This window comes from Desulfobacterales bacterium (assembly GCA_030066985.1).
Lineage (GTDB): Bacteria > Desulfobacterota > Desulfobacteria > Desulfobacterales > JAHEIW01 > JAHEIW01.
In genome coordinates, this window is record JASJAN010000026.1 from 1 (window position 1) to 46,598 (window position 46,598).

30 protein-coding genes are annotated in these 46,598 nt (G+C 48.0%); 19 read left to right on the plus strand and 11 right to left on the minus strand.

The window, feature by feature from the left end; translation table 11 throughout:
* The 6 genes from QNJ26_14525 to QNJ26_14550 all read left to right on the plus strand — a co-directional run.
* Positions 1-1,841, plus strand: a 1,841-nt coding sequence (locus tag QNJ26_14525) for a PilC/PilY family type IV pilus protein (protein ID MDJ0986754.1), incomplete at its 5' end; no start/stop codon positions are given.
* Positions 1,842-2,651: 810 nt separating this feature from the next.
* Positions 2,652-11,612: a DUF2341 domain-containing protein gene (locus QNJ26_14530; protein ID MDJ0986755.1), complete on the plus strand. Its 8,961-nt coding sequence runs from the start codon at positions 2,652-2,654 to the stop codon at positions 11,610-11,612.
* 179 nt (positions 11,613-11,791) lie between these two features.
* On the plus strand, positions 11,792-12,103 hold the full coding sequence (locus QNJ26_14535) for a PqqD family protein (GenBank protein MDJ0986756.1): 312 nt from the start codon (positions 11,792-11,794) through the stop codon (positions 12,101-12,103).
* Entirely contained in the window at positions 12,103-12,264 is a 162-nt protein-coding gene (locus QNJ26_14540) for a hypothetical protein (protein ID MDJ0986757.1), read from the plus strand. The genes QNJ26_14535 and QNJ26_14540 overlap by 1 nt, the downstream gene beginning before the upstream one ends.
* 32 nt (positions 12,265-12,296) lie before the next feature.
* A complete protein-coding gene (locus tag QNJ26_14545; GenBank protein ID MDJ0986758.1) occupies positions 12,297-13,151 on the plus strand; it encodes a hypothetical protein in 855 nt (284 codons plus the stop codon).
* Between the two features lie 282 nt (positions 13,152-13,433).
* Positions 13,434-14,549: a nucleotidyltransferase family protein gene (locus tag QNJ26_14550; protein ID MDJ0986759.1), complete on the plus strand. Its 1,116-nt coding sequence runs from the start codon at positions 13,434-13,436 to the stop codon at positions 14,547-14,549.
* Between the two features lie 206 nt (positions 14,550-14,755).
* Here the strand turns inward: QNJ26_14550 and QNJ26_14555 are convergent, their stop codons facing one another.
* The 3 genes from QNJ26_14555 to QNJ26_14565 form a co-directional block, all read right to left on the minus strand.
* Positions 14,756-15,994, minus strand: a complete 1,239-nt coding sequence (locus QNJ26_14555; protein ID MDJ0986760.1) for an OmpA family protein — start codon at positions 15,992-15,994, stop codon at positions 14,756-14,758.
* 576 nt (positions 15,995-16,570) lie between these two features.
* Positions 16,571-17,221: a CPBP family intramembrane metalloprotease gene (locus QNJ26_14560; GenBank protein MDJ0986761.1), complete on the minus strand. Its 651-nt coding sequence runs from the start codon at positions 17,219-17,221 to the stop codon at positions 16,571-16,573.
* Entirely contained in the window at positions 17,197-18,690 is a 1,494-nt protein-coding gene (locus tag QNJ26_14565) for a HEAT repeat domain-containing protein (protein ID MDJ0986762.1), read from the minus strand. The genes QNJ26_14560 and QNJ26_14565 overlap by 25 nt, the downstream gene beginning before the upstream one ends.
* Positions 18,691-19,318: 628 nt before the next feature.
* Here QNJ26_14565 and QNJ26_14570 point away from each other — a divergent pair.
* From QNJ26_14570 to QNJ26_14615, 10 genes are all read left to right on the plus strand, one after another.
* Positions 19,319-20,014, plus strand: coding sequence for a WbqC family protein (locus tag QNJ26_14570; GenBank protein ID MDJ0986763.1), 696 nt, complete (start codon positions 19,319-19,321; stop codon positions 20,012-20,014).
* 186 nt (positions 20,015-20,200) lie between these two features.
* Positions 20,201-20,824: a PIG-L deacetylase family protein gene (locus QNJ26_14575; protein MDJ0986764.1), complete on the plus strand. Its 624-nt coding sequence runs from the start codon at positions 20,201-20,203 to the stop codon at positions 20,822-20,824.
* A gap of 241 nt (positions 20,825-21,065) precedes the next feature.
* On the plus strand, positions 21,066-22,139 hold the full coding sequence (locus QNJ26_14580) for a DegT/DnrJ/EryC1/StrS family aminotransferase (GenBank protein ID MDJ0986765.1): 1,074 nt from the start codon (positions 21,066-21,068) through the stop codon (positions 22,137-22,139).
* 321 nt (positions 22,140-22,460) lie between these two features.
* Complete coding sequence (locus QNJ26_14585; GenBank protein ID MDJ0986766.1) at positions 22,461-23,777, plus strand: MraY family glycosyltransferase; 1,317 nt, start codon at positions 22,461-22,463, stop codon at positions 23,775-23,777.
* Between the two features lie 136 nt (positions 23,778-23,913).
* Positions 23,914-24,822 (plus strand): HD domain-containing phosphohydrolase, encoded by a 909-nt coding sequence (locus QNJ26_14590; protein ID MDJ0986767.1) that lies wholly within the window; start codon positions 23,914-23,916, stop codon positions 24,820-24,822.
* Positions 24,823-25,068: 246 nt separating this feature from the next.
* Positions 25,069-25,872, plus strand: a complete 804-nt coding sequence (locus QNJ26_14595) for an AAA family ATPase (GenBank protein MDJ0986768.1) — start codon at positions 25,069-25,071, stop codon at positions 25,870-25,872.
* A gap of 84 nt (positions 25,873-25,956) precedes the next feature.
* Positions 25,957-28,092, plus strand: coding sequence for an FG-GAP-like repeat-containing protein (locus QNJ26_14600; GenBank protein MDJ0986769.1), 2,136 nt, complete (start codon positions 25,957-25,959; stop codon positions 28,090-28,092).
* Between the two features lie 146 nt (positions 28,093-28,238).
* Positions 28,239-30,461 carry a polysaccharide biosynthesis tyrosine autokinase gene (locus QNJ26_14605; protein MDJ0986770.1) on the plus strand — a complete coding sequence of 741 codons (2,223 nt, stop codon included), beginning with the start codon at positions 28,239-28,241 and terminating at the stop codon, positions 30,459-30,461.
* Positions 30,462-30,515: 54 nt separating this feature from the next.
* A complete protein-coding gene (locus tag QNJ26_14610; GenBank protein MDJ0986771.1) occupies positions 30,516-31,907 on the plus strand; it encodes an O-antigen ligase family protein in 1,392 nt (463 codons plus the stop codon).
* A 247-nt stretch (positions 31,908-32,154) separates the two neighbouring features.
* On the plus strand, positions 32,155-32,610 hold the full coding sequence (locus tag QNJ26_14615) for a pyridoxamine 5'-phosphate oxidase family protein (protein ID MDJ0986772.1): 456 nt from the start codon (positions 32,155-32,157) through the stop codon (positions 32,608-32,610).
* 351 nt (positions 32,611-32,961) lie between these two features.
* Here QNJ26_14615 and QNJ26_14620 read toward each other — a convergent pair whose 3' ends face one another.
* Together QNJ26_14620 and QNJ26_14625 are read right to left on the minus strand one after the other, a co-directional pair.
* Positions 32,962-33,495, minus strand: a complete 534-nt coding sequence (locus QNJ26_14620; protein MDJ0986773.1) for an NUDIX hydrolase — start codon at positions 33,493-33,495, stop codon at positions 32,962-32,964.
* Between the two features lie 112 nt (positions 33,496-33,607).
* Positions 33,608-34,267 carry a putative metalloprotease CJM1_0395 family protein gene (locus QNJ26_14625; GenBank protein ID MDJ0986774.1) on the minus strand — a complete coding sequence of 220 codons (660 nt, stop codon included), beginning with the start codon at positions 34,265-34,267 and terminating at the stop codon, positions 33,608-33,610.
* Between the two features lie 237 nt (positions 34,268-34,504).
* Here QNJ26_14625 and QNJ26_14630 point away from each other — a divergent pair, with 237 nt between their 5' ends.
* On the plus strand, positions 34,505-35,833 hold the full coding sequence (locus QNJ26_14630) for an acetyl ornithine aminotransferase family protein (protein ID MDJ0986775.1): 1,329 nt from the start codon (positions 34,505-34,507) through the stop codon (positions 35,831-35,833).
* A 305-nt stretch (positions 35,834-36,138) separates the two neighbouring features.
* Here the strand turns inward: QNJ26_14630 and QNJ26_14635 are convergent, their stop codons facing one another.
* On the minus strand, positions 36,139-37,014 hold the full coding sequence (locus QNJ26_14635; GenBank protein ID MDJ0986776.1) for an HAD-IIB family hydrolase: 876 nt from the start codon (positions 37,012-37,014) through the stop codon (positions 36,139-36,141).
* 555 nt (positions 37,015-37,569) lie between these two features.
* On the opposite strand from QNJ26_14635, the gene QNJ26_14640 reads away from it, so the two are divergent.
* Positions 37,570-37,743: a hypothetical protein gene (locus QNJ26_14640; GenBank protein MDJ0986777.1), complete on the plus strand. Its 174-nt coding sequence runs from the start codon at positions 37,570-37,572 to the stop codon at positions 37,741-37,743.
* A 357-nt stretch (positions 37,744-38,100) separates the two neighbouring features.
* On the plus strand, positions 38,101-40,080 hold the full coding sequence (locus QNJ26_14645; protein ID MDJ0986778.1) for an LOG family protein: 1,980 nt from the start codon (positions 38,101-38,103) through the stop codon (positions 40,078-40,080).
* A 424-nt stretch (positions 40,081-40,504) separates the two neighbouring features.
* Here the strand turns inward: QNJ26_14645 and QNJ26_14650 are convergent, their stop codons facing one another.
* The 5 genes from QNJ26_14650 to QNJ26_14670 form a co-directional block, all read right to left on the minus strand.
* Positions 40,505-40,939 (minus strand): hypothetical protein, encoded by a 435-nt coding sequence (locus tag QNJ26_14650; GenBank protein ID MDJ0986779.1) that lies wholly within the window; start codon positions 40,937-40,939, stop codon positions 40,505-40,507.
* Between the two features lie 88 nt (positions 40,940-41,027).
* On the minus strand, positions 41,028-42,674 hold the full coding sequence (locus QNJ26_14655; GenBank protein MDJ0986780.1) for a radical SAM protein: 1,647 nt from the start codon (positions 42,672-42,674) through the stop codon (positions 41,028-41,030).
* The gene (gene mutY, locus QNJ26_14660; GenBank protein MDJ0986781.1) at positions 42,671-43,765 is read right to left on the minus strand and encodes an A/G-specific adenine glycosylase; all 1,095 of its coding nucleotides are present in this window, start codon (positions 43,763-43,765) and stop codon (positions 42,671-42,673) included. Before mutY ends, QNJ26_14655 begins: the two co-directional genes overlap by 4 nt.
* A 7-nt stretch (positions 43,766-43,772) precedes the next feature.
* On the minus strand, positions 43,773-45,143 hold the full coding sequence (locus tag QNJ26_14665; protein MDJ0986782.1) for an aldehyde dehydrogenase: 1,371 nt from the start codon (positions 45,141-45,143) through the stop codon (positions 43,773-43,775).
* A gap of 36 nt (positions 45,144-45,179) precedes the next feature.
* On the minus strand, positions 45,180-46,598 hold a 1,419-nt coding region (locus QNJ26_14670), incomplete at its 5' end, for a thioredoxin domain-containing protein (GenBank protein ID MDJ0986783.1).

Here is a 46,598-nt window from a genome sequence, read left to right on the forward strand (position 1 = left end):
ACACCGACATACTGGAAGGCAACCTGGGCGGAGAGGGCAACATCGACCGCTTTTCCGGTAAATTTAGTGTGGAATTTAACACGGCCCCCGTGCTCGATGTGCCCATTGTGGCCAACTATAAGTATTATACGACATACAGCAACATGCTGGATTTTAACAGCAGCAATGTCACTGCCGATATGCTGGGCATAGATGACACTCATGTCGTTGGTGAAGGTTACACCTATGACTTTGACGGTGACGGCAACTATGAAGCCGATGATGACCGTGACTGGCTGATCAACTGGGTGCGCGGTTACAAAGACGGGGCCAGCACCAAAAAAGACTGGCTGCTGGGCGCCATCGACCACTCCATGTCGGCGCTGCAGACCCCGCCGTCTTTGCCCGATTGGTATTACGGTACGGCGGTCACCAAAGCAGAGCGCAAAAGCTTTAAGCAATTTGTGGAAGACAATGCCACTCGTAAAACCGTGCTTTACAATGGCGCGCGCGACGGCATGCTGCATGCTTTTGACGCCGGAAAATTTCGCCATCCGGAAAGCGGCGAATGCCCCGACGGCAACAATCGCGGCTGTTTTCTGGGCGAAGATTACGGCACCGGCGAAGAGCTGTGGGCCTTTATTCCGGCCAACCTGCTTCCGCGCCTGAAAAACAACGTGCTGCAGGGCGATGATCAGGCCTATGTGGACGGCTCGCCTTCGCTGGCCGATGTGCGCATCTACAATGAATCTTTAAGCAAATGGGAATGGAAAACCGTGCTGCTCTCAGCGCAGGGCAACGGCGGGGACACCATTTTTTGTCTGGATGTCACCGATCCTGAAGATCCCAAATTTATGTGGGAATTTGCCGACCCGGATCTGTTCCGCAGCCGTTCCTCACCGTCGGTAGGCAAGATTGGCCGTATTATGGTCGGCGGTGAACCGGTGTGGGTGGCCTTTTTTGTCTCGGGCAAAACCTACGATGCTGCCATGTATCCGTCCATTTACCTGATCAACGTGGCCACCGGAGATTTGGTCAAGCGTGTGATGCTGGATGACGACGCCAGTGGTGTGGGCGGTGTGCCCAGCGGGCAGCCCTCGATCATTGATTCCGATGGCAACGGCTATATTGACCGCATGTACATCGGCACCAACAAGGGCTTTTTGTACAAGGTCAATATTCCCGATGATCCGGATACCAATGATCTTGAAAAAATGCAGTTTAGCAACTGTGTGATCAACCGCGATTTTACCGATACCAATGAGCCGGCCAATTCGGTGGCTGTTGATCAGCGCTATCATCCGATTTACGGCACACCGGTGGTCATTGTGGACAACGGGGTTGATGCGGACGGCGCCATTACCTACGACATTAAGATTTTGTTTGGCACCGGCGACAGCCCCTATTATGACGAGGACATCGACATGGGCAACACGCGCTACCACTTTTTTGCCTATCGCGATCAGACCAAAAAAGGCGAATGCGACGACAGCAAGGTCTTTTTAGACTGGTTCATAGAGCTGGCTGAAGGTCATCGCATCTTTTCTTCGGCCTTTGCTTCAGCGGGTAAGGTGTATTTTGGCACCGCCACATCAGAGACCGAAGATCCCTGTGATGGTCCCAGCACCGAGGGGCTGACGTCTCTGGGTGATATTTATGTCATTGACCTTGCCACAGGAACTGAGACCAACAAACTCAACGTTGGCAACACGGTGATCACGCCGATCGTCTACGATGAGCACCTGTATGTCAAGTCATCTTCAGCCGAGGTGCAGTCTTTTGGCAGCGGCCAGTACGACAACGAAGTGCTCAAGGCCGGTTTTCCCAAGGTGGAAATCAAGGCCTGGCGTGAGTTCTTTTAAACGGGCCGGCGGACAAACCGCTAAATAACCACCACTAACCTGGACACAAAAGGGCGGGGACTTTCCCCGCCCTTTTTTTATTGGAGGAAAGAGGTCAGGCAAATAGCTCGTAGCTCACAGCTGATAGCTCAATGAAGACGCTGCGAATAAATTGAACTTGCGATCATTTTAACCACAGAGGACACAGAGAGCACAGAGTTAGTAAAGCTCATAGCTCAAAGCCTGAAGCTAAAAGCTGAATGTTGTTTCACCGCAAACCTATTTTCGCTTTGGCAACCTTTGAACCTTTGAACCCAGAACGCTGAACCATTATTTTATTTAACACCCTCCCTTAATGCCGCAATCACCTATTTTTATCCGTATGACCGACTTTTTGCAGTGCACCATACGCCTTGCTTGCCCTGTGGAATGCAGCTTCGCTACCCTCCGATAGGAGGATTCCACTGGGGCGCTTTGAGCCTCGAAAGAAAAAATCTTTAATCATATTTATGGCTTAAGTATTTTGTAGAAAGTGCCGATAACATAACAGGGCATTTATATGCGGGTGAAGTGCGTCCTTTCAAAACCCGTCGCGCAGGCATTGAATCCAGCTGTAAAAATTTTTACAAATTTTGCCGGATGAAGCAAATTTACAGGAGCTTAAGAATTAAAAAAATATAATAATTACAGTAGGTAAAAGCTTAAGTCGGGCACGCTAATTGTATTTTTAGAAAGCACATATTCGTGTTCCAAATAGGCAATTATGATTTTGGAAAAGCTGCTCGTACGTGATGCATCAACAAGTATAGACCGCGAAAATTAGGAAACATCTTGGATATACTGAAAAAGAAAAGCACCAGAATTTTCAAAATTCTTAACAGCGGAGTACCCGCAGCCTTTCTTTTTGCGACAATCATCCTGCTGATCATAACTGTAACGGCCAATGCAGCCGCGCCTGGTGGAGAATGGTGGGACGGTAATTATCAGAGTCGCAAGAAGATTACAATTACAACCGGCGCAACGGGTGCGCCAATAGGATACTCTGTCTCCTTTACCGAGGACACCGCGTCTCTTATCGCCAGTAGCAAACTTCGATCCGAGGGTAATGATTGGCGTATAGTTTACTGGAATGGTTCGGCATGGGTGGAGCTTGACCGTTGGGTGGATGACATCATAGGTGATGGTTGGAACACAGCCAATACAATTACCTGGTTTGAGACTCAGGCTGCGATCGGCGCTACCTCTTCAGATGACAACTATTATGTCTATTACGGATATACTGGTGAAACCCAATCTGCGCCAGCATCCATGTCAGACTCCATGGGTGCGGACGCCGCTTCAAAGGTTTTCTGGTATGCAGATGATTTTGAAGAGCATGCCGCCAGTACAGACCCCGACGGTTGGACCGACCAGGGTACAGAAGATTTTAAAGTCATGCTCCATGGTTCTGAAAAATGGCTCCAGGCCCAAACCTCCGATAACTGGGAAGATGGTTCAACAGCTTCCAGTATGGCCAACGTTGGTGATGCGATCTGGAGCGCCAAGCTCTATTACCATCAAGCCGGCACTGGTGGTGAATGGGGTGGAATCGGTGTTCATATTGGTAATGGCAATGTTGGTTACATTGTAATCGTCATGGATGGTTATTGGTACAGGGCTGATGAAAACTGGGGTGATGCAACTGGTTGGCTGGCGAACGCAGATATTCATTTTCCACTGGGGACGAAAGGACGAATTGAACTAGTTACCAGTGGCACCACGCTTGATGCCTATTGGTACAATCCTGCGGGTTACAGTCCGGAAAAGGTGACCATATTCACAGGTTTCAACATGCCTGCAGGTACAGGAAAACTGGCTGTTTATATCGAACGTCCCTGGACTAACCCCCCTAATGACAGATGGATCGATGCGGATGATGTTATCGTGCGCAGATATGTGAATCCCGAGCCTACCACCAATCTAGGCAGCGAAGAAGCCCCTGGAGTTGCGTTTACTCAAAGAGATTTTCGCTGGTATGAAAATATCGATGCCCTTCAACCGACCAATCCTTTAGCGGGTGAAAACAGCACGGCAACCATTTCTACTACAACCGACCCGGTTCGTCTCCGTATGAATGTAACGGTCTCTGATTTTGATTTGGTTGGTTCTTCGCAAGATTTTAAACTGCAATATGCCACCAACACCGTCGGTCCCTGGACAGATGTTGGAACCGGCGAAGGCACCCTTATTTTAGCCAATCCGAATATCCAAGTCATCGATCAGCTAACCGGACTGTCGGGCACAACGCCTACAGCTATAGAATTGGTAGGATTCAGGTTGAGCACGACGAGTGCAACCTCCACGGTATCCGAGATCGCTGTCAATCTATCCTACTCGGGCATTGTGGATGGAGATGTCAATAATTTCCGGCTTTACAAAGATTCAGGCACCATCGGCACCTATGAGTCTGGTACAGACATTCTGGTGGACACGGTGGCTGGCAATCCTATCAGCGGTGCGGTGACATTTTCCTCTTTAAGTGAGTCCATCGGCATCAGCCCAAGCCATTATTTGATCATCTATGATTATGCTAATGGGCTCTCGGCCAGCGACCAAATAACAGCAGGTATTGGCACTGCTGATATTACCACGACAGCCTCAGCCAAATCCGGAAATCTCACCAACGAACCGACCCATACGGCTTCTACTGCTGCTGGATCTGTAAGTTACACTGAGGTTACTTCCGGAGCTAATTTAGGAACAAGCCCAGGCGGTGGCGGTATCGTATTCTTTGATGGCAACAATGACGGCTATTTAGATGTGGCTTTGAATGACGATGTCTATACCACCACAATTGTAAGGCTCAGACAAAATAACGGCAATAATACGTTTACGGATCGTGATGCCCAAATAACCCTGACAGACCTCGGTAGAGGTCTTGGTTCAGGAGATTTTAATAATGACGGCTGGGAAGATATTGTCTGGGGTTATGGGGTCGAGCTCCAAGTCAACTCCGGACAACCGAATATTACGTTTACTTTAGCCACTCCTCCTGAAAATAATGACGAAGCGTTGATGTTTGCGGACATAGATGGTGATGGTGATTTGGACATATGGAACCCTGGGCAAAGTTTTCTCTGGCAGAGAAATGATGGAGGAACCACATTCGTGGGCCAGACAACTATGCCCGGTAACGTGGGATCGACTGCCAACGGTGAAGGCGCCACGGCTGCGGATATCAATAACGATGGCCATATCGATTTTTTGTGGGCGAATTCCACGAGCACCTGCGAGGCGTATACGAATAATGGAAATTATACTTATACGCTTGATAGTGATGTAAACATTGATTCTGGGCCGGGAGATATCTCCGGCTTACCAATGAATGTCGGAGATCATGAAAACATGGAGTGGGCCTGGGGCGATTGTGACAATGACGGAGATTTGGATGTTTTCATATCAGGGGCTGACAACGAGGGACTGTATATAAATGACGGGGACGGTGACTTTACCAACGAAGGCGCTGCAAGGGGGGTGTCGGGCTTCAACGATCCAATTGGGGCAGACTGGGGTGATGTTGACAACGACGGCGATTTGGATTTGATCATTGCACTGAATGGCGTCGCCTCCCGTCTCTATATCAACGATGGTACGGGTAGTTTCACGGACGATGCGGTTGGCGCTGGTATTGGAACCATCGGTGACCTCGGTAAAACGGTTGGTTTCTTTGACTCAGAAAATGATGGGGACCTTGATATTCTGGTTAATGATCCAACCAAACTCTGGCGCAACGCTCTTAATGACCTAAACAGTGGTAGCTATTTAAGGGTTATCGTAAAAGGAAAAGGAGGACCGAACTTCGCTCCGATTACGCCAATCGGAGCACAAATTGATGTATTTGAGACGGGCACCAGTAATCTCGTCGGTCACAGGGAAATATTCGCATCGTTTAACCAGCTGCAGCCGCCCAAGTGGCAACATTTTGGTCTGCCTGCTTCATCCGGCGGCGGAAGCGGGGCCTATGATGTTACGGTCACATTTCCAAGCAGTGGCACTGTCGTTACCCGATCCGGTGTGGTTCCTGCTAATGAGTCCATCCAAATTGGTGCGACAAATCTAAATCAGACCATTGAAATTCATGAAGGCGAACTCGGCTTGGCCAATCCAACTTCTCAGGTTGTCAATCAACTGGGTGGAGAAGCAGGCAACACCCCCACTGAAGTGGAATTAGTGGGACTGAAATTGAACACGTTTACGGGCACGGCCGCAGTTTCTCAGATAGTGGTCAATCTTTCCTACACAGGAATCGTGGACGCTGACGTGAATAACTTCCGGCTTTACCAGGACCTTGGAACCATTGGCACCTATGAGTCCGGCATTGACACCCTGGTCGCAACGGTGGCCGGCAACCCCACCAGCGGTACGGTGACATTTGACGGTCTAAGCGAATCCATCGGCACCGCGGCAAATCATTACCTGTGTATTTATGATGTTGTAAATCCGCTCGCTGCCGATGATCAGATTACGGCCTCCGTTGGCCCCTCCGATATTACCTCTGCGGCTGCACTTATATCCGGCGATTTGACCGATGAGCCGACCCATACGGCAGTAAACGTCGGTGTCTGGCAGTTCTACGATAACGGTTCTGTTGCAAACGGGGCTACGATTACCTCTACTCTTCTTTCTGCGTCCGATGTAAATGAGTCCTATGGCGAAAGTAATCCCACGGCCTCGAATCCCAATGGTATCACAGTGGGCCAGGAGGGTGAATGGGATTATGCCCTGGATCCCGCAAATATCAGCAATACTAGCTATTATTTCCGCATGGTGGAATCAGACGGGACACCTTTCAATTCATATGCAAATTATCCAACTATTGATGCCACCGGCACCGGCGTCTTTCAATACAGAAAATCGATTACCATTCCTGCGGCGAACCTGAGTGGAAATTGTTCGGCCGACCTGGATGATTTCCCCCTTCTCATCAGCATCACGGACCCTGACCTTCGAGACAAGGTTAGGGGCGATGGCTATGACATTGTCTTTAGGTGGGATGACGGTACCTGCGGAGGAAGTTCGTGTCAAGGCTTGTACCATGAGATTGAACAGTGGAACAGTTCAACAGGAGAGTTAATCGTCTGGGTGAGAATTCCTACGCTATCTGAATCGTCAGATACAACTATTTATATGTACTACGGGAACCCCTTCGTCGATGTGCCCACTGAAGACCCGGCAGAGGTCTGGGATGCCAATTACGTGGGTGTCTGGCATTTGCATGAGAGTCCCAACGACGGTGTGGCTGGACACGTGGATTCAACAGGTAACCTCAATGTTGGCACACCACAGAACTTCCAGGACGGTGGTGGAGGCTCCACCAATGCGACTGGAAAAATAGGTGGGGCAGACTATTTTGCTGGCGACGATGATCTTGTAGATTGCGGTAATAATGGCATTCTCAATGTCAACTATCTCACGATTGAGCTCTGGATCAATATTAATAGCTGGGTGAGTGATGGCGGCATTCTGGCAAAAGGTGATAACGCCTACAGGCAATACTGGATGTGGACTTATGATAGTGCCGGGGCATTTGAAGTTGATGAAGGCGGCCATCACAATCATGGTTGGGATTTTCCTGCTGGAGAGTGGGTACATCTATCCATGACCTATAACGGGTCGAATGTCATTACATACAGAAATGGCGTACAGGAGAATACTTATCCTCAAACAACCGGCATCATCGACAGCCAGACACCGAATTTGTTTTTCGGATACATCCCGAGCTTCAATTATTTTGACGGCAGCCTGGACGAAGTTCGCATCACCAATGGAGTGCGAGATCTCTGCTGGATTCAAACCTCTTTCGCCAACCAGAACAATCCGGGCGATATCGGCAGCCCCGGATTTTACACCATCGGCGGTGAGGAAGGCAACCCGGCGACGTCTGTCTCGTTGATTTCCTTTTCGGCTGCAGGCGACGGCAATGCGGTTAACGTGGCATGGCAGACCGCACGTGAGTTTGACAACGTGGGCTTTCACCTGTACCGCGCGCAAGCTGCGGGCGGACCCTACACACGCATAACCGACAAGCTCATATCGGCCAATCCGCAGCAGAGCAGAGGGGGCTACTACAGCTATCTGGATGCCAATGTCAGTGTTGGGCAGCTGTATTACTATAAGCTTGAAGACATCGATGTGTTTGGCAAGCATACGCTGCACGGGCCGGTGTGTGTGGACTGGGATGCGGACGGCATGCACGATGACTGGGAGATTAGCCATGGCCTTAGTCCCTGGATCAATGATGCGAATATCGACTCTGACGGTGACGGGCTGACCAACTTAGAAGAATATGAGCGCGGCACCGACCCGTTTAACCCCGACAGCGACGGTGACGGGATCTTGGATGGCGATGAAGATGGCCGCATCGAACGCTCAGAAGATAACGGTGCGCGCCAACTGACCCGCGGCATCGAGGTGCTTTCCGAAGATGAGAGCGGCATGACCCTGGAGCTGATCACCACAGCTTTTAACGCTGAAGTGGTCACAGCGGGCAGCGAAGAGTTTGAACAGCTGTCGATTGCCGAATACGTGCATGGGTTTACATCCGAGCTTGGTACCCCGCAGCTGCCGCTAAGAGGCATGCTGATCAATGTGCCAGAAGGTAGGGTGGCGCAGTTGACGGTGTTGAGCAACACCGTTGAGCCCCATTACGGTTACCGCGTCTATCCGGTGCCCCAGGACGTACTCGACGTTCAGGGTGCAGCTTCAGCAGTGGGCCAGGAGTTTGTGCAGGATCAAACCGCTTACAACGTGGACCAGTTTTATCCACAGGCAGTAGCCGAACTGGGCCAAAGCTATGTGCTGCGCGAGCAGATCAAACAACAGGTCATCTTTTATCCGCTAAGCTTTAATGCCGCCAGCGGTCAGCTTAATTTTTACCGGCGCATTAAAGTGCGCATTGATTTTATCGATGCCCATTATGCCCATTTAGAAAGCTTAACCAATCAGCCCTGGCAGCCGCCCAAAGCCACCGCGGCTTTGATGGCACCAATTGCCGTTGGGTTGGCCGCTTGTCCCTTGCTGGCCAACCCCATCAGCCCGCTGCTCTCATCGCTGGGCGCAGCGATTGCTGCGGTGTGGAGCCCGCCGCAAGGCGACGGCTCTGCGGTTTACAAGATTGTCACTTCTGCCGAGGGCATTTATCGTATTGAGCGCGCCTGGCTGCTGGCACAAGGCCTTGATGCAAGCGAGGTCGATGACATCGATCTTGACCAGGTGCGCCTGTTTAACCGCGGCGAGGAAGTGGCGGTCTACGTTGAAGATCAGGCAACAGCGGGCCAGCTGGATGCCGGCGATTACATCGAGTTTTACGCTGTTGACCTTACCGCAGCTGAGACCAAATACAGCACCGAAAATGTCTACTGGCTGACGCCAAGCGGCGGGGCGGGGCTGCCCAAACGCATGGGGGCCATCGATGCCGCACCTACCGGTGGCGGTCTGCTGTCAGATGATTTTGACCATACCGCACACCATGAACTTAATCAGGCCTACTGGATCAAAGCGCCCGGCGCTGATGACATCGAGCGCTGGTTTTTTAACTCCTATGTGCAGGGCGATGAGCACGGCGGCGGGGGGCTGCCGGTGCCCTTTACCATCAGCGTGCCGGCTCCGGTCGGCAGCGGCACCTTAAAGATATCGATGGCTGGACAAACCACTACCGACCATGTGGTTGAAGTGGTGATCAACGGTGAGTCACAGATCATTAACTGGAGTGATATTGCCTACACCGAGGCCATATTAACCGATGTGCCCTTAAACCCGGGTGATAATACGGTTACTTTGCAGTGTCTAAGCGCAGACGGCAACGACTCGGTTATCGTGGATTTTTTTGAGATCAGCTACCGGCGCGATTATGTTGCCGGCGCTGACGATACCTTAAAATTTGCCCCTGACGCCGGTGATCTTTATTTGATTGAAGACTTTACCAGCAACAGCCTGCTGGCCTATGACATCAGCGACCCCACCGATGTGGCCATTTTAGAAAACGGGGTGATCAGCGGTGCCGGCCCCTATGACATCGAGCTTGAGCCCGCCAGCCCCGGTGATAGCTACCTGGTGGCGGCAGCTGCGGCGATTAACAACCCGGATCGGCTGGCAGTTGAGCGCACCTCCACGCTGTCTGATACGGCCAATGGGGCCGACTATATCCTGATCACCCACCGCGATGTCGGCTGGGACGGCAGCGACCAAAGAGCGTGGCTGGAGGATCTTGTGGCCCTTCGACAGGCTCAGGGCTTTAGAGTGTTTGTGGCTGATATTGAAGACATCTACGATGAGTTTAACTACGGCATTCAACACCCGGCAGCCCTTAAGGATTTTCTATCCTATGCCTACAGTGATTGGGAAACGCCCGCACCCGGTTATGTGCTGCTGGTCGGAGACAGCACCTATGATCCCAATAACAACTGGGTGGCTGGCGATACCACACCCTATCTGCCCGCATATCTGATCTTTACCGACTTTAAGGGTGAGACAGTTTCCGACAACTGGTTTGTGACCATCAGCGGCGATGATGCAGTGGCTGATATGCACATTGGACGCCTGCCGGCAGCCGATGACAGCCAGGCTGCCACCATGGTCGATAAGATCATCACCTATGAGAGCAGCCCTAACAGCAAGTTTGTCGACCCGGATGCCTGGGAGAAAAATATTTTACTGGTCGCAGACGACCAGCGGCCCGGTGAGGACTATGCCTACGAGGCGGTCTTTGAGATTATGAACGACACCGCTGCGGACATGCTGCCAACCGGCATGGCTGCCCCGGTTAAAGGCTATCTGGCCGATTATGTGGATGAGGACTTTTTAACCGATGATATCATCGATGCCATCAACGACGGGGTGCTGATGGTCAACTACTCGGGTCACGGGGCCACCCAGATCTGGGCGGATGAGAACATCTTTAATGCCGGTGATGTGGCTTCTTTGACCAACACCGACAAGCACCCGTTTTTTGTGTCCATGAGCTGTGAGACCGGTGTGTATACTTACCCCGAACCTTTGGGTTTTGCCTCGCTGGCAGAGGCCATGCTGCGCTCAGATGCCGGGGCAGTGGCGGCCTTGATGCCCACGGGCATGACCACCACCCCGGGCCAGGAGATTTTAAACAACGCGCTTTTTGAGGCCATCTTTACCGATGATGTGCGCACTCTGGGCCCGGCCATCGCAGCAGCCAAACAAACCCTTTTGGCTAACGGTGATGCCTATTATGAGCAGATTGCGGCCACCTTTATGCTGTTTGGCGATCCGGCCACAACGCTGAAGGTGCCCCTGCCCTACAAACCCAACGATGTGCGCGCCAAACGCAAAGACAAAAAGGTGCGCATTCGCTGGCATGCGGCCACCGATTGTGACGGCAACCCGGTAGACGGCTACAACATCTACTGGGCAGCCACCGCAGCAGGGCCCTTTAGTAAGATCAACGTCGATCCGGTCACCGAGCTGGTCTATTTTGACAGCCAGATGGGGGTGGGCATCGATGCAGGCGGTGGCAGCGGCAGCGGCTATTATGTGGTCAGCTCTGTGGACAGCGCAGGAGATGAAAGTGTGCAGAGTCTTGCGGTCAGACCCGCAGCCGCGGCTGCTTCAGCCGGCAGCAGTGTGGTGGGGTGTTTTATATCATCCGCTCAAGATACAATGTCGCTCAAAGCAATGGGGTTGGTTGTACTATCGATTTTGGCCTTATGTATCTGGCGCAAGGCAAAAGGCAAAGGGCGAAAGGAATATAATCCAATAGACCGAAGCGCATCGATTCAGTAATTACTATCTGTTTTCTGACATCTGTCCTCTGACCTCTGAAAATTGAGCTATTGAAGTGGCACACAGTTTGCAAAATATCAATTCGTCATTTTTGCCTTTAATTGGCTCAATACGGGTGAAATTTTTTTATTTGATATAATTACAATATGTTAAAAGAAAATGTGAACAGGATAGAGACTATGAACGGACTGAATCGGGTGTACCAAAAGAATCAAAATTTTGTCTTTCGTCAAATTGATGATGAAACTCTGCTGGTTCCCATCAAGGATAGTGTCGGTGATATGGGGTCCATTTACAATTTAAATTCGGTGGCGGCGTTCGTGTGGCAGCATCTGGACGGCCAAAATTCACTAAAGGATATCAAAGGCTTAATTGAAACTGAATTTGAGGTATCCGGTCCAGTTGCCGAGCAGGATCTGACGGATTTTGTCGCTCAATTAGATAAAATTGACGCTATATTTCAAGAAGCTTCAAATAAGGAGACTGAGTAATGAAATCAGCTGAAAAAAAAGAATACCAAAAGCCCAAAATAACCCAAATCAAACTGGATGCGGCCTGTGCTGTTTTAGGTTTTTGCAAGACTGGAGGCAAAATAGGGCCCGGAGCGCCGGGTTGTAGCAGTGGATCGGCATGCGATTCACTTGGTTCCTAATAGCTGTATTATTCAATCGATAAATCTCCCGAATGACCAACCATATCAAGATTGAAATAGCCGGTGTGTGTATCGCCATTGAAAGCGAAGGTGGGCTTGACGACTGGGATGTCGATGCCGCTTATCAACCCTTTGTCTGCGACCAACCGGCAGACATACACCTGCGTCTGCTGCCGGGTAATCCGGCCATCTCCGGCACGGCAAAGGTATTTGACGGTTCACCGATCTGGACCCTCCATCGTCAAGGAGATAGGACCGCCTTTAAAATTTTTGATCACCTGAACGATCAAAAACGCGTGCTTGTATTGGATCCGGAAATTCGCGCAGTAAAGCTTTACTTTCCAAATCCCAACACTGATTTTGTAAATCCCTTTTATGGGCCGACCATCGAACTATTGTTGATCCAATACCTGGCGCGGGAGCGGGCGATGATCGTGCATGCCTGCGGAATCGATGACGGCGACCGCGGCATGCTGTTTGTCGGTGAATCCGGCGCCGGGAAAAGCACCTTGTCGAATTTATGGTATCAGGGCAGCGGGGCAGTTTTTAGTGATGATCGCATCATTGTGCGTAAAAATGGCAGCGCCTACTGGATGTACGGCACGCCCTGGCACGGCGAAGCCAGATTCGTATCAGCGCGCAGTGCCAGATTGACGCAAATCTTTTTCCTGCAGCACGCTCAAGCCAATGAAATACGGCCATTGAACCGGGCCGATACGGTGGTCGAATTTTTGAAAGTGTCGTTTCCTCCCTTCTGGGATAGCCAGGGGGTTGAATTCGCGATGGCGTTTTTAAGTGATCTGACCGAGACAGTACCGTGTCAGGCACTGTCGTTTAAGCCTGATATTAGTATCGTTGATTTTATTAAAAGACTTGATCAAGGATAATTCACCGCAGATTCAAACTGATTTTATTGAACCGGAGATTAATTTATCCTCAGATTACACAGATTAACGCAGATTAAAATATAAGTTAAAAGATTTTGTCAAATTAGACGTGCAGACACCCTGCGATAAAATATTGTGCTGAACGCACTCACCATAAAATTGGGATCTGTATTTAGGTAAAAAAATAAATATTGAAATTGCCCGAAAGGCATGAAGTAAATAGCCGCCCAGGTCGGGCGGCTATTTATCTGCACATGTCTGCGGTTAAAATAAATCATTTTTATGGATTCGATAGAAAATAAAATTTTGCTGGCGGCTGGCCATATTGATCCGGATGCGGATCAGCAGGCACAGCTCCGTGAGCTGCTGGCCGGGGACTATGATCAGGATCACCTGATTCGCCTGGCGCGCAAAGAAGGCATGTCCGGGCTGCTGTATAAAAGCCTCAAAAAAGCCGGTATCCTTGGATACCTCGGTCACCGGCAAATGCAGCATTTGCAATCCTTTTATTACCGCAGCGTTCAGCAGAATCTAAACACGATTCATGAGCTAAAAGAAATATTGCGGCGTTCAAATATAAGCGGGATTCAGGTAGTGCTGCTGCAGGGGATCGCTCTTTTTGAGAAGGTATATAAAGATATCGGATTGCGGCCGCTGACAGACATCGATCTGTGGGTGCTGCCTGATAGGCGGGAAGCTTTTGACACCCTTATAACGAATTTGGGCTATCAACCGGACCCACTCTATCCGGGGACCTTCAAAAAAGACCAGACCATCGTTGATATCAACTCGCACATCCTGTGGGCAGAGCGTATCAAAAGCCGGCAAGGTCTTCTGGCAAAAAGCCAGCATGCGATTCATGATGATATTGATATTCTGCGCTTCGAAGGCCAACCGGCCGGATGTTTGAATGCGGTTGACCAGGTGCTCTATTTGAGCCTGCATGCGTTTAAGCACTGTGCGAGTCGCTTAATCTGGCTGGTGGATATCAAAGAATTGATCGCAGATTGGCAATGTGCTGATTGGAAAGCGCTGTTTGACCGTGCCGCGGAACTAGGACAGACTCAGATCGTCTGCGACATGATTTACTTGATAAAGCACCTGTTTCAGCTTAAACTGCCGGAAGAAATTGAACAGATGTTTGCCGAACAGGGCTTCACATGGCTGGAACGCTCTATTTTAGCGAGACGCTTGAACGGAAACCACCTGCCGGATTGGGCCCCGCTGTTGTTGTTTACGTCCGGGAAAGATTTGAAAACCCGGGTGTGTTTTGTTTTTGAGACCCTGTTTCCGAGACCGGAGATTCTCAGGCAGGTATTTGCAAACTCTGCAAAGTCGAATGTATGGCATCTATATTTGAAAAGGTTTTTACAATTGCTCAGCCATGCTAAATTGTAAAACACTTTTTTCACCGCCCGCTTCGCTCAAGGCGCAGAGCTCGCAGAGGGGATATAACTTTTGATTTGTCGTTGAGAGGACGACAAATCAAAAACTCTCAGCTACTTTGTGGCAAATAATATCCCATCTCTATATCCCACTTAAAGAATATGAATCGATAAAATTACCTTAAAATGGCTAGTCATTATTTTTTGAACTTGAAGCGCTCAATTTTGGTTTTGATATGCCAGCCTCTTCTGATCAGGTACTAGTAATATTTCAACCCTGCGATTCAATGCGCGGCTGGCTTCATTTTCATTAGATGCTGAGCTGACGGTAAACCCAAATCCCTTCGACAGCAGGCGGTCTCCCTCAATACCTTTTTGCACCAAATACTGTTCCACTGTGCGCGCTCTTTTTTCGGAAAGCGTCTGATTGTATGCTTGCGTACCGATACTATCGGTGTGTCCATGGATCTCGGCTTGCGTCATTGGGCTGCGGTTTAGCATTTCAGCCGCCTCATCCAGAGTCGAATAATACTGGGACTTCAATTCAGCGCGATCAAAATCAAAAAGGACATTTTGGAACTGACCGTCAGTTTTAGCCAAAGCAGCTACAGCGTCTCTTTGATGGCCGTTTATTTTTTGCCGGTTGGCAGCCTGGGCCAGGTTTGAACGCCTGGCACAGCCGTCCATACCCACTTCTGCACCTGCAGGCGTGTCCATACACAGATCAGCATAGTCGGGAATTCCGTCACCATCCCCATCGGCTTCAGAAAGCGCCGTACCGCCAAATGTTTTTAGGATCATTTTGGGGGCGTTAAATTGGATGCTCTTTACACGGGTTCTGTCCACGGTTATTTCGGAAACTGATTCCGGGGCTACTCGAAATTGATCTTGCTTCAAGATGCCAGTGATCAGATCACCGTTTTCGAGTAATATTTCAGTGCCATCCTGGTAGTTATCTGCAAATTCAAGCCGGTTGATATTTTTTGGCTGAATTGTCTTGGTGATAAAATTGGCACGGATCTCCAAAGATGTATCCAAGAATTTACCGGAAAAGCGATCGTTGTTTTTCATGGTAATGATAGTGGTCGTTGCCTGTCGGCTTTGTGCTCTGAACTCTCGCCATATACGCGTTATCCTGCCTTTATCTATTGTTCGTTTCCTGCCGTCTTTCTGTATAAATTGAACGTTTGCATTCAACAGGCGTCCACTAAACTGATCATTGTTGACGGTTTCGATAATCCATTGACCGGCGGCCCCATCTTTAAAATCAATGCTTTTTAAAAATTCCGTTTTAATACGAATGTTTCCATAGGGGGTTTGCACCGTGAAAGCGGGATTCTGAATGATGCCCACTAATCTGTCCTCGTCTTTGACGTACACGATATCTGCCTGACCGACAGCCGGGCATAAAAATGCAATGGCGATCAGGATGATTAAAATGTTTTCGATTTTATTCATGAGGCTAAACCTCCTAAATTACAACAATTTAAGAAGTCATCTCAAAAATGCATCTAACGCTCAAGGGCTGTGTTCTCCAGGATAAATGGATCACACATCTATTTTAATGAAGATTAAGGTGTGCGTAAAACCGATTCAAAATGCTCGAATACTATCGTGTATGCTCCACTTTTGAATCGGTTTTCGCCTTGCCCTTGAGCGTGATCTACTATTTTTGAGACGGCTTCTAGTACTAAAGCACTTTGAGTTATAAATGATGGGAGCCATCTGGTAATATATCGGCCAGTTATCTAAAAACCTTTATTAGAAGCTGTTTTTAAAATGCATCTAATGTCCAAGGGCTTTGTTATAAACCGATTCGAAATACTCGAATACTACCGTGTATGCTCCGTTTTCAAATCGGTTTATGTCGCGCCCTTGAACATGATCTGCTATTTTTAAGACAGCGTTCAAGGCTAGGCGTCATGATGTTCAAATATTCAAGGGCGCTGTATTTACTGGGAAATCTCTAACAAAGGCAATGATGTTTGGGGCATGGTGATTGAATCGATAGGGAGGGAATTTGTACAAAGGCTTCTAAATCATCAGGGCGAGGGTGAAGATGGCCAGGTTGCCCAGGCAATGAATGGTTATCGGCACAAGAAGGTTTTTCTCGACTTCATATGCAATGGCAAACACAAGACCGCCGATGAGTTGGGTTACGGGTATGATGCTGCCGGATGCGTGGGTGTGCGGCAGTACAAAGAGTAAGGTGCTCAAAATGATGGCAGTTGGGATTCCCCATCTTCTAAAAAAAGTGTAGAAGATGCCACGAAAAAATATCTCCTCTGCTATGGGCCCGATCAAAACGCCCACCAGGAAAAAAGCTGCTAGCTGTTTGCTTTCAGACGGCAGCGGCATCTGGAAAAGCCCGCTCACTCGAATGCCGACCAGATGCATGGCCAGCAAAACAATCCCTGCGGCTGCGCCAAATAATAGCGACCAGATCAATCCCTTTTTTAAACCCTCAAAAATACGCGATGATGCCAATCCGACGGCTGCCAGGCTTTTTTCTCGCAGCATAATAATGATAAACAAAAAAATGATTTCGGCTACACGGGCCAGACCCAGGGCAGTCATATGGGCAAGAATGTTCTGGCTGATGAGTAGCCGCGCCCCAAACTCGACAGCAACGACAGCGACCAGGGCGGCTATGACGGTACTTATTTTAATTTTACTTGCCTCCATCCGAGTGAACGCAATGCTTTATAGGCATACCATTGGGTGTACCAGTTATCTGATGTGGTGATGACTTGCATAATGTCATCAATCTCGTCTTGGCCGCCCCTTTTGCCCGTGGCGTAAATTGCCATTGTACGGACATTTGGGTGCGGGTCATTTAAAAAAAGCAGCAAATCGTTGTATGTGGCTGGACTCTTGGAATTACCCAGGGTCCTTACCAACCAATAGCGCTCGGCAATCTGAGTGCTTATAAGTAATTCGGGGTAGGATATAAACTGGTTTATTTCCAAATTATTTTTATCGATGATTTTTAAGGCGCCCACACGCGTTTGCCAGTTTTTTGAGCTTAAGGCCTCGTGCAGGTTTGTGGCGGAAACATTGCGGCCTCTGCTAAATTGAAAGGTAAAAAACATGATAACGCAGACAGCAAAACATAACCCTGAAGCGATTAATGCCGCCTTTCTTGCATTCAAAAAAAAACCGGCGACAATGCTGATCAACCCGTGCGCGATGACGTAAACCGCAAGCGGGAAGGCGAACAATAAAGAAATGAAAGTCATCTGTCTCAGGATATTGTCGGTATCACTTTGCTTCTCGAATTCTCTAATTGCTTTGTTCGGATCTGCGAAGAACGCCTTAGAAGATAACTGCATAACGGGATTGCCGCGGCTTTCCAAATGGAGTGAATCAGATGTTGCTGTAATTTTAAGATCAACATCATTGGTGTCCTCAACCGGAATGTAGTCATAGTTAAGCAGAATGCTGTTCAGGGCGCTGCCGGTAACGTCTGCATTTGTCTCAACCATACCGGTTTTGAGCATTTTCTGATCGAGGGATTTAAAAACTTCTGCGGGGTAGAGGGTGTATCTATAGTAAAAGTCATTAATACGGGCGCCGATCGGGTTGGATAATAAATAAATATCACGAAAATCCGTAAACATGCGGCTATCGATTTGCCAGCTGAGCAACAACCCCAGAACGATGATGGGCAGGATGTGGATCATGTCAGTTGGGGCTTTGCCTTGCCGGCTCAAGTGTGCCAGACACTTGGAGACAAATGCAAACACGGTCGGCGGCACCAATAGTGCAATGAGGGTTAAAAAAAGGTTGAAACCATAAATGTTCAGAATAGCCAAGCCAACTGGCCAAAGCAGCAAACATGCATAGAGGAAATATTTGCTGCGGGAAAATATGCGGTTCCAGATCCAGGCCATTGCCAACGTGAAAAAGGATATGCCGGCACCGATGCTGAAAGTGAAAAAAAGACCACCACATAAAGCCGGCCTCAAATCCTGCAGGCTGCTCATGACGTCTGCATGGGGTATGGTCAGATAACCGGCTTTTTTAATTGCCAGTAAATTATCATACAGGGCTGCATTGGAGATATACACCTGCACTGATGCCAGAATCTGCGTCAGGATCAGTCCGATCAACAAAGCAAAAAACGGGTATAGGGTTGTCAGTTTCTCTCGCATAACCAATCAGTTTCCATTCGGTCCGCCTGAGGCGGATTCCGCTGAGCGGTGTTCTCCGCGGGTTTTTACCTTCGACGTACTAAAAGTACGCCTCAGACAAAAACCCTTGTGTCCGCCTCAGGCGGACTCATCGAAATCCGCCATAGGCGGACCAAAGTGGAAACAAATTTATTTTAACGTTAGTTTCCGGATGGATACTAATAAGTATCTAACCGACAAGAACCAGGGGTAAACCGGTCTGTTTAATGGTTAATCGATAGTTTTTTGGTTTTCAAAAGTTTGCTAACCACTTATCAGTATGATATTCTTTTCTAAGCTGAGCGCTTGTCGAGGTTGTCGCAGCTACAAGGAAGATGTTGTTCCACAATAGTTAACTATGTGGGACGACATCTGAAGCAGTAGATGCGGTAAGATCGGCAAGCCCGACTTGTTGGGGCGTAGCTGTCAGCGAAGCCCAAAGGGTTCAAATTGTAAAAATTAAAAAGGCAGAATTACTATTAGTTAAATTTAAATTTTATTTTTAGAATTTGAAACGCTCCATTTAGAATTTTATCATTATAGAGACTTATTGCATTAAAAAAAAGCCGAAATGTAATTTTGGCCAAATTAAAAGACAGGACTTTCCCTTTTGATCGTTGCCATTCACCAGCCCCAATATCTGCCCTGGCTCGGGTATTTTGATAAGATGAATAGGGCAGATGTGTTCTGCTATCTGAATGATGTCCAGTATAAAAAAAGCGAGTGGCAAAATCGAAACCGAATTAAAACCGCTCAAGGCTGGCAATGGCTGACAGTGCCGGTGCGCTATCATTTTCCGGATAAAATCAACGAGGTCCCGATCAACCATACGACCGGCTGGCAGAAAAAGCACCTGCAGGCGCTGATCACCAATTACAGCCGCGCGCCCTTTTTTAAATCCTACGGTGATATTTTCGAAGATACTTTTTCCAGGGAATGGGAGTTTATTTCCGAACTCAATATCCATTTGCTGGAGCGGCTGAGAAAAGCATTAAACATGGATGCAAAACAGACAGTGGTTTCATCGGAGCTGGACCTAAGGGAAGAACCCACCGATCGGCTCATCGATATTTGCAAGGCTGTTGGCGCGGACACCTATCTAGCAGGAGAGGGCGGTGCCAATTATATGGACCTGGAGCGGTTTGCCCAAAATGGGATTAATGTTATCACCCAGAACTTTAAACATCCCGTTTATCCGCAAATGTTCGCTGAATTTGAGTCGCACCTGTCGATTGTGGATTTGCTGTTTAATTGCGGACCTGAAAGTCTCGAAGTGATTAAAAGAGCTAATGAAGGCTCGTCTTAAGTTGACATGGAGTAATGGAGTACTGGAGTGCTGGAGTGCTGAATGAGTTGAACAAATGTGGTTCAAAACTTCTTCATACCATTACTCCATTACTCCAACACTCCATCACTCCGGCAACAATTTTGAGCAAGCATTCTTTGATTTGTATCATGATAAGAAAAACTTGAATGCATTTGAAGGGGAGCCATGCAAAAAGCAACCATTCTGGCAATTGGTGCGCATCCGGACGATATTGAATTCGGCTGCGGTGGAACGCTAATTAAATATACCGAGGGAGGTCATCGCCTATTTTTGCATATTATGACCAAAGGCGGCTCAGGCGCGGATTCTGCCACTCGGGCCGAAGAGCAGGAAGCATCCAAAGCCATATTGGGTGCAGAGGATATTTTCTGGGGCGGGTATGAGGATACACACCTGCAGGTGGATATTGAGTTGATTGGCAAGATCGAAGCGGTTATCAAAAAAATCAAGCCGGATTTTATTTTTTGCCATTATCCGGATGATACCCACCAGGACCACCGCCATCTGACCCAGGCCGTCATGTCAGCCACTCGGTACATTCGCAACGTCCTATTTTTTGAAGGTCCCACCACTCAAAACTTCAAGCCCCATGTATTTGTGGATATCGCCGATACCCTCGACAAAAAAATCAAAGCGCTCCAGGCACATCGATCCCAGGTAATGAAAACCAATATCGAAGATTTGTCCATTGTTGAGGTCGCCCGTTCGAGCGCCAATTTTCGCGGTATCCAGGGCAGGGTTAAATTTGCAGAAGCATTCCATAGCCTACGCCTTTTTATTAATATTTAAAAGAGCTTACCAATTTCTTGTGGCAAAATATGTTTAATTATTAATAAATCCGAAATTCGAATCTCGAAAACCGAAATTTACCCAGTGGAATCCTCCGTAGGAGGGTCGCAAATGGCGGCATTCCACCGTGCAGGTCCGAATGAACAAAGACAAAAATTTAAAAAAAGATGATTTAGGAATTCGGATTTCGAGTTTTGAAAGAAAAAAGCAACAAATAGAAATTCACTCTTTATGAATTGTTATGGCCAGCACCCCCAACATTAGCAACACTTTTATCCCTCATTCACAACCAACCCTTGGCGAAGATGAAGCTCGGGCAGTTGCCGCGGTAGTCAGCTCGGGCCATATTGCCGAGGGAAAGGTCGTTTCAGATTTCGAAAAGGCTTTTGCCCAAAAAATGGGTATTCGGGATGCCGTGGCGGTGAGCTCCGGGACGGCAGCGCTGCACCTAACCCTTCTGGCAATGGATGTGGGGCCCGGCAATGAGGTCATCATTCCCAGCTATGTGTGTACGGCCCTGCTGCATGCAATTGAATACGTCGGGGCAAAGCCCGTGTTGGCCGAAATTGATCCGCGGTCGTATAATCTGGATGCATCAGATGTCCAAAAGCGAATAACGGAGCAAACCAAAGCCATCATTGTCCCGCATCTGTTTGGTTTAGCAGTTGATCTGGATCGGTTTTTAGATTTGAATGTCCCGCTTATCGAAGACTGCGCCCAGGCGGTGGGGGGAACCTACCATAATAAAATGCTCGGCACATTCGGTCAGGCGGCCATATTTTCCTTTTATGCCACCAAAGTAATGGCCGCCGGCGAAGGCGGAATGGTTATTTCCAAATCGCCGGAATTGTTGGAACGGATTCGAGATTTAAAAACCTATGATGAGAAGGCGGCGGATCGAACCCGATACAATTATAAGATGACCGACATGCAGGCGGCCCTCGGAAAAGTGCAGCTGGGGCGGCTCGATGAGTTTATTTCGCGCAGGCGAAAGATTGCCCAAAACTATATCCAGGCATTTGATAGCCTAGCGGTTAAATTGCCTGTGGAACAGGATGAGCACATCTATTACCGGTTTACTGTTGGTCTGGATTCTGATTGCGAGGCTATGATTCGAAATCTGGGAAAGCAGGAGATCGGAAGCGCCCGGCCGATATTTTTGCCGATTCACCGGCATTTAAAAACAGATGGTTATCCAATAACCGACCACGCCTGGAAAACCACCTTGTCCATTCCCATTTATCCTTCATTGCCATCCGCGGCTATCGACAGAGTATCTGACTGTTTTATCAGGAATTATGAAAAATACCGCTAAAAATCGGCAACCCAATGACGGACAAGGAATAAATTGCCGGTATTTTGACAGTATGAATGGGTAAAAACATGACAGTGTAAATTTTACAATAAAAATCATATATTTATAACCCTGCCCGACCTCCTGCCAAATGGCACGAAATGTGCAGATTGCAATGCAAGCATTGATTTTATTTCATTCTTGATCGAACTAATTTAAATTTGTGAATTTATTCAGTGTGTTACGATCTGCCTTCATCGGTTTGAGCGTAAAAATAGAATATCCCTTATCCGGGTTTTCACAAAACGAATTTGAAATTTTTAATAATATTTAAAACACTTTATGGCTGAAATCGTAAAAGACGAAGCGGCAAACAGCTTGATTAATTCTGTTGCTTTGCCGGCTAAACCCACAGACAGGCACCCGCCTGTCAAACTGATTGTTGGTCAGGACCAAACGGTTAAAAAGGCGGGCCTCATCCAGGAACTTTCTCAGTCTTTGAACGTCAACTTTTTCCTTTACACTGTGATTGCGGCCTTAACCGTTATGCTGTTTACGCCTCAGGTGCAGCAATTTTTTAGTCAGACCGGCTTGAGATGGGCGCATATCCTGAGTCTTTCATTTTCGCTTTCTTTTTGCCTGAACCCTGTTTTTGCCGGGATAGCCAGAAAATTGAATATCCTTGACATACCCGATACCCGCAAACTTCATAAAGAAGCCACTCCGCTGCTGGGTGGCGCTGCTGTTTTTATTGGTTTCGGTGTTGCTTTGCTGATGAATGGTATTTTTTCGCAACAGGTTTTGATCATTCTGATTACTTCATTGATGTTGTTCGGGATTGGAATCATCGACGATTTTAAAGAAATATCGGCCGGGTTTAAATTGGCGACGCAGATGGTGTGCACGCTGCTGGTGATGAGCTACGGGATTGTGCTGCGGGTTTTACCGACCGACCTGGGTATTCTGGGGCTGATTGGCAATTATTTACTGACCGTTTTCTGGATTATCGGGATCACCAATGCCATGAATTTTTTTGACGGCATGGACGGATTGGCTGCCGGACTGGGCGCATTAATTTCATTCTTTTTGGGTGTGGTGGCTTTTCAAACCGCTCAACCGTTTTTAGGATGGATCGCCGTTGCCATGCTGGGTGCCTGTCTTGGTTTTTTGCCGTTTAATTTCCGGCGCAAAAAAAATGCGGCCATTTTTCTGGGAGATGCCGGCAGTGTGGTGATCGGCTTTATCCTTGCATGCTTGGCGGTATATGGCGATTGGGCTCAGAGTGATCCGGTTGTGGCGCTGGTCTCACCGATATTGATTTTCTGGATCCTCATATTTGATATGGTGCACATCACCATCGATCGAATCATCACCGGCAAAGTCAATAATTTCAAACAATGGATCGATTACGTCGGCAAAGATCACCTTCATCACCGTCTGGCCAATGTTCTGGGAGGTCGCAAGCAAAGTGTTCTTTTTATCTATTTACTGGGGCTATGTCTGGGGACCAGTGCGGTGGTCCTGCGCAATGCCCGACCAACGGATGCGGTTTTGCTCATTATCCAAGCGTGCATCATGGTTGTGTTGATTACAGTACTGGAACGACGGGGCCGATTGGCCAATGGAACGCTAAAATCTAAACGTTACTTAAGGGATTGATATTGTGGTTCAATTTAGAAAAATCGTCAACCAACCGCCAACAACAAAGCGGGGATCTGCCTTTAATACAGGCAAATTAAATTTTTCCAAGCTGCCTGAGGAATCACTCGCAAGCACTAAATTGGCGACCTCGCCCATGCCGGATAAGAGCCGCAACCTTTTGTATGAAGAAGCTGCAACCTATATGGATGAAGTCCTAAAGGCATTGCGCAACCGCAAAGGGTTTGATCTGGATAAAGGTTTTGAAATTATTAGAAAAATTGTAAACTATAGTCACCCGCAGGATCCGGTTCTGGTCATGGCACTGCATAAGGACGACTGGCGCAAGTATGTCATTTATCATGCGGTTAATGTTGCCATTTTCGCGATAAAGATGGCCGATCATCTTGGTTTTGACCGCAGCAAACAGGTGGAGATCGGCATGGCGGGTTTGCTGCATGATGTGGGGATGGCAGCCATTCCGGAAAACATTCTTTTTAAACAGGGCCGGCTCAACAATAACGAGGTCAAAATCTTCAGACAGCGTCCGAATTTAAGTTCCAAAATTTTGCGAACTCTGGACGCCAAATATGCCTACACGGCTGAATGTGCGGCTCAGGTTTATGAAAGGACGGACGGCAGTGGCTATCCGCGCGGTCTTAAGGCGGATGAAATGCATGAATATGCCCAGATTATCGGCCTTTTGGATATGTACGAGTCTTTGATTCATTCCCGACCGCAACGGGGTAAATGGACACCTTTTGCCGCCGTCAAAGAAATTATTAACACCAGTAAAAATAAATTTGGCAAACAATACTTAAAGGCGCTGTTGAGTATTTTTACCGCTTTTCCAATTCACAGCTATGTCCGTCTGAATTCGGATGCGATCGGTAAGGTCATCGAAACCTATCCGGATCAGCCTTTGAGGCCTAAAATTAAAATTATGTACGATTCTCAAAAAAGAAAAGTGTTAACAGAAAAGATTGTGGCGCTGCCCGAAGATCCGCTCTTGAATATTATTGACTCAATCAGTGAAAAGGAAGTCCGGCAAATGACAGATTCGTGATGCGATTGACTGATCAAAAGCAATAAGTGATTAAAAAAGTGAATATAAAATAAAATTGAGATTAAATCTTTAAGTCTTTAAGTCTTTTTGCCGATATATCATGTGTGGAATAGAACTGAATGTTTAAAGATATATAATTAAGTAACTTCAAATAGTTAGATTAACTTTTAAGTTAAAGTATGTTCATAATGGTTGACCGCAAACACTTTGGTCAACAAAAATCCATCAACAGGGAAATAATTTTTCATGTATTTAGAGCATTGGGGTCTTCAAAAAACGCCCTTTGGCAATGTGCCATCGCGGGACGTCTTTTACCGATCCCCTCAACATGAAGAAGCGCTTCGACGGCTGCTTTACGCCATCGAGCACCGTAAAGGGGTTGCTATGCTCACCGGTGAGGTGGGCTGCGGTAAGACGACCGTCACCAAGGCACTGAACAATCACCTCAGCCGGGACCAGTTCCAGTTCCAGATACTGTCGAATCCGGCATTGCAACCAACGGATCTGATTAAGGCCATCCTGCTCAAACTTGGCGATACCAATTCCGACAATGGGTCTAAAACCATCTTGTTGGATCGTTTGCAGAAATTACTCATTCAAAATGGCGAGCAGGGGATCTGCACGGTATTGGCGATCGATGAAGCCCATGTAATATCCAATCAGGCCACTCTGGATGAACTGCGGATGTTGCTCAACATCCAGTCGGAAGATGAATTTCTGATTACCCTGGTATTGTTAGGGCAGCCGCCGCTGCTAAAGAATATTTCTGAATTACAACCGCTAAAAGAAAGAATCAGCATAAAGTTTAACCTTGAACCGTTGGATGTTGAAAACACTTTAAGATATGTCGTTTTTCGCCTGAAAAGTGCAGGGGCCACACGCGGCATTTTCACGCGCGAGGCCATCGAAAAACTGTACGAATATTCAGGCGGAATTCCATTGCGCGTCAACAATGTATGTGATCGCTGTCTGCTGATCGGATTGATGAAAAAGGCCAAGGTAGTAGACACGAAAGTGGTTGAAGAAGCTATCGAAGATCTAAATTCATAAACATACATTGTAAAAAAACATAGCAGGATTGGAAAAATGAATACCCGTTCAAGAATTGGATTGGTATGGGCAGGATGCCTTATCATGTTGATGGTTTTGGGCTGTGCGCAGCACAAAGCCTATGAGGCCAAACCTCGATCGGCCGGTCCGCCTAAGGCGGAGAATTTTGTCGTTGCCGGCAAATTCCGGGCGGTGGTAATCGAGGATATGGACAATGATGGAAACCTGGATGTTGTCGGTGGCGCAGCGTCGCCCGGCATGATAACCATCAGTTACGGGGATGGCCAGGGTGCGGTTTCTGAACCTCAGATCCTGCCGGTCCATGGTGAGGTGCGCTCGGTCGCCGTTGCGGATTTCAACGGCGACGGGCTCAATGACATTGTCTTTTCGGTTCAAAAAGAAACCTCCGGCATCCGTTTGTGGATGAATCAATCCGATCGGCAATGGCAGCAGCAAAACGGGCCCGTCAAAATCAACAAATATGAAATCGTAACAACGGCGGATGTCAATTCTGACGGGCACATGGATATTATTGCCGCCAATTCCACCGAGGATAAAAAAGCCGGTGTCCAGGTGTGGCTGGGAGATGGCAGGGGCGGCTGGGTGGTAGAGACAGGCCCCACAACACTCGGGCGGTACATTGGCGTTGCGGTGGCGGACGTAAATAAAGACGGCTTTCCGGATTTGATTGGCGCCGGCTGGGGTCTGCATGGCAGCTTGCGGGTCTGGCTGGGTGACGGCACCGGAAGATGGCTATCGACAGAACCCCTGGATGACGGAAATTTTTACGGCGTCAATGTCGGTGATATCAACAGCGACGGCAATCAGGATATTTTAGCCGCAACTTTTCAAGCGGGTGTTCAGACATTCCTGGGAGATGGCAATGGTAATTTTACATACGTTGTCGGACCGGTAAAAGATGTTAGAAGGCGCAAGCGATCGGACACCACCCCCGGAAAGCAAAAAATGCCGTTTCCGGAAAAGCCCAGTTTTTGGTATGTGGTACCGGTTGATCTGGATGGCGATACTTTTGTTGACCTGGTGGCGGGTTCTCTGGACTCAAAAGGGCTTATTGCCTTAAGAAATAAAGGCAACCTTGGATGGGAACTCTTCAAGGGGAAATTCCCTGCTGAAGGCAATTATTATGGCCTGGCCCTGGCTGATTTGAATGCTGATGGCCATGCGGAGATCTGTGCTGCCAATTATGGTGAAGGCATTCAGATTCTGCCTGCTAATTCGGGCCCTGTCGTTCGCACCCGTAACATGGAAATTCAACAACTGGCAAGTGTGGATCGACTGGCGGCCTTAGCAGTGCCCACCGAAAACGAAGTTTTTAAAACAACCAATGGGTACGTGGAATATAAAATCGGCCCCGGTGATATCCTTGAGATCACCAACTGGGAAGGGACAAAGGCCACAAAAGAGGAAATTCAAGTTCGCCCGGACGGCAAAATTTCCTTCCGTTTTGTTGAAGATTTTCCTGTCGATGGACTGACCGCCCTAGAGTTGGATCAACAACTGACAAAAAGGCTAAAAAGCTATATCAGAAAACCCAAAATTGATGTGGTTATCAAAGAGCATATAAGTAAAACAATAACGCTTCTCGGAGCGATTGCCTTCAGGAATACCGCTGGGACAGGTCCGGGTGAGTATCGTCTGACGGGCAAGACAACACTGCTGGAAATGGTGACAAAAGCTGGAGGACCAACTGAAAATGCGAACCTGAGCGGCGTTAATATTCGACGCGCAAGCGGTGAAACCATTTCGGTAAATCTGTTCAAGGCCATCCAGCAGGGAGACCCCGGCAAGGATTTCATACTGGACAATCGTGATGTGATTTTTATTCCGACCTTATCCAAGGATGGCAACCGCATCCACGTATTTGGTGAGGTCATGCAGCCGGGCACGTACTCATTCAATGACGCGAATATCCGGCTTGCGAATGTCATTGCCGAAGCCGGCGGACCCACGGTTTTTGCCACTGAATCCAATACCCGGGTCATTCGGGGTGACATTACCCGGCCCGAAGTCATATCAGCAAATTTAGATCTTCTGCTCGAAGCAGGAGATCAATCTCAAAATGTGGTCTTAGCCCCCGGAGATCTGGTGTATGTGCCGCGCAGCCGGATTGGCGATTTCAACCGCTTCTGGGAACAGGTCAGGCCTATCTTTGAACTCCTTCAGGCGCCGGGTAAGACCTGGAGGGTCTACAAAAGATAAAATGATTGTTCGGTGTTTTTATTTTAGATCAGTTATCCTCCAGGCGAAAACCTCAAAAATATAAATATTTTTAGTGGTTGGCGACCATCAAGTGGACCAGAGATAAATCCCGATTTGATGACAGGGGTAAATCAAGGAAATTAGGTATGGCGCAATATGACGTAGATTTAAGAGAATACTGGCATATTATCCGTAAACGAAAAGCGCCGATTCTGTTTCTGATTGTTTTGGTAGGCATTTGCAGTTTCGGATTTGCCAAGTTCAAAGAGCCTGTGCCGCTTTACGAGGCGGTTGCTGCCATTAAAATTGATCGATCCGCCAATATTGGTTCCATTTTGACGGGTGCTTACTGGGCCCAGGCAGAAAATATGGATACCCATGCCTACATCATTCAAAGCTTCCCGGTACTGGCAAATGCAGCCCAAATTTTAGGCAAAATACCCAAAGATGTTTCGTCGGATGATATCCGCAGCGACAAGCAGTTCCTTTCTGTTATTCAACATCTCAAATCTATCGTTGAAGCCGAACATCAGGATGGCACCAATATCATCGATATCAAAGTCACCTTGAAAGATCCTGTGGAAGCCGCTGCCATTGCCAATGGCTTTGCCCGCGCTTATAAGAATTTCAACACTCGCGAAAGAAACAAACAGACATTTGAGACCAAAACTTTTATCGAAGAACAGTTAAGCGTGACATCTGTCAAACTCAAAGAAGCCGAAAAAAATCTCCAAGCTTTCAAAGAAGGTTATGCCCTGATTTCGATGGATACCCAGACCCAGAATACCCTGGACAGGCTCTATAGCGTCGAAAAAGAATATGATGATCTAAAATCGGAAGCAGAGGAGGTTGCCGCCCAGATAAAGGCGCTGGGCTCAAGCAAAAAAGGTTCCATAAAGCGCTTCAAGGAAGTGTTTTTTTCTACCGGTCAGGAATCGCCTTTATACACATACAAAAAGAAACTCAGCGAGCTGTTTATTAAACGCCAGACCTTGCTGATCAATTTCACGGCCAAGCACCCGCAGGTGCAGGAAGTCGACAATCAAATTCGGGCGATCATCTACGAAGCTGAAAAAGAGCTCAATACCTTACTCAAGTCACTGCAAGCCAAAGTCAAAAACCATGCGGAAAGGCTTTCGCAACTGCAGGAGGAAAACAAACGGTTGCCGGAAAAAGCACTGCAGCTGGTCAGGCTCCAGAGAGAGGTCGATCTGCAGGCCTCATTATATTCCCAGCTCAAAGAAAGATACCAGGAAACCTTGATTGCCGAATCCAGTAAAGTGGAGCAGGTTTCTATTGTTAAACCGGCGGTGCCGCCGAACAAACCTTCCAACATTCCATCTAAATTGATCATTGTATCGACCGGACTGGTCATCGGATTGATCATTGGCATTGTGTTTGCTTTTATGGCCGAAGTGTTTGACACCTCTATGGGCCGAATCGAGGATGTAGAAGAGTTGTTACAGGTGCCGGTGCTGGGTGTCATCCCGCTCCTGCAGAGTGAAGAAACTGATAAAAAAAATGGCGGCAAGCGCAGGGAACCGGAAAGGACGCGGACGCGTGATCTGGTGACGCACTTCAAACCCGGTTCGATGGGCGCAGAGGCCTTCCGTGCTCTGAGGACCAACCTACAGTTTTTGCGGGTGGAAACCAAGGGGAAATCGTACCTGATTACCAGTGCTTTCGTGCAGGAGGGGAAAACCGTTAATGCCATTAACCTGGCCCTGATTATGGCCCAGGCCGGCAACAAAGTGCTGCTGGTAGATGGTGATTTGCGCAAGCCACTGGTCAACAAGTATTATGGACTGCCCATTTCTCCGGGACTGACGGATTATGTTCTGGGAAATTACCACTGGAATGAAGTCACCAATGCCATCTCCGACATCATGCTCGGTGATTTTGGAATTGACGACATCCTGAGAACGCCGGGCATGGATACGCTGCACATCATAACGGCCGGGACCAAACCGCCGAATCCATCTGAAATTCTAACATCCCATCGCTTCAAAAAGTTCTTAAAAGAAGCCGGAAGCGCCTATGATTTCATTTTTATTGATGCACCGCCGGTGATGCCGGTGGCCGATGCTTCGGATATTGCAACCCTGGTAGACGGGGTCATCCTGGTTTACATGACCGGCAAAATCGGAAGGGGTGTGTTAAAGCGGGTCAAGGGCAATCTTGAAAATGTCGATGCCAAGTTAACCGGTGTCATTTTAAACAAAGTAAAATCAGATGCGGGGCCAGAATACTACCAGTATCATTCCTATTACTATTATGGGAATGAATCTACAGCTAAAAAAGAAAAGCAAATAAAAAACCCCAACAAATCAAATAAAATTAAACCCAAAAGAAAAGTTGCCAGCTCATAGCATTTATTCTTCATGTGACATTTCTATTCTATTTTTAGATTTCAGGAAATAATTGTGCGACCCAATATCCTACTGGTCTGCTTTATTGCTCTGTCCCTCATTGCGAGTTTTCTGATCTCGCAATTTTCGTCTTCTATTGTCATCATCATAGCTCTCGTGGCTGCTATATTTGTTATTTCTTTTATCAATGTTGAGTGGGGTCTGTATATCCTGATATTTTCAATGCTGTTGAGCCCGGAACTCAACGTCGCTGAGACTTCCGGTGGATCATTGCAGAGGGGTGTTACGCTGCGGTTCGAAGATTTTTTGCTGGTTATCATTGGTTTTAGCTGGTTTGCCAGAACTGCCGTCGACAAAGAAATCGGTCTCTTCCTAAAAACACCATTGAATAAACCCATATTCATTTACATACTTGCCTGTCTGGTGCCGACAGGCATTGGCATTTTAGCGGGAACAGTGGATGCTAAAACCGGGCCTTTATTTGTATTAAAGTACATCGAATATTTTATTGTTTATTTTATGGTGGTCAATCATCTAAAGAGCAGCGATCAGGTAAAACGCTTTGTTTTTTGCCTTTTGCTGACCTGCTTTATTACATCCGCTATTGGAATTCTTCAAATTCCGACTGGAGAGCGTGTCAGTGCCCCGTTTGAAGGCGAAATCGGTGAGCCCAATACCTTTGGCGGCTATCTTTTGTTATTGGGTTCAATGACGGCTGGCCTATTGCTAAAGTCAGAAAGCGCAAGGTCTAAACAGTTGTATCTGTTTTTGATTATCGCGATCATACCCGCTTTTCTGTTTACCCAATCCCGTACTTCATATCTGGGTTTAGTTGCGACATGTTTTGCTTTTGCAATGCTTAGCAAACATCGCATCATTATTACGGGATTTTTAACTCTGGCTCTTCTATCAAGTCCATTGTTTCTTCCCCAGGAAGTTAAGGATCGCGTACTTTATACATTTACACAACCCGAGGAAGCCGGTCAGGTCCAGATCGGGGATGTCCAGCTGGATACATCGACATCTGCCAGAATAGCAAGTTTACAAAAGCTTCTGTCAGACTGGCCCAAGAAACCGATAATTGGTTACGGTGTTACCGGTTATAATTTCTTAGACGCTCAATATCCCCGAGTGCTTATCGAAACCGGTTTATTGGGACTAATGGCCTTCCTGTACCTTGTGTTTTCTGTTTTGAAAATGGCTATAGACTGTATGAAGACCGTAAAAATACCATACTATAAGGGGCTTGCGTTAGGATTTTTGGCTGGCTATGTTGGGCTTTTAGTCCATGCAATCGGAGCCAATACCTTCATAATTGTACGGATCATGGAGCCTTTCTGGTTTATTGCCGGCATCATCGCTGTTCTACCCACTCTGGAACGGCAGCACCAGGAGCAGGCTCAGGAACAAGAATCACCCGCTCCCAGGCTTGCCACCGTTAGATGATCTATCACCATTCCTCATTTTGAAACTCCGAATTCTAACTATCATCATAAAATAAAAAAACAGAATCTAAGCTGTGCTGCATAACGGCGTACAATCGTTAAACAACTTTCACATTAAACCGATCTGCAGAGGTTAAGTTATCTCACTATATTGATATTTTAAGAAGGTTTATGATAGAGAGTTGCGGTCACTTTACCACTGGACTCGCCATGTGTGTCTACGATCAATAAATAAAAAGGGGTTAGGTATGCGCAGAAAAGAAAAGGAAATCACCGATAAAACTGAAATGGATGCCATTATACGTGATTCACAGGTTTGCCGGCTGGGATTGGCGGATGCAGGCGTGGCTTACATTGTGCCGCTGTGCTTTGGTTATGATGGCAATCATTTGTATTTCCATTCGGCCCGGGAAGGTCGAAAAATTGAGATCTTAAACCGCAATAACCGGGTGTGTTTTGAATTTGAGGTCAACACGAAGATCAACCCCGGTAAAACCGCCTGTGCCTGGGGGATGAATTTCCGAAGTGTGATTGGCTATGGAACGGCCAGTTTTGTAGAGGATTCTGCGGAAAAGTGCCGGGCGCTTGATATTATCATGGGGCAGTATGCAGACGGTGATTTTGAATATGCCGATAAAGCGTTAAGCAAAACGCTGGTCATAAAAGTGGAAATTCATAGTATGACCGGCAAAAAATCCGATTGATGATTAAGAAGAGCCGTCAGAGGCTTTGAGTTTTAATTTACCGCAGACAGGCGCAGACGCCCGCAGACTTAATTTTTTTATCCGGTCGACCTGACCGGACAAAATCCTCCAATCGCTTTGCGATTAAAACTCAAATCCCAAGGTTTGTCTGTGGCATTTGGGCACAATAAAGTTACCAATTTTTATTTAAAGAAAAAAACTGTTTGCCCGAAGGGCATGCAGTTTTTCCTTGCTCAAGTCTGCCGCGGCGAAGCTCACCGGAGCGAAGACGGGTCGAGCAAGGAAAAGATAGTGTCTGCGAATGTCTGCGTGCGTCTGCGGTTAATAAAAAAAATCAGTGCAAATACCAGGTTAATTATTTTGAAGCCAGTTGTAGGCCAGATACAGCCCGGAGATGGTCTTGCCGTCGCTGATGTCACCTGTCAAAATCATCTGCATAGCCTTCTCCAGCTTTATCGGATGCACTTTTAGCAATTCATCATCATCCAGATCCTGTTCAGCCTGCCGCAAATCCGATGCCAGAAAAATATGAATACGTTCATCCGAGCAGCCCGGCAAAGGGGTAATGGTTCCCAGTGGCTGCCAGTCGGCTGCCGAATACCCGATTTCTTCTATCAACTCTCTCTGAGCGCAATTCAAGGGCGATTCTGAGGGATCTAAAGTGCCGGCCGGAATTTCCCAGATAAATTCCCGCAGGGCGTGCCGATATTGTTTGATTAAAATGACGTCGGTCGAATTCAACATGGGCACCATGGCCGCTGCGCCTGGATGTTGAATAAAGTCCATCTCCGAAGTCACGCCATTATCCAGAGTGTAATTTTCTTTTACCAGATTAAACACCCGCCCCTGGTGAAGCGTTACACTCCTGTTGATTACTGCCGTCATATAAGGGCTCCAATCTCGCGGTTTTCTGAATTTTATAGTGAGGAATGGATCTTATCACAATTAGGTCTAAAATGTAAAAAATAGCTGTAGCGCGAACCTCAGATTATCTGAATTATGCCATAATACTCAGATTGTGGCCTATTGAGTCAGAATTGCTTGGATCAGCAAATGGATCTGCGGCAATACCAAAAGGGGATTCTTCAGGGTTAGGGGAATTTTCTTCCGCTTCTTTTGCTTTTTGTTCCTGTAACTCTATGCGGGCTTCAGCTTCGATCTGGGCGGCCTTGGCAGCTACACTGCGGTCCTGTGCTGAAGGCTGGGCCGGTGCCAGGGCGGCTTTTTTTACCTGCTGCATTTTGCGAATGGTCGCTTCGGGGTCATTTTCTTTGGATGTATCAATCTTGACCTCGCCACTGACAGCGTACATCTTCCCGTCCGGACCGTGTTCATATTTATAGCTGGCACCGCCCCTGACGACACCTGCACCGGCTGCCATATGGGCCCTTTCATGGGCCTTGATCTCCTGGTCCTGCTGTTTCAGTTTCTCGACTTCACGTTTTTCTTCTTCACTGAGGTTGTTTTGATCTTTGATGCCGGCACTTTCATTTGCCTGGGCGCTTTGTTTTTCGCGCGCTTGATCAGATATCCGCACCTTGTCCGCTTTTTCTGGCCGCTGTTGCCCATCTGTCGATATGCCTTGCGGTACGGGCTGTTTGCCGCCGATATGCTCCAACGGTGCGGATGCAAAATGCGTATTTAAGGGTGCGATCATGTAACCTCTCTAATTTAAGGGTAACCATACGATTATCGGTCAGAAGCAACTAAAACTGTAGCAGATTCATGCTGTTTGCTTATCTGCATTCTTAACGGTATTTTTGCGAAAGGCAGCACGTTCTTGCACTTTTTCCAATAATAAGGTAAACTATTGTAATATAAGCATATAGATAGAATTTGAATTACAGCTAAGGCTGATATTCAGATTGGGTTTGAATCTCTTGCTGGAGGAGCCATGCCAAAGAAACCGACGATTAAAACGAAACTGCCGGGACCGCGCGCCAAAAAACTAATTAAACTGGATAAAAAATACGTTTCGCCATCTTACACCCGGGTTTACCCGCTGGTGGTTGATAAGGCCGAAGGCATGTGGGTTCATGATGTTGATGGCAACACTTTTCTGGACTTTACGGCCGGTATTGCCGTGAATGCCACCGGCCATTGTCATCCGCAAGTGGTGAAAGCCATTCAAAACCAGGCCGAGCAGCTGCTGCACATGTCCGGAACTGACTTTTACTACACGCCGCAGATTCAGCTGGCGGAGAAACTGGCATCCGTCGTTCCGAGCAATGGATCCAAACGGGTGTATTTTGGAAACTCGGGAGCAGAAGCTGTAGAAGCAGCGTTTAAACTGGCGCGCTGGCATACCAAACGCGAGCTGAATATCGCTTTTTTCGGTGCTTTTCATGGGCGTACCATGGGCGCTTTATCTTTGACAGCCAGCAAAACCGTTCAGAAAAAACACTATAACCCCTTTGTGCCCGGCATTACCCATATTCCGTATGCCTATTGCTATCGATGTGCCTACAATTTGTGCTATCCAGATTGCGACCTGTTCTGCGTCAAATGGATTGAAGATACCTTATTTCGCACCACCGTTCCGCCAGAGGAGGTGGCTGCCATATTTATCGAGCCCATCCAGGGTGAGGGCGGCTACATCGTTCCACCTCCGGGATTCCACAAGGAAATGTATCGCATCGCTAAAAAGTACGGGATCCTTTACGTTGCCGATGAAGTGCAGTCGGGCATGGGACGCACCGGTACGATGTTTGCCATCGAGCACTTCAAGGCCAAAGCCGACATTATCGCTATTGCCAAAGGGATTGCTTCCGGTATGCCGCTGGGCGCCATGGTCGCGCCGGCCAAGATTATGAACTGGGAGGCCGGCTCGCATGCGTCCACTTTCGGCGGTAATCCGATTTCATGCCAGGCTGCCATGGCAACCATTGAACTGCTGGAAAAGGGTTTGATGAAAAATGCCACTGCTCAGGGAAAACGGCTGATGAAGGGCCTGCACGAGCTCCAAAAGACCTATGAATGCATGGGAGATGTCCGCGGCAAAGGCCTGATGGTGGGGGTCGAATTTGTCAAAGACCGGGAGACCAAAGCGCCGGCCACCAAATGGCGGCCGGCCATCATTCGCAAGGCCTTTGAAAAAGGCCTGCTGATTTTAGGCTGCGGCGCAAACAGCATCCGGTTTTGCCCGGCGTTGACGGTCAGTGCTAAGGAAATCGATCTGGGGTTGACTATTTTTGAAGAGGCAGTCAAGGAAGTTGCCGGCTAATCAGAAGCTGCCTGCAAAATGCATCTAACACTCAAGGGCTGTGTTACAAACCGATTCAAAATGCTCGAATACTGTCGTGTATGCTCCACTTTTGAATCGGTTTGCGCCTTGCCCTTAAGCGTGATCTGCTATTTTGCAGGCAGCTTCTATTTTATGGTCAAAATAATCTCAATACTTGAAACATTTTTGGAATGTATAGGTCAATAAGATCGATTTTGATTCCATGCGGGCGGGAATAAACCGCGCCCGGCCGACCATTCAACCTGCAACGCGAAACCCGCAACCCGCAGCGCGCAACAAGAAGCTTATGTGTGATTGAATAAACTTGAGGCCAGCCAGCGATGAATGGCTTCCGCCACACCGCCATCGTCATTGGAGGCAACGGTCGGGAATCGTTCGACCAGATCCGGCGGCGCATTGGCAACCACAAAGCTGCTTCCAGCCCATTCCAGCAGATCTAGGTCATTATAATCATTACCAACCGAAAGCGCCTGATGGGCGTCCAGGTTAAACATTTCGGCCAGCCAAGCGGTAGCGAGACTTTTTGATACAGTTGCCGGGAAAATCTCAATCCAGGTGGAGCGCCCATCTAACGGCGATGTCGTCTGGATTACACTGAAGCCCGGTAAATCCTTGCGCAGGGTTTGCATCAGCGGGCGGGTATCTTCGGGCGGAACCACGGCAAGCAGCTGCGCCGCCATGTCAAATCCATCCGGGTTGGCTTCCAGCGGCTGTGCAAACTGCTGATAGATCTCGATGCGTTTTTTGAAATCCGAGTTGTTTTTGGTGGCTTCATAATAGCTGAATGCATGGTTTTCCGGAACCGGGCGGTGAACCATAAAATCAAGGTTATTTGTCTTTAGGATTTTTATCGCCTGGTGCACCTGATGCTCTTCCAGACCCGAACTGCGGATCAGCCAGCCCGCAGGATGCCGATTGATACCGGCACCGCTGGAAAATATAAGAAAATCAATCGGCAGATGTGAAATTGAAATCGTATTGATGGAGTAGAATGAACGGCCGGTGGCAATCGCTCTGACGATACCAAGCTCACCGATGTGTTTTAAGGCTTCCAAATCCTGATCGGAAAAACTGCGGTCTGATCGCAGCAAAGTCCCATCAAAATCACAAACGAACAACCCTTTAAAATTGTTCTCAATTCCCCATTCAGATCGCGACATTTCGTAAGAAATACTCATGGCATCAAAAGCGTTTTTTAATCCTTACCCGAAGTTTTACTCTATGTGGATTCATCGTTTGCAAGAATAATAAAATAATAGAATCAAGACTTTACCCTGTCAAATAAAAACCCTATGTCATGAATTTTACTCCTTTTTGCATTATTATTATAACCCTCTTAAAACATTTAATAATTTTAACTATCCATAAGTTGAAGTTGTCTCAAAAATAGTAGGTTACGCTCAAGGGCGCGGCGAAAACCAATTTAAAAACGGAGCATACACGATAGTATTCGAGTATTTTAAATTGGTTTTCAACAAAGCCCTTGAGAGTTAGATGCATTTTTGAGGCAACTTCGAGTGTTGGATTTTCCGACATTGATAATTACCTAAAGCTATCGGCCCAAAGTGACGATATATAAAATACATGGAAATCAGGATGTTTTTAGAATTTGATTGCACACAAAACACCTGAAGAACAGGCCGAGATGAGCTCGAGGACGAAAAAAAATACAACGGCAGGATAGCGAAATTCATATATTGATCGGAGGATGCGTTTTGGCAGTAGATAAGGAGACCATAATTTTTTTTGAGCAACTGGGATTCGGGTGGGTTCTGGACAATATGATGCTAAAGGAAATAAAGCTCAATAGAATACGAGATGAACTGATCACCGATACATCGCTGATTAAGATTATCGAAAACATGTTGACTGAAAATCCGAACATCTAACATCTAACACCCCATGTATGTCAAAATTCGTTTATTGGATGCTGCGTGATTTTTAATTCAATTCATCTCACCACCAGCCTTTTGATCGCGACTTTCACACATCAATAGTTGTCAACAGCCCATAAATTCTTAAGTTTTTATAGATGAAACCGTTTATAAACTGTATAATAAACGCATGGCAGCGGTTCCCTGCCACTTCAGTCTATTGTTGCGAATCACCAACGCGTTACCAATCTATCACATGAATTGCAAACCATCCTCAGCTGGACCCATTCAAGTGTCCGGCATTCATGGTCGTTGTAATTGAGGGCGGTCATACCAATAAATATCATACATAATTGAATTGAGGACTGATAAATGGCCAAAGCAGAGCGGGAAAATCTTACTTACCGTGGATTGATACAATCCGCTGATGGGGTCATCACCAAAATAGTGGATTCAAATTCCCGGGAAATAACTTTCCAAACGACTTTCGGCTTAAACGATCCGCTTGTTGCGCGACTGGAAAAACAATCCGAGCATATTGTTTTTAGCGAACGATCCAGAATTGCCCGTCTGGGTGTCCAGATCAAATGCGAACCGCCGACAGCCGAAGCCTTGGCAGGTGATCAGATCACTTTAAACCAAGTGGCCTCACCGGTCATTCCAGGCTATCCTGGACTCAAAGCGTTGCGTGAATTTATTACCCTGGGATTGCCGGTCGGGCGATTGGTATTCTGCGATCCTGAAGCGCTTTTGACCTCTGATGAAGTTTTAGAGGCCATCGAACACTCCCAGCTCAAATTACCGGCTTCCACCACGATTTCAGCCGACGGCAGTATCGTGATTGCTCCCCACAAAGTCATCTGCGAGTTGAAGGAGCCCCTCGATCAGGAAGCACTGGGGCGTATATTGCTTCGCGAAGACGGACGGGAACTGTTAAATCGCTACCAGGTGCGCAAATCGGTAACAGCGCTCAATATTGCACCCGGCGAAGGTGCTGTGACGACCTGCTCCATGTATCTCAATGAGCATTATGTTGTTTTGCAAAGCGGTTTTGAATTGGGCCGAAATTTACCGGCCACAGTTCTGGACCCCATCAAGACCCGCGGCATTCGCATATATCTGGAAATCGTCAACCACACACGTCATCCCATAGTGAATCCGCTGATCAGCGCCAAAGTGTACAATGTTGCCAAATCCAAAAACAGCATGAATCCGGAAAAAAGCAGTGACAACGGTACTTTTTTCAGCTACCGGCAAATGCGCGAGCTGGAAAAGCGATTTGAGCCTCCCAAACCCATTAGTTGTCACTACCTGGACAAACCAGTCGCAATTATTGAAGATAAAATGAATGCCCTCAAAAATGCGCGCATCTATTTAAACGGACCCGACAGTGCCTGTGAAGCGACCCATGCATTGTGTGCGGTTGCACGCCGCGATTTTTCCCCGACCAGTGAATGCAATCATGAATATGCGACCTCCAAGCTGGCAGATAGCTTTAAAGATTCACCGGGTGTTATGGCCATCAAGTATTTCCCGAATTTAATTGAGCATCGCGATATCATCAATTTGGCCTGCGACGGAAAACTCAAGGCACTATATTTTTACGAGCCCTCCTGCGAGCATGGCCCGTTTCTGTCACAACTGGATCACAATCGCTTACAGGAATACCACGCGTTCGGCATTGAAGTGTATTGGGTATCGGGCTTGAACGGCTGCCTCATGGTCCACACCATGCGCGACGGCATGGGTTATTTCGTACTGCCTGAACGAATGGCTGATTTTCACAAGTCGATGCTGTTTGCCTTCTATGGCTCAAATATGCGGCTTTCAAAAGAGGGTCAGGGACGTCTGGGGCATCTAATGGATGCATTGATCGCATTCTGGGGCCAAAGCATCGGCATTGTTACCGGCGGTGGCAGCGGTGTCATGGAGCAAGCCAATACGCTGGCGCGCAACCGCGGTATTTTGTCCGGGGCCAATTTTTTGGATATTACCGATCAATCCATGACCACCGATGTCGATTTTTGTCAGGTCTTTCAGGCCACCTGTCGACACAGCCGGCAAAAATGGTTTGAGGTGGCATCTTTTCCGATTTTTAATGTCGGCGGTCTGGGATCCCTTGAGGAGCTGGGAATAACACTGTGCAATATGAAGCTTTCTATCCTGGAACAGGTGCCGGTCATTTTGTTTGATACCGAAAGCCGCAAGGGATACTGGAACGGCATTGATCAGCAAATTCAGGATATGGTCCATCATGGCCGGGCGCCCGCCTGGATTCAGGAAAATATTGTGATCACCGATGATCCTGAAGAGGTTGTTGAGGCCTATCGGACCCGCCTTCAACTCTTCTAAAACCCATCTAAAAAAACGCGTCTAAAGGGCCCATGGCTGTGTTGCGATTCGCCTCAAAATGCTCACATACTGACGTGTATGCTCCGCTTTTTCGCCGAAGCGCGCCTTGCCATGAACCCTTATCCACGCTTTTTTAGATGGGTTTAAATTTCTATTTTCTGGCACTGTTGTTTAGCTTTAGCCAGATTTTCGGTGAGGATTTTTTAAATTAGGTTGAGAGATATTTGCCTTTTCATCACCTCAATCTAAACAAGGTCTAATGCGAAATCCCGTCTTGTGCTTAAGCCCTTGTGGATGATCACCTATTTTTGAGACAACTTTAACTCTTTTCAAAAAATTTCATTATCGAGTACGAGGACGAGTACGAGATTAGGCAGCGGTCTTTCAATCATCCTCGGTATCCATTGCCAACTGCGCAGGATAATCAACTCTCGAGTTTATAGCGAATCCTGCAGACGCCATTTTCGAAGCTGGTGGAAGTTATTTTAAATATGCCGATTTCTGCGGTTGAACGGACATGCGGGCCAATGCAGGGGCAGTGGTCATAATCACCGATACTGACAATCCGAATTCTGTCTCCGGCATCGGGCGGCAGTTTTTCAACATTGAATCGTTTCTCTGCGTCTGATCTTGAGATAAAGTTTTCGCTCACCGGCAAATCGGATTGAATCCTTTGGTTGACCTGCTTTTGGATTTCCTCGATTTCAGCTGCGCTCAGGGCTTTGTCGAAATGGTAATCACACTTGGATTTTTTACGCTCAATGTGAGCGTTAAAGCAACGGCCGCATTGATACAACCGGTCCATTGTCTGGTTGAGAAGATGCTCGGCTGAATGCATTCTGGGATCGTATGTTTTCATCTCTTCACATTAATTATCATACAAGATTCAGGCTTGTATAAAAGCGCGTTGTCTCTAATTTGATCGTGCGATGGTTACTAAAATGATGTTATCCGTCGACCACAACCCCTTTTATGTCAGTTACCGTCAACCGGTGATGAAATTCCCGGATCAATTCGACGCTAGCCTCATGTTCGTAAATCTCACCTTGCGAGGTGATACCTCTGATCTTTCCATCGTGCAAAAAGAATTGCAATAGTTGTTTTCCGATAGCTTGGCGATCTTGCGATACGTTGACAGCTTTGCTGGCGGGTGTCGGTTGCGGCAATTTGTGACCGCTATCCACAAGGGATTTCATAAAGTTCACGATTCGCGTCAACCGCAACAACGTCACCGTTTCTTTGCGGGTGGTGGTGTGGGATAAGGGCAGGGCGCTGGACCGAAAGCAGGAGAAGGTTTCGGGCAGCAAACCCAAGGCGGCACAATGCGCATAATCTTTGCTGCCCGGTGCCGGGTAGAAGACGGAGGCACCGACCAGAACGCTACGCTTGCTCAAATACAGTAAATCATTCAGAGAATCGTCTGGTTTTTGAAACGGTGCCCCAATGATAATATAGCCGACTACCTGTAGACCGTTGCTGCAGGCTATTTCCAGGGCGCGTTCAAATGCGCGGCGAACATCCGGTCTTTGGAATCGATATAGTTGCGCAGCTTCCATGCTGCCCAGCGACAGGTTCAGTGTTCGAAAACCGGCCGCCCGCATGGCAACGATGACCTGCTCATCCAGAGTGGACGGCAGCAGCCCGTTCATGGCACGCAACTCCGGCAAAGCCCCCTTGAAGCGCTTGCGGATAGCTTCCAATAATTGCAGAAACCAGGCCCGCTCGAGCGAAAGATTTTCATCTTCAAAATCGATAAATCCAATCTCGGCCTGATCGGCTGCTTTTTCGATTTCAGCGATCACTGAAGCCACGCTTCTTCTGCGATAGCGAAAAGGCGATGCAGCCCCCATCGAACAATAGCTGCAATTCCAGGGGCATCCCCTGCTGGCAACCACCGCTGTGCTGGTTTTTTTGTTGCGACCGTAATAGCGCCGGGCGATCAGGTCGGTGGCCGGCAACGGGTAGTCTTCTAAATGCTCCATAATGGCCGGATCGCCGATATGCAGGCAGCCGTCCGATTTGCGGAAAACCAGACCGGGTATGTTTTCATATGACGACCCATCTAGAAGCGCTTTGGCCAGCAACGGCATTGACACTTCACCTTCGCCGCGGATGACAAAATCGACAGCTGATGAAGCCATCACCTGTTCGGGCAGCACACTGGGGTGGTGACCGCCAACGACGATCTTGCAGGTTGGATGATGGGTCTTAATCACCTTTGCAGTGCGGAGGGTCTCTGGCGCGTAAGCCGTAAAAAGTGAAGAAATACCCACCAGAAACGGCTGTGCGGTTTTAACCCGTTGCCCTATGGTGTCGAAGCTATAGCCAAAATGTTTGTAATTATGGAACAGGGCGAACGGGGATCGATCGGATCTATTATAGTAAGATTGTAAATAGGCCATTTCAGCGGGCAGCTTGAGTTTGCGCGATTTCTGGGTGGCCAGGGCATCCAGGATATGAACTGAAAAGCCGGCATCCCTCAAAGCGGCGGCAATGCCGGCCAACCCGAGGGGGATGGTGCGTTTGGTTGTTAAATAAAAATCGCGGATAGGCGGCTGCACAAGCAGGATGTTCGTCATATCTGCTGATGTCATGGCGCCCCCGATGAGCGCTGAAAGTGTTCTAATAATGGAATGAACTTATGATTGGCCCGGGGAAACGGGTACTGTTTGCATTCAGCGAGGCGGATCCAGCGAAATGCCTGCGGTCCGCGCAAATACACCCTGCCGGAGACATACTTGCAGCAAAACACCTCCATGACAATTTTAAAATGGGTATAGGCGTGTTTTACCTGCGTCAGATGGTGATCGATCTTTACCCGCAGGTTAACTTCCTCTTTGATTTCTCTTATACAGGCTGCAGACGCTGATTCACCATCTCTGATTTTGCCGCCCGGAAATTCCCATAAGCCACCCAGCAGCCCTTCGGGCTTGCGCTGGGTGATGAGAACTTGGTCATTTTTAAAAACCACCCCCACCGCAATATGATATTGCGGCGTGGCTGCGCGTTTTATCCGTTTCGGAAAAAGGGCCACCTGCTGGGTTTGATATGCCCGACAAATTTGATTTAGCGGGCAGACATCACAAGCGGGATGGCGCGGTTTGCAGATTAAGGCGCCGAGTTCCATCATGGCCTGGTTAAAGGTGCCCGGCCGCTTTACATCCAACAGCTTTTGCGCGGTTGATTTAAACCGGCGATAGGATTGGGGTTGATTGACCGCGGCGCTGATTTTATACAGGCGGGCCAGCACGCGTTTGACATTGCCATCCACCACCGCATATGGCTGCTCAAAGGCGATGCTCAGTACAGCAGCGGCGATGTAATCGCCCACACCGGGCAGAGCGTGAAAAGCATCCCAGGTGTCCGGTATCTTTCCGCTTTGCTGTTGGACAACGCTCTGTGCAGCCCGATGCAGGTTGCGGGCCCGTGCGTAATATCCCAACCCTTCCCACATTTTGAGAACCGACTGCCCATCCGCCTGCGCCAGGCGTTTTACGCTCGGAAATGCTTTAATAAAACGCCGGTAATATTTTAAAACGGTATTGACCTGGGTTTGCTGCAGCATGACCTCAGAAACCCATATATGATACGGGTTGCTGGATCGACGCCACGGCAAATCCCGCAGATTCTCTTGATACCAGGTTATTAATTGTTTTTGGAGAACTTTCAGATTTGCGCTGGTCATGGAACAGTTATCTCAGAATTTTTTTAAGAATGGAAAGTTTATTTTTATAAGGTGGATAACGCAAAGGCGGCTCGTACGTAAACGATTTTTTCATAATGCTTTTATGATGGGAGAACGTATCAAAACTGGCTTTGCCATGATAACACCCCATACCGCTGTTTCCCACCCCGCCAAACGGGAGATGGGCGTTGCCGGCCTGAATGACCGTATCGTTGATGCAACCGGTGCCGAAAGATACCGCATCAATCACTTGTTGACAGTTTTGCGGTTGGTTCGAAAAGATATACAGTGCCAGGGGCTTCGGGTGGGAATTCAACAGTGAAACAACCTCGGATAAATTATCAAATTCGAGCAGCGGAAGGATGGGACCAAAGATTTCTTCCTGCATAACCGGATGCTCCCAGGAAGGATCTTCGACCAGAGTTGGCGCGATATAAAGGTCCTGCGGGTCACTTTGACCGCCGAATACGATCCGACTGCCGTTCAGCAAACCAACCAATCGATCGAAATGGCGCCGGTTGATAATTCGGGCATAATCCGTGCTTTTATGGGGGTTGTTTCCATAAAACTGGCGCACGTATTTTTTAATGAGCTCCCGCAGTTTTTGGCTGCTGGATGTGTGCACAAGCAGATAATCCGGCGCAATACATGTTTGTCCGGCATTGAGAAATTTGCCGAAAACAATCCGGCGGGCGGCCTGATCGATATTGACATCCTGATCGACAATACAGGGGCTTTTGCCCCCCAACTCAAGGGTGACAGGAGTCAGATGCCTGGCAGCTGCGGTCATCACCAATTTGCCGACAGCAGCGCTGCCGGTAAAAAAGATATAATCGAAACGCTCTTCAAGCAACGCTTGACCCGTCTGGGCATCACCCTCGATGACGGCAATATAGTTATCATCAAAGTGAGAAGAGATGATTTCAGAAATTATGGCAGCTGTGTGGGGCGCATATTCAGATGGTTTAATGACACTGCAATTGCCGGCTGCAATAGACCCGATCAATGGCGCCAGTGACAGCTGCAACGGGTAGTTCCAGGAGGCAATGATCAAGGCGATCCCGTAGGGCTCAACATAAATGCGGCTTGAAGCCACCCACAGGACAAATGGTGTTTTGACACGCCGCGGCCGGGCCCATGAATTTAGCTTGCGACTGACCAGACGGATTTCATTCAAAATAAAGCCGACTTCAGACAGGTAGCCTTCATAGCCTGATTTAGAAAGGTCCTGGTTGAGGGCTTTTAATATGGCATCTTCATTTTGAATGATGGCCTCTTTTAGCCGTGCCAGGTTTTTTAGGCGAAATTGCAGATCTTTTGTGCGTCCTGATTGGAAAAATTGCTTTTGCGCTGCGAGGATTTTCGGGATGTCAATCATACGCTCACGAGCTGTTATTTTGATTTTAGCTATGATTTATTTTTTGCCCACAAGGCGATCAACCATTTCCTGGACATCTGAAGTGGGCTCTTTGCAGGCAAAACCTTTGCAGATATGGGCAGTGGCTTTGCCCTGGGCAAGCTCCAGGCCATCGGTAAAACCGGCAAATTTGGCCAGGCGCTCAGCATTTTGATCTGATTTGACCAGCGCGACCTTATGGGGCGCAAAATTAAGATTCAGGGCTGCCAGCATCTGCTGCGCATCGGTTTTGTTGGGATCACCGGTGATAACGACCTCCTGGCCCGGCCGCAGGGCAAAATCGACACCCAGCAGAAAATAGGTGAAAGCTGTTGGCTGAGCCTTTACCGTACCAGAAAACGCGCGCATTTGCTCCTGGGCTTTGGTGTCCCATTGGGGGTCACCGGTCAGACGGGATAACCACAACAGATTCAGCAAAGACACCGAATTGGCCGAGGGCATTGCGCCATCATACAATTCCTTGGGGCGCACCGGAAGGGCTTCGCCCTCATTTGCAGTCGAATAAAAGCCCCCTTTGTCGGGGTCCCAAAAATCTGCCAACATTTTTTCCTGCAAAGCAGCCGCTTTTTCAGCGTACGACAAATTAAATGTTGCCTGGTATAAGTTGAGCAGCCCGTGGATCAAAAAAGCATAATCTGCGGCCTGGGCTTCAACGGCCAGTTCACCTTCCCGGAAGCGGTGAAAAAGACGGTCGTCATCAGCCTGCATGCGGGTTAAAATGAACTGCGCTGATTTCTCAGCAGCAGCGGCGTATTCGGGTTTGTCCAGAACACGAGCGCCTTGCGAAAGCGCCGCAATCATCAGGCCGTTCCAATCGACTAAAATTTTATCGTCTTTTAGGGGGTGAATCCGCTTCTCACGAGCTGCATATAACTTCTGGCGTATCTGATCCCATTGTTCATCGAGCGCTTCGCTTGCCAGATTCAGCTCTCTGGCCCACTCGGTCAGGGGCCGGTCAAGATGGAGAATGTTGGCGCCTGTCTTTTGGCGGGTGGCCTCATCTTCAAAATTGCCATCCGGCTGCAGATTGAATATCCGACCCCATTTTGCAGCATCCTCTGTGTTGAGCACCTTTTGAAACGCGTCCAAATGCCAGACATAAAACTTGCCTTCCTCGCCTTCGCTGTCGGCATCTTCAGCCGAATAAAAGGCGCCCTCGGGTGATGTCATGTCCCGCAAAACATAGGTGAAAATCTCTTCTGCCGTTTGGGCGTAAAAGGGATTTTGGGTCACCTGGTAGGTTTCCAAATAGGTCTGGGCGATCAGGGCCTGGTCATAGAGCATCTTTTCAAAATGCGGCAGCAGCCAGTGCGTATCGGTGGCATAGCGGTGAAAACCGAAACCAACATGATCCCAGATGCCGCCCAAGCGCATGGCGGTTAAGGTTTTTTCCACCATGCTCAACGCTTTGGCTTC

What these genes read in the sequence shown, in the direction of transcription:
- QNJ26_14535 (MDJ0986756.1), top strand. Translation starts at nt 11,792, where the DNA reads ATGAACGGACTGAATCGGGTGTACCAAAAGAATCAAAATTTTGTCTTT.
- QNJ26_14540 (MDJ0986757.1), top strand. Translation starts at nt 12,103, where the DNA reads ATGAAATCAGCTGAAAAAAAAGAATACCAAAAGCCCAAAATAACCCAA.
- QNJ26_14545 (MDJ0986758.1), top strand. Translation starts at nt 12,297, where the DNA reads ATGACCAACCATATCAAGATTGAAATAGCCGGTGTGTGTATCGCCATT.
- QNJ26_14550 (MDJ0986759.1), top strand. Translation starts at nt 13,434, where the DNA reads ATGGATTCGATAGAAAATAAAATTTTGCTGGCGGCTGGCCATATTGAT.
- QNJ26_14555 (MDJ0986760.1), bottom strand. Translation starts at nt 15,994, where the DNA reads ATGAATAAAATCGAAAACATTTTAATCATCCTGATCGCCATTGCATTT.
- QNJ26_14560 (MDJ0986761.1), bottom strand. Translation starts at nt 17,221, where the DNA reads ATGGAGGCAAGTAAAATTAAAATAAGTACCGTCATAGCCGCCCTGGTC.
- QNJ26_14565 (MDJ0986762.1), bottom strand. Translation starts at nt 18,690, where the DNA reads ATGCGAGAGAAACTGACAACCCTATACCCGTTTTTTGCTTTGTTGATC.
- QNJ26_14575 (MDJ0986764.1), top strand. Translation starts at nt 20,201, where the DNA reads ATGCAAAAAGCAACCATTCTGGCAATTGGTGCGCATCCGGACGATATT.
- QNJ26_14580 (MDJ0986765.1), top strand. Translation starts at nt 21,066, where the DNA reads ATGGCCAGCACCCCCAACATTAGCAACACTTTTATCCCTCATTCACAA.
- QNJ26_14585 (MDJ0986766.1), top strand. Translation starts at nt 22,461, where the DNA reads ATGGCTGAAATCGTAAAAGACGAAGCGGCAAACAGCTTGATTAATTCT.
- QNJ26_14590 (MDJ0986767.1), top strand. Translation starts at nt 23,914, where the DNA reads ATGCCGGATAAGAGCCGCAACCTTTTGTATGAAGAAGCTGCAACCTAT.
- QNJ26_14595 (MDJ0986768.1), top strand. Translation starts at nt 25,069, where the DNA reads ATGTATTTAGAGCATTGGGGTCTTCAAAAAACGCCCTTTGGCAATGTG.
- QNJ26_14600 (MDJ0986769.1), top strand. Translation starts at nt 25,957, where the DNA reads ATGTTGATGGTTTTGGGCTGTGCGCAGCACAAAGCCTATGAGGCCAAA.
- QNJ26_14605 (MDJ0986770.1), top strand. Translation starts at nt 28,239, where the DNA reads ATGGCGCAATATGACGTAGATTTAAGAGAATACTGGCATATTATCCGT.
- QNJ26_14615 (MDJ0986772.1), top strand. Translation starts at nt 32,155, where the DNA reads ATGCGCAGAAAAGAAAAGGAAATCACCGATAAAACTGAAATGGATGCC.
- QNJ26_14620 (MDJ0986773.1), bottom strand. Translation starts at nt 33,495, where the DNA reads ATGACGGCAGTAATCAACAGGAGTGTAACGCTTCACCAGGGGCGGGTG.
- QNJ26_14625 (MDJ0986774.1), bottom strand. Translation starts at nt 34,267, where the DNA reads ATGATCGCACCCTTAAATACGCATTTTGCATCCGCACCGTTGGAGCAT.
- QNJ26_14630 (MDJ0986775.1), top strand. Translation starts at nt 34,505, where the DNA reads ATGCCAAAGAAACCGACGATTAAAACGAAACTGCCGGGACCGCGCGCC.
- QNJ26_14635 (MDJ0986776.1), bottom strand. Translation starts at nt 37,014, where the DNA reads ATGTCGCGATCTGAATGGGGAATTGAGAACAATTTTAAAGGGTTGTTC.
- QNJ26_14645 (MDJ0986778.1), top strand. Translation starts at nt 38,101, where the DNA reads ATGGCCAAAGCAGAGCGGGAAAATCTTACTTACCGTGGATTGATACAA.
- QNJ26_14650 (MDJ0986779.1), bottom strand. Translation starts at nt 40,939, where the DNA reads ATGAAAACATACGATCCCAGAATGCATTCAGCCGAGCATCTTCTCAAC.
- QNJ26_14655 (MDJ0986780.1), bottom strand. Translation starts at nt 42,674, where the DNA reads ATGACATCAGCAGATATGACGAACATCCTGCTTGTGCAGCCGCCTATC.
- mutY (MDJ0986781.1), bottom strand. Translation starts at nt 43,765, where the DNA reads ATGACCAGCGCAAATCTGAAAGTTCTCCAAAAACAATTAATAACCTGG.
- QNJ26_14665 (MDJ0986782.1), bottom strand. Translation starts at nt 45,143, where the DNA reads ATGATTGACATCCCGAAAATCCTCGCAGCGCAAAAGCAATTTTTCCAA.